Origin of the sequence: Zoogloea oryzae (assembly GCF_030161255.1) — a bacterium.
Classification (GTDB): Bacteria; Pseudomonadota; Gammaproteobacteria; order Burkholderiales; family Rhodocyclaceae; genus Zoogloea; species Zoogloea oryzae.
Genome location: NZ_BSPX01000002.1, coordinates 57,672 through 112,607 on the forward strand (window position 1 = coordinate 57,672; position 54,936 = coordinate 112,607).

The window sequence follows — 54,936 nt, forward strand, 5'->3', positions numbered from 1 at the left end:
CCAACCCCGGCCCCGGCATGCGCCCCCACCCCTGCCGCAGCCTCGCCGACGCGGTCCACGCCCGCACGCCGTCGCGCCCTTGGATCATCCCGCCCGCCGACCTGCCCGACCCGTTCCCGGCGAAGCCCGGAGAAACCGTCTCCGAACGGGCAAAGCGAACCGCCAAAGCCCGCGAGGAGGCCCCGCAATGATCCGCGCCATTACCGACACCCTCGGCCCGCTCGGGACGATCCTCGCCGTGATCGGCGGCCTGACGGTATGGGGCGGCCTCGTGTGGATCGCCTGCCAGACGCTCGCAATGAACGGGATCGAGGAGGACGACGAATGAAACTCGCCGACTACCTCGCCGGCAAGGCGCAAGAAATGATCGACGGAATCCGGGCGAACCTCACCAACGCCGCGAACGTGATCCGCAGCGCCGAGCTGCTCGAGGAGACGCTCCTCGATAACGGCGTCCGGGCGATCTCCGCCGGCTCGATCCGCGACGACGGCAGCGTCGAGGTTTGGGTCGCCGCCTACCCGATCCGCGCCGAACAGGTCGAGGACGCGCTTAAAGCCGCCGGCCTGGTCGAGAAAAGCCGGGCTCTCGGCTGCAAAACGTACTCGCTCCGGATCGACGGCCACCTCGCCCCGATCTGGATCGACCCGAGCGAGATCAACCCCCACGCATGACCACCACGCCCACCGAGGACGAGCTGCGCGCCGCATACGTCGAGACGACGTGGCGCGACATGGGGATCGACGTCGAAACCGCATTGAAGACGCCGCACCTTCGCCGCGCCCTCGAGGGCCTCTTGAAAGCAAAACGCAAATGGACGCAAACGCAACGAATCACGGGCTCGAGGTTTCTCGAGCACCTCACGGACGAGGAATAACGGCCTACATCGTCCCCGACGACGCGACGCTTTTCGAGATCGCGAAGGAAGTCGCCGACAAGGGCCTGCGCCTCGCCTCGAACTTCTCCCGCTTCGTCATCTGCCGGGAAATTCCGCCGAGCTTTCATGAGGTCGTGATCGACCTCGCCGAACTCGAAAAAATGCAAAAGGAAGCAGCATGATCCGCACCGAACTAACCGCCGCCGAGGCTGCACAGCTTATCAACGCGATCGCCGAGGCCCTCAACCTGCCCCCCGACGCCCACCCGCACCAACTCCCGGAATTCGCGCGGGGAATCTCGCTCTCGTTGATCGAACAAAACAGCAAAGTCGCGCAGCTCGAGCCCCTCACGACGGGCCTGCGCGAAACCTGCAAACTCGCCAGCGAGGCAAACCGCGAACTCATCGAAACGAATCGGAGCCTCCTCGCGCAGCTCAACGCGATCCGCTCCGATGTCACCGCCGGCCCCTTCCTGATCGTCACGGACTGGACGACCGTCGCCACCTTCGACGAAGCATGTCGTCGAGCCGGCCAGGTCGTAAGCAACAAGCTCAACCGCGACTCCCTCGCCATCGTCGCCAGGCCCGCCGCCCTCTGCCGCACGACCCACACCACCGACACCGACCCCGCCGCAATAGCGGAATGGTTCGCCGAATAACCGAGGCCCCACCATGAACCGCGAACACATCCCGGACGGCGGCCAACTGATCGAGCCCGACGTCGACGCACTTTGCCCGAGCCCGACCAACCCGCGCACGGTTTTTGATGCCGAGTACATCGCCGGCCTCGCCGAGAGCATCAAAATAGACGGCGTCCTGCAGCCGATCATCGTCCGACTGATGCCGGACCACGTCGCACGCCAGACCAACAGCCTAGCGCCGCTCGAGATCGTTTGCGGCGAATGCCGCTTTCGCGCCGCCCGCCTCGCCGGGCTTGTCAGCATCCCGGCGATTCTCCGCACCCTGACGGACATTCAGGTCGTCCGGATTCAGCTCGTCGAGAACCTGCAGCGAAAGGGCCTCAACCCGATCGAGGAAGCCGAAGGGATCGCCCGCCTCATGGCGTCCGGACTCTGCGCCGACGAGATCGCCGAGCAGGTCGGCAAAGGCAAGAGCAAGAGCCACATTTATGCAAAGCACAAGCTCCTCGCCCTTTGCCCAGCAGTCCGCGAGGCCCTGATCCTCGGCAACATAACCGAATCCGTCGCCCTCCTGATTGCCCGGATTCCCGTCGCCGAGCTGCAGCTCGACGCCCTCGACGTCGTCACGGCGCGCGACGACTACACGGGCGAGCAAATGTCGTTCCGCGCCGCAAAAGCCCACATCACGACCAGTTACACGAAGCCGCTCGCGAAAGCCCCTTTCGACCCCGCCGACGCCGATCTCGCCCCCGAGGCCGGCGACTGCACCAAATGCCCGCAGCGCCTCGGCAACATGGACGGCTGCGAACCGGGGAATGCAAACGTCTGCACAAACCCGAAATGCTACGAAGCCAAGCGCCAGGCGCATAACGTCCGGATGCTCAACCTTCCGGCCGAGACGCCGAGGATCGACGTCCCCCGCGCCAACACCTCTTATCCGACCAATTACACCGATTTCGATAACGCCGGCCTACGCGTGCTCGGCAACACCTACGACCGCGACCCGCAGCACCGCACGTATGCGCAATGGCTCGCCGACAACGGGGAGACGGTGCCGGTCTATATCCACACCTGCCCCCACGTCGGCGACTCCCGCGCGGTCGCCCGGATTGCCGACCTCGCCGCCGCCGCCGACCGGATCGCCCGCAAGGCCGCAGCCACCGAGGAGCAAGCCCGCCTCGACGTCGCCGTCGAACAGCCGGCAGAGGCCGAAGAGGCCGAGCTGCCCGAGGCCACCACCGAGCCGCACCGTCCGGCCCCTGCAGCACCCGCGCCGAAGGCCGCAGCGCCCGCACCGAAGGCCGCAGCACCGACCCCGAAGAAACCCGCCGGCCATCCGCGAGAGCACTCCCCGCTCGCCGTCGCTTATGCGCAATACCGGAGCGAACTCAAGGCCACCATCCGCGCCAACCCGCCGCTAATGTTCGGCGGGCCGCTCCTCGTCATGATCGCGCAAGCCGTCCGAGGCCAGAGCGGCGCATTCTCACCCCCCACCGAGAGCGAGGCCGCCGACATTCTGATCGGGACCGCGATCGAGTATGCCGAGAAATGGGGCCTCAGCGAGAACCTACTCGAGCAGCTCGCCGAAGCCCTCGGCATCGATCACGCCGAGCTTCTCGAGCGCCATGTCCCCGTGCCGGAAGGCTGCGCGCGGCCGAATGAACACGGCGTCTTTCAGAAGCAAAAGACCCTGGGCACCCGCGCAGGCAAAGCCGGGGTCCTGATCCACCGCACAAAGACCGCCGAAGGCTGGCGAGCCGAGCCCGAGTTCTCGAGCCCCACCCGCAGCTGGTCCGGCCCGATCTCGATCAACACGCCGCCCTTCGCGACCGAAGCCGAGGCGATCGCCGACGCCACCAGCCGCGCACGTCCCACCATCGCCGACGACGGCGAACTATCACCCAAGGCCCGCGCCTCGCTCCTCTTTTGGCTCGACCGACTCCACGCCGAATCGACCGGCATCGAGCCCGCCGAAGCGACCGAAATCGCCCACCGCCGCGCCGCCGAGGAGGCCGCAGCATGAAACGCCCCGCGAAGCCGAACGACCGCCGGCAGGCGGCCGGATACACCAAGAGCGCGCAGCACAACACCTGCGCCGAATGCACCCACTGCGCACCGTCCCTGCTCAAGCTGCAGCGCACCCGCGCAGACCGGCACTGCACCGAGATTGACGCACCGATCAAAACGTCCGGCTCGTGCCGGCTCTTTTCCCTCGACGAACTTGGAGGCTGCGCAGCATGACCTACACCGACGCCGACCGCCTCGATTTTGACCCCTTCGAGGGCGACGAGGCCGAGTTAAGCCTCCGGACGGTACGAATCCGAACCGCCCGCAAAGAACACCCCTGTTACGCCCTCCCCGAGCGCCGAGACGGTCACACCATCAAGCCGGGCGACCGCTACCGGCATGAGCGCGCCCGCGTCGACGGCGAGTTTTGGGGCGATTACCGCCTTTGCCTCGCATGCTGCGACCAATGGCTCGACGAGATCAAAGGCCCCGACAACGAGGACGACCAGCAATGAAACCGACAGCCCCCGAACTTCAAAACGCGCAGCTCGCCGGCACGATCCACAGCGGACTAACCGCCACCACCCGCGACGGCAAGCCCGCCCGCCTCGCGATCATCGACGAGGACGGCAACGTCATCGACGCCGGGATCGCCGTCGCCCGCGAGGCGTGGAAAGTCGCCCTCACCGTCCACACGAATTTCCTTCGCGGCTCCGGTCATCTGGTCGTGCACTCGACCCCGCCGGGCCTGCCCACTCACCACCAGGCCGCCGCCTGATCCAACCGAAAGGCCCAACCATGAAACCCGACAATACCCCCCGGAGCGATCTCGAGATCGCCCGCGCCACCATCGCCGCGGCAATCACGCGGAACGCGTCCGGCATCGCCGCCGCAGTCAAGCCGCCCGCGCCGTTCGCGCGAGAGGCCGATTATTACGAGGACTGGCGCACGTATTGGGCTGACATTGTCGCGCCGTTTGGCGAGATCAATCTCGACCAGGTGCAGCGGGAATTATCGGACTACGGCCGCCTGCTCGACGCCGTCCCGCTCGTCTACATGCACGCGACGGGGGGACAGGTCAGCAAACCCCTGACCGACCCGAGCGTCGTCTGCAGCCTGATCGACGAGCACGCCCGGGAGATCGTCGAGGACGCTTTAAACGCGCAGAACGAGCTTGAAAAATTCTTTCTTGAAGGCATCCGGGATCGCCTCAAGGGGCCGCCGCCGGGCCTCATCAAAGGCACAAGCCCGCTGCAAACAGCCGGTATCGACGCCACCCCCGACCGGCTCGCCGTTTAGATCAAGCCGCCCGCCGCTCTTTCCGACCCTCCCCCCAACGCCCGAAAAGCCAGCCCCGGCATTATTTCCGCAGCACTCGAGCATTTCCAAGACGCCCCCCCCTTTCCGCCTCAAGCCACCGGCCGGGCTTTACCCCAACCTTCCGCCCGGCTTGCGGATCGCCCAACACCCCGACGACGACGCCGTCGATCGATTCGCCGAGGCGATGAAAGCCAAGCTCGCCGCCGGCCGCGCGATGGGCCGCCACAGCTGGATCAACCCGGAAGCCGTCACCGACGCGGAACTCACCGCGCTCATGACTCAGCACATGACCACGGACACCTCATCGTGCCCACCAATCCACCGTGACTTCCGATACCCTCCAAAGTAGCCGCCTGAACCCACAGAAAAAAGATCAGCCGCCAGCAATAAAGCCCGCGTTCGCGAGCTTTATTGCTGGCGGCTGATCCACACATAAAAAAGTTACGGCACGGCCCCATTCAGCAACTGCCGAATGACATCCTCACCAAGGACTCTCGCTTTACTGAAAGCCATAGGAACGCCTTCATAGCCCCCGATAGCTGCCGCCGCCTCCTCAGGCCTCATTCGTACAGCAATGCCTACATGAGCAAACTGATCTTGCTCTGGGTAATCGACATACAACTCTGGATGGTTTTCACGATCCTTAGCCAACTCGGAGATTATTTTTAACTGCCAAACAACATCATCTCCACGCACCTCCCAACTCGCAGAATCAACCGCGGTGTAACCAGCAAGATCGAGAATAGAGAGCGCAAAGGTCGCACACGTCAAACCGGCCCCACGCGAGACATCGGAAAACTTTCCGGACTCGTCGAACTGAGACATATCCGACGAATAGGGAAACCCATAGGGAATCTTACGGCCATTCTTCTCATAAACCTTCACAGCCCATGATGATAAATTAATTCTTTCATCTTCATCAAAGGCCCCGCTACAGTCAATCCAACAACCTGCATCACCATTAGCATCGTCGCACCTAAGCCTAAAATGGAAGGCAAGATGCACAAATTTTGGATTAGCACCGGGACTGGCATTACACAAAAGCCCTATGTGCCTCTGCTCATCATTCCCGGATATAGCTACACCGAAGTAAGAGACTTCAGAGAACGGTCGAGTTTGCGGCGAGTACAATCGAATCATTAACACCCAGCAGCCCCCTTAACTGCCGCCTCCAGTCTTTTCCCGAATCGCTCAGATGCTTAATCACACGAGCAAGACACGCATCCCAAGACTTTAACCTCTTGTTAGCCCGAAAAGTAGCACGAAGCAACCCGACAGAAACGATATCAATCGACTGCGAAGGCTCATACGAGTAAAGAATATCATCAACTGTCTTCAGATCTCGCTCGGCAAAAGCTCCTTCCACCCGATCAAAGACAAAAGACATCAACGTATACTTAGTATCTCTTAATAATGACGAACGAGAATACAGCTCTCTCAGAAACTTGGCGTTACTGGACGCATCAACGCTTTCAAGAACCGAAGATGAAGACGAAGCAATACACCTAGCCCATGTACCCAGCGACCCAACGATATCCTTATTGGACACGGACTGGACTTTGACAATTATTGGCCGAGGACTGCAGCGATTACCACCATCCAAACTATCAGTTACAAATACTGCCAAAAGCCCACTCAGATTAACTCTATCACCACCAAAGTCATCACAAGAATAATCTAAAGACGAGATCAAATTGCTTCTGATCGCATCACCGTAAGCAACAGGAGAAAAATCACGCATTACAACCTCCCCTCGCGACTTCAATAAGATTATCCACAACAATCTCAAGGGCCCGAGATGCAGCACCTACTGTTCTCGACAGTTCAACATCTGCTGGCGAGTTCACATCCAACTCGAGCCTAGAGGCAACTGAAACTTTCGTATAAACTGAGCTTCCTTCAAGACTTAATAGCTGAAGCTGGACGGCAGACCAACGTCTAATACTATTAAACTTAAAATCATCAAACCCCTCGACCTCCACTCCAAACGGCCGATTAATCTGATAAAAGAACTCGCGCGACTCAGCATCGAATTTAATATTCGGCAGAAATTTTCCAAGCGTATCGTATGCACTCGCATTATCTGGCTCAGGATGGAGCAAAACCCCCCCCACAGCAATACGATTAACTTTGCTGAAATCAATCTGCGCAAGTAACGACCTAAAGCGCGCCAATGTACTCTCGAACTCACCGATCACAGGAAAACCGGAACTGGAGTTAAGTTCTCGCGCCATCACGTCGATACGCCCTGGAGACGACGCGACGACGAGCGACATGTCCTCCCAAACCCCATCCTCTTCTACGACCTGCTGAGAACGTCTCTCGGTCCTGTTCGCAGGCTGCTCACCAACAAGTGTCGCCCATGACGGCTTTAGCTCATCAGGAGCATCTTCGCAGTAAAAAAAAGTGAACCGAAGGCTCTCAGCAGACCAAAATTCCGTTCCCGACATCACACGTCACCAAATAATGAACGCAGCTCACAATAGCTGCGATGACAAGCGGAACCGCGCGCACTCTAGTGCCACGCAACCACGTTCACCAACTGACACACCTTAGCTATGTCAGTAACGGCCAAAGCCTTCACTTACTTGAGCAAGCGAAGCTCTCGACCTCGAAAAACAGCGCCTGAATGTTTGGTTATGGAATGCTAGCATAAAATTCAATCTAGATAACAACCATACGCTTACTACCACCAGACCTAACCTCTTGACTCCCGAAGCGCATCTAAATCCGCTAAAAAACAAGCAAGTTTCAAGCCGAAGTCGCACAACCCAGCAAAACACGCGAAAAAAACACCATATTTGATAATATCAAAGCTGCTTTAGCAAAATCGCAAGATACCCGACAAACCAGCAAGAGTCGATGTAAATTTCTTCGACACTGAGGTTTGACCAAACCGCCGCCAAAAAGGTCAATCCGACTCGCCAAACGCCCGCACAAGACAAACACCTAGGGTTCGGTACTCAGCACAGCCCAAGCCAACACGTGATCGTGCCAAGCCCCCCGCCGACCGAAGAGAAACGAACGACACCAGCAAAAGTATAGATGGCACCGCTCATGGGCAGCCAAGGGAAACAAAGCCGACTTTCGGGGCGGCGCCCTGCTTGCTGGATTGGGTCATGCGTCAGGAAAAACCGGTGGATAAAACACAAGGGCCGCGACGAGTGCGCGGCCCGGGACATCACTTCTTGGTGGCGTCGCTGGGATCACCGCCGGAACCCGGCGCCTCACCCTTCTCGGGATTGAAACCCGGCGCACCGAAGGTCGGAAACTGGAAGCCGGAGAACAGGTTGCGCGTCTGGCTGTCGAGTTGCTCCTGCATCTGGGCATACATCTTCTTGGATTGCTCCATGTAGGCGCCCATCATGCTTTGCATGGCCGGGCCCTGAAAGTTCAGGAACTGCGCCCACAGATCCTGGCTCACCGTGGCGTTTTCGCCGTACACGGAGCGAACCTGATCCTGCAGCTTGGCCTGCATGTCGGTGAAGGCCTTGATGTTGTTTTCCAGGTACTTGCCCATCATCCCCTGCATGGCGTTGCCATAGAAGCGGATCATCTGGGACAGCAAGTCGCTGGTGAACATCGGCGCCCCGCCGGCTTCCTCTTCGAGGATGATCTGCAGGAGGATGTTGCGGGTGAGGTCTTCGCCGGTCTTGGCGTCAACGACCTGGAAGATGCCATGATCAAGAACGAGTTCCTTCACGTCTGCGAGCGTGATGTAGGAACTGGTTTGCGTGTCGTAAAGGCGGCGGTTTGGGTACTTTTTTATCAGGCGAATCTGATCGGCCATCTGTGTTTTCTCCTCGGCGGCGATAGACTCGCCTCCGGAGATTATACTGCGGTGCGCAAAAAAAAGCCCCGCCATACGGCGGGGCCTTGTGACGCTTGTTGCAGCCGATTACTGGTAGTACAGGCCGCCGTTCACGTTCAGGGTGGCACCGGTGACGTAGCCAGCCAGCTCGGAAGCCAGGTAGACCACGGCAGCGCCGATTTCTTCCGGCTTGCCAAGACGCTTGACCGGCACGGTGTCGATGATGCCCTGACGGATTTCTTCCTTGATCGCCATGACCATGTCGGTGCCGATGTAGCCCGGAGCGATGGCGTTGACGGTCACGCCCTTGGTGGCCAGCTCAGCAGCCAGCGCCTTGGAGAAACCGATCACGCCGGCCTTGGCGGCGGAGTAGTTGGTCTGACCAGCCTGACCCTTGACGCCGTTCACCGAGGAGATGTTGATGATGCGGCCCCAGCCACGTTCCGCCATCTTCGGGGAAATGGTGTGGGTCACATTGAAGAGGCTGGTGAGGTTGGTCGCTATGACCGCATCCCACTGACCCTTTTCCATCTTCGGGAAGAACTTGTCGCGGGTGATACCGGCGTTGTTCACCAGGATGTCGATCGGGCCGACTTCGTTGGTGATCGCCTCAACGGCCGCCTTGCACTGCTCGTAGTCGGAGACGTCGAAACCGTACAGCGGGATATCGAGGCCTTCCGCCTTGCGAGCTTCAACCCAGGCGTCCTTGGCGGGGTCGCCAGGGAAGAAATTCCCGACCACGCGGACGCCCGCAGCGGCAAGGGATTTACAGATAGCGGTGCCAAGGCCACCGACGGCACCAGTTACAAGGGCGATGCGTTGAGACATTTTTACTTTCCTTCTTTTGTTGCGGTGCGAAAAGCTTATTAGAACATATGCTGCCCGCCGTTGATAGAGATGTTGGCACCGGTCACGAATGCCGCTTCATCAGAGGCGAGATAGGCAATCAGCCCCGCGATTTCTTCCGGCTTGCCGAGACGGCTCATCGGGATCTGGGGCAGGATCTTGGTTTCGAGGACTTCCTGCGGGATCGCCAGAACCATCTTGGTACCGATGTAACCCGGGGAGATGGTGTTGACGGTCACGCCGGACTTGGCGGTTTCGAGGGCCAGGGACTTGGTGAAACCATGCATGCCGGCCTTGGCCGCAGCGTAGTTGGTCTGACCGAAAGCGCCCTTGATGCCGTTGAGCGAGGAGACGTTGATGACGCGGCCCCACTTGCGCTCGACCATGCCGTCCATGACCTGCTTGGTCATGTTGAAGACGCTGTCGAGGTTGGTGTGGATGACGGCATCCCAGTCGGCCTTGGTCATGCGCTTGAAGGTCATGTCGCGGGTGATGCCGGCGTTATTGACCAGCACATCCACGGGGCCGATGTCGGCGGTGATCTGCTCGACGCAGGCCTTGCACGAGTCGAAATCAGCGACATCGCAGGGGTAGGCCTTGAAGCCGTAGCCCATGTTGTTCATCGTCTGCAGCCATTCGGCCGCCTTGGCGTTGCCCGGCGAGTGGGTGGTGACGACCTTGTATCCGAGCGCGGCCAGCTTGATGCAGATCGATTCGCCCAGACCGCCCATACCGCCAGTAACCAGTGCTACACGTGCCATGTCTCTCTCCCTCAAAATGTGAGTGCGGGGGTAAGCTGAAATCGGCAACGCCCCCCGTTATTCCTCTCGCTGCCGACCTTTTTTTGATTTTCTCCCCCGGGGATCAAGCCCCGAGGGGGTGCTGCGGTGCGATCAGACGGTTTCCTTGACGTAACGCCCGGGTGCCGCTTCGATCACCTTGTATTTCGCGTTGCCCGGCTTGTTGCGGGCAGCAATCATCTCGCCGCTGCGCTGCTTGAGCCATTCGGCCCAGTGCAGCCACCAGCTGCCCTTTTGTTCGACGGCGGTCTCGAGCCACTCTTCCGGCACCGAGGCGGTGGAATCGCTGGTCCAGTAGCTGCGGCGGTTCTTCGAGGCCGGGTTGATGGCGCCGGCGATGTGGCCGCTGGCGCCCAGCACGAAGGTGGTCTCGCCGCCGAGGATCTGGCGCACCAGGTAGGCGCTGGTCCAGGGCACGATATGGTCTTCGCGGGTGGCCAGCAGGTAGGCCGGGAGATCGACCTTGCCCATGTCCACCTTGACGCCCAGCATCTCGAGCTTGCCCGGCACGCGCAGGTTGTTCTCGAGGTACATGTTGCGCAGGTACCACGCGATGAACGGGCCGGAGAGGTTGGTGCTGTCGGAGTTCCAGTACAGCAGGTCGAAAGCCTCGGGCGTCTTGCCCTTGAGGTAGTTGCCGACCACATACTGCCAGATCAGATCGTTGGCACGCAGGCTGGAGAACACCTGGGCCAGCTCACGGCCGGAGAACACACCACCGCGGCCGATGGACGCTTCGCGGGCGGCCACCGATGCTTCGTCCACCAGGCAGCCGATCTCGCCGGCGTCGGCAAAGTCGAGCAGCGTGGTCATCAGCGTGAGGCTCTCGGCCGGGTCTTCGCCCTTGCCGCGCAGCACTGCCAGCGAGGACGACAGGATGGTGCCGCCGACGCAGAAGCCGAGCACGTTGGGCTTGTCCACCTTGGTGACGTCGCGCACCACCTGCAGGGCGGTGATCGGGCCCTTCTCGAGGTAGTCGTCCCAGCCGAAGTGGGCTTCGGATTCCTTGGTGTTCTTCCAGGACACCAGGAACACCGTGAAGCCCTGCTCCACGATGAAGCGCACCAGCGAGTTCGCCGGCTGCAGATCCATGATGTAGAACTTGTTGATGCACGGCGGCACGATCAGCAGCGGCGTCTTGTAGACCTGTTCGGTCAGCGGCGCGTACTGGATCAGCTGGATCAGCTCGTTCTCGTAGATCACCGAGCCCGGCGTGGTGGCCAGGTTGCGGCCGATCTCGAAGGCCGAGTCGTCGGTCATCGAGATGCGGCCCTTTTCCATGTCGCCGATCAGGTTCTTGATGCCCTGGGTGATGCTCTCGCCCTTGGTCTCGAGCGCCGACTGGATGAACTCGGGGTTGGTGGCCGCGAAGTTGGACGGGGCCATCGCGTCGATGTACTGACGGGTGAGGTACTGCATCCGGGCCTTGGTGCGGCCATCGGCCACCGGCAGCGCGTCGGCCACCTTGGCGACGTAATCGGCGTTGAGCAGATAAGCCTGGCGGATGTAATCGTAGACCGGGCTGGACGACCACTCGGGCGCGTTGAAGCGGCGGTCGCCGGCGGGCGGCTTGACCAGCGGCTCGGCGGGCTCACCCGGCTTGACCTGGGACATGTGGGCCCACAGGCGGGCGTGGGATTCGGCGAGTTCCTTCTGGAGCCGGGCGAGTTCCTCGGCCTCGGGCAGCGGCAGCTGCGGCGCCTGGGCGGGGGCAACCTGCTGGAACGCGGCGCCCTGCTTGGAGAGGAAATCGAAAAAATTCGCAGCCATCGACTGGCCGAACTTGAACATGCCTTGCAACGCTTCGGCAGACTGCTCGGGTGTAACGGACATCCAGCTCTCCTCGTTGTGTCGTCGGACGCGCGCCCGACCAATCGTAGGCCGGCGGAATCACCCCGCTTGCCGGGGTGCATTCGCACCAAGCCGCACTTCACCCCGGCCTCGTCGCGCCGAGTAGAATTCGGGTATGTATATCGTTGCTATCGCCTGGCTTTACGTCGCGCTGCTTGCTACCGCAGCGGAGACCACCATCGTGGGTGGGGTGCTGACTTTTTTCTTTTATGGCCTTGCGCCGCTCTCCCTGTTTCTCTGGCTGTTTGGTACGCCTGCCCGCCGCCGAAGATCAGCCGAGCGCGCTCTCCGCGAGGGGGTGAGCGAGGACGATCGAGGCAATGCCGGCGGCGATCAATAATACCTGCTGTGCGGTGGCGCGCAATTCCGTTCGTTTGTGCAGGCCTGGAATGAGATCGGCTACCGCGACGTAGATCATACTCGCGGCAGCCAGCGCGAGAAACACCGGCACCAGTGATTGCATGTGGGATAGCGCCACATAGGCCAGGATGCCCCCCACCAGTGTGGCCAGGCTCGACAACAGGTTGAACACCAGCGCGCGGGTCTTGCTGTAGCCGGAGTGCAGCAGGATCACGAAATCGCCGACTTCCTGCGGAATCTCGTGAGCAATGATCGCCAGCGCGGTGACGATCCCGAGGGGTGTGCTCTCGACGAATGCGGCGGCGATCAGCACACCGTCGACGAAGTTGTGAAAGGTGTCGCCGATCAGGATGAGCAGGCCGCTGCGGCCGTGGTCGTGTTCATGGCCGCCGTGGCCATGGTGGTCATGGGGCTCGTGCCCCTGGCAGCCTTCGTCATGGCAGTGGCGCCACAACACCAGTTTTTCGAGCACGAAGAACAGCATGATCCCGGCCAGCACGTTCATCGCGGCCTTTTCGGGGCTTTCGGCGGCCTCGATGGCGTGGGGCAGCACCTCAAGGAAGGCCGCACCAAGCAGCGCGCCGATGGCATAGCTGATCAGCACCGGAACCCAGGTAGGTCGGGCCGTGAAGGCGAGAACGGATGCCACCGCCACGCTCAGCAGCCCGCCGGCAAAACTCATTACGACAATCCAGGCGAGGGGCGTCATGGTCATTCGAATCAAAAAGGGCCGGGAAGTATACCGCCAGTCACGGCGGGCGACGGCTCACGCAAGCCAGACGAGCGAGCCCATGCGTCCGGTGACGCCATCCCGACGATAGGAGAAGAAGCGCCGCGACTCGGAAACCGTGCAGCAATCACCACCATAAACCGCGGTGACGCCCAGCGACGCCAGCCGCTGACGAGCCAGCAGATAGATGTCGGCGAGCCACTTTCCAGGCTGGCCGGCCGGCTTGAAGGCCGCGTCGGCGATGGCGTCGGCGGCCACAAAAGCCGCCCGCACCTCGTCGCCCACCTCGAAGGCCGTCGGCCCGATGGCCGGACCAAGCCAGGCGATCACATCCGCCGGCGCCACCTGCATCGCCGCAACGGTAGCCTCGATCACCCCGCCATGGAGCCCGCGCCAGCCGGCATGGGCCGCGCCCACCACGGTGCCGGCACGGTCGCACAGCAGCACCGGCAGGCAGTCGGCGGTCATCACCACACACACCGCGCCGGGCGTGCGGCTCACCGACGCGTCGGCATCCGGCACGCCAGCCACCGAGGCGGCATCCACCACCGCGGTGCCGTGCACCTGATTGAGCCACGCCGGTTCGGACGGCACGATGCGCCGAACCTGCGCCCGGTTGGCGGCCACGCTCGCCGGAGCGTCGCCCACGTGGGTGCCGAGGTTGAGGCTGTCGTAAGGCGCCACGCTCACGCCGCCAGCGCGGGTGGTGGAGAGGGCCCGCACCCGGGCGGGCGCAGGCCAGTCGGGCACGATCCAGGCGTCGCTCACGGCTTGGCGCTCCCGCGCAGGGTTTCAAGCAGCCCGTCAAAATCCGCCGGCAACGGTGTTTGCCAGCGGCAGGCTTCGCCGGTTTTGGGGTGGATCAGGCCGAGCTGCCAGGCGTGCAACGCCTGACGCGGAAAGGCGTCGAGCCGCGGATCGGCGCTCTTGGCCTTGCCGTAGGTGGCGTCGCCCACCAGCGGGTGGCCGATGTGGGCCATGTGTACGCGGATCTGATGGGTGCGACCGGTGGCGAGCTCGCATTCGACCAGGGTGGCGCGGGCGAAGCGTTCGATCACGCGGTAACGGGTGAGCGCCTCACGGCCACCGGGCACGACGGCCATCTTGGTGCGCTGCACCGGATGGCGGCCGATGGGTGCATTGACCTCGCCGGAAGGCTGCGGCTCGCCGTGCACCAGCGCCAGATAGTGGCGCTTGACGGTGCGAGCCTGGAGCTGGCGCACCAGATCGGTCTGAGCTTCGAGGGTCTTGGCCACCACCAGCAGGCCGCTGGTGTCCTTGTCGAGGCGATGGACGATGCCCGCCCGGGGCAAATCACGAAAACCCGCGCCGTGATGCAGCAGCGCGTTGAGCAACGTGCCGGACCAGTTGCCGCTGCCGGGATGGACGACCAGCCCCACCGGCTTGTCGATGACGATCACGGTGTCGTCCTCGAAGATCACCTGCAGCGGGATGTCCTCGGCCTGCTCGGCGAGCATCGCCTCGGAGGGCTCGGGGCTTACCGCTACGGTTTCTCCGCCCCAGACCTTGGTCTTGGAATCGGGCGAGGCGCCGTTGATGGTGATCCGGCCGGATTTGAGCCAGGACTGCAGGCGGCTGCGGGAATGCTCGGGAAAAAGCCGGGCGAGGGCCTGGTCGACGCGCATTCCGGCGCAATCGTCGGGGATCGATTCGCGCAGAGGAACAGGGCTCGCGGACGAGGGGGAATGGGAAGGATCGACTGGGCTATAATCGAGCCAGTCTTCTTCCAATGAGTTTTCGATGGCGCATTTCACCCTGCGTAGTTTAACGCTTGTCGGCGTGCTGCTGCTCGCCGGCTGCGGCCTCCCCGATCAGGTCGACGAAACCGTCGGCTGGAACGCCCAAAAGCTCTACTCTGAAGCCAAGGATTCCATGAACGATGGCGCCTGGGAGCGCGCCATCAAGATGTTCGAGAAGCTCGAGGCACGCTACCCCTACGGTCGCTACGCCCAGCAGTCCCAGCTTGAGGTGGCTTACGCGTACTACAAGTCGGGCGAGCAGGTGTCCGCCGTCGCCGCCTGCGACCGCTTCATCAAGCTGCACCCCAATCACGCCAACGTTGATTACGCCTACTACCTGAAGGGTCTCGCCTACTTCAACGAAGACCTGGGCATGCTGGGCACCCTCGCCAACCAGGATCTGTCCGAGCGCGACCCGAAGGCGACCCGCGAAGCATTCGCCACCTTCAAGGAACTCAGCCAGCGCTTCCCGGACAGCAAATACACGCCGGACGCCCAGCTGCGCATGCGCTATCTGGTCAATGCGCTGGCCAACCATGAAGTGCACGTGGCGCGCTATTACTACAAGCGCGGCGCCTACGTGGCGGCGGCCAACCGGGCCCAGGCGACGATCAAGGATTTCCCCCAGTCGCCGGCCGTTGAAGAGGCGCTGTTCCTGCTGGTGCAGAGCTACGACGCCCTCAACATGCCCGAGCTGCGCAAGGACGCCGAGCGCGTGATGCGCCAGAACTTCCCGAACAGCCGCTACTTCGCCGGCAAGGGCACGGAAGCCGAGCCCCAGGCCTGGTGGAAGCTCTGGTAAGCGTGGCGGAGCGGCGCCATGGATGAAGCCGTCCGGCTGGCCCTCGCCAAGTGGCCCGACGTGCCGTCGTGCACCGGCTGGCTGCGGCTGTCACGCCGTGGCGAGTGGTGCGTGCCCGAAGGCCCGATCCGCCATCCGGGCCTGCGCGGCTTCATCAATCGTAACTTCGAAGCCACGGCCGACGGCCGCTGGTTCTTCCAGAACGGGCCGCAACAGGTTTTCGTGGATCTGGATTACACCCCGACGATCCTGCACCTCGCGGCGCCAGACAGTCTCGAAACCCACACTGGCCAGCCGGTGACCGCGGTTTCAGGGGCATGGTTCGACGAGGAAGGCAGCCTGCTGCTCGCCTCCGAGCACGGCATCGGCCTGCTGGACGACCGGGATCTGGCCGCCTTCTGCGCCCATCTGGATGGCGATCTCGAATCCGCCGACGCGCCAATCAGCCTTGCCTGGGCCGGCCAGACGCTGCCCGTCGGGCGCATCCGGCAGGCCGAAGTGGCAAGCCGCTTCGGCTTCGTGGCCGAGCCGACCTGACCGGCCAGCCCCGCCCTTTCTGCCTCAACCCCGCCCGTAGGTATCCTCAAACCGGACGATGTCGTCCTCACCCAGGTAGCTGCCCGACTGCACCTCGATGATCTCGAGGGGCAGCTTGCCCGGGTTGGCCAGCCGGTGCACGTGGCCCAGCGGGATGTAGGTCGATTCGTTCTCGCCCAGCAGGAAGGTCTTCTCGCCGTTGGTGACTTCGGCGGTGCCCTTCACCACAATCCAGTGCTCGGCCCGGTGGTGGTGCATCTGCAGCGAGAGGCGCGCGCCGGGATTGACGACGATGCGCTTGACCTGGAAACGCCCGCCGGCGTCGATGGAGTCGTACCAGCCCCACGGACGGTGGATCTTGCGGTGGGCCGAGGCCTGGCTGCGCTTTTCGAGCTTGAGTGCGGCGACGATCTGCTTGACGTTCTGGGTCTTGTCCTTGCGGGCGACGAGCACCGCATCGGGCGTCTCGACGACCACCGTGTCGTCCAGGCCCACGCAGGCGACCATGCGGTCCTGGGCATAGACGAGGGTGTTGCGGCTGTCTTCAAACAACACGTCGCCACGGGCGACGTTGCCGCTGCCGTCCTTATCGGCGATGTCCCACAGCGCATCCCACGCCCCCACGTCGGACCAGCCGGCGCTCATCGGCACGACGCAGCCGGGAATCCCCAGCTCGACGGCACCGGCAAGCTTTTCCATCACCGCATAGTCAATCGAATCCGACGGGCAGGCCACGAAGGCCTCCTTATCCACCCGCACGAAATCCGCGTCCCGCGCTCCGCCCTGCCAGGCGGCGTCGCAGGCCTTGGCCATGGCGGGCTGCAGCGCCGCGAGGGCCTTGAGCCAGGTGCTGGCGCGCACCATGAAGAGGCCGCTGTTCCAGAGGTATTCGCCGCTATCGAGATAGCGCTGGGCGGTGGCGGCGTCGGGCTTTTCGACGAAGGCGGCGATGGCCTTGCTGCCGTCCGGGCGCTCGGCGCCGAAGCGGATGTAGCCGTAGCCGGTCTCGGCGCGATCCGGGACGATGCCGAAGGTTACGATGGCGCCCTCCAGCGCGGCCGGGATGCCGGCGTCGATGGCGGCCTGGAAGCCTGCGAGGTCACGGATCACGTGGTCGGCCGGCATCACCAGCAGCACCGGGTCGGATTCCTGCACCGCGAGCGCGGCCAGGGCCAGGGCCGGCGCGGTATTGCGGCCGACAGGTTCGAGCACGATGTTGCGGCTGCTGCGGCCCACCGAGCGCAGCTGCTCGGCGGTGACGAAGCGGTACTCCTCGTTGCACACGACGATCGGCGCCTGGGCGACCGGCAGACGCCCCGTGAAGCCGGCGAGCCGCCCGGCCGTGGCCTGCAGCATCGTCTCGTCGCCCACCAGGGCCAGGAGCTGCTTCGGGTACTGTTCGCGGGACAGCGGCCACAGGCGGGTGCCGGAGCCACCGGAGAGAATGACGGGTTGGAGTTCCATGGCAGATCGGAAAGTGGAAACGGAAAATTCCTCACCGGCATGCGCCGCCGACTGGAGCAGCGGAGGCAGCGCGCGGGGGATTGCGATTGATAGCACAGAATCCCTTCCGGAATCCGGTGTCATTTCACGCACCGCCGCGCTTCGGCGGCCAGAAATGTCAAAGCGTGTCAGGATCAGGCGCCAGCCACGCGCCGACGACTCGCTCGACCTCCTCCATGCCGGTCTTCTTGAGGCTGGAGAAGAGCTGCACCGTCACCTGCTCGCCGTAGGCGGCAAGCTCCTTGCGCACCGCCGCCAGGGTGGCCGCCCCCTCGCTGCGGGTGAGCTTGTCGCTCTTGGTGAGCAGGCAGTGGATCGGCCGCCCGCTGGGGGCAAACCAGCCGATCATCACGCGGTCGCGGTCTTTGAGCGGATGGCGCGAATCCATGATCAGCACCAGCCCCACGAGGTTGGGACGCTTGGTGAGGTAGTCCTCGAGCAGGTGCTGCCACTGGCGACGCACGGCCTCGGGCACCTCGGCATAGCCATAGCCCGGCAGATCCACCAGCACCGCGCCGTTCTGCAGGCGGAAGAAGTTGATCAGCTGGGTGCGGCCCGGCGTCTTGGAGACGAAGGCGAGCCGGGTGTGGTTGGCCAGAGTGTTGATCGCGCTGGATTTACCGGCGTTGGAGCGGCCGGCAAAGGCGACTTCCGGCCCGTTCGGCGGCGGCAGGCCGCTCGGCTTGGCGATGGAGATTTCGAACTGGGCGTTTCTGAAGAGGGACATGGGGCGGAACTGACGGGCACGACGCAGTGTCGTTGCATCGCGCAAATGGCTGGAATTGCTATAGAATAGCAGGTTTGAGACATCCACATTCTTGGCTTCCGAGGACATCATGATCAAGCGTTCCCTGCTGCTTTCGCTGCTTCTGGCCACCGGCGCGGTTCAGGCCCAAGACAAGGCTGCTACCCAGCCTGACCTGGCCAAGGCCAAACAGACTGCAGAACAGGTTTGCGGTGCCTGCCACGGCACCGACGGCAACAGCCAGATCCCCGCAAACCCGAAACTCGCAGGCCAGCATGCGGAATACCTCTACAAGCAGCTGACCAACTTCAAGAGCGAAGGCGGCAAGCCGGCCGAACGTGCCAACGCCGTGATGGGTGGCATGGTTGCAGCCCTCTCCGCCGACGACATGAAGGGCCTCGCCGCCTACTTCGCCGGCCAGAAGCTCAATCCCGAAGCCGCCAAAAACAAGGCCTCCATCGAACTCGGCCAGCGCCTGTGGCGCGCCGGCGACCTGAAGCGCGGCATCCCGGCCTGTGCGGCCTGTCACGGCCCGGCCGGTGCCGGCCTGCCCGCCCAGTACCCGCGTCTGGCTGGCCAGTTCGCCGACTACACCGAAGCCCAGCTGAAGGCCTTCCGCGCTGGCGAACGTGCCAACGATCCGGCCAAGATGATGCGCACCATCGCCCTCAAGATGACCGATCCGGAAATCAAGGCCGTCGCCGACTACGCCGCCGGCTTGCGCTGAGTCAAGGCGCTTTCCGGCGCCTGGCAGCTATAAAAAAGGGGTGGTCTAGGCCACCCCTTTTTCCGTTCCAATCCGCGGCCGGCAACGCAGGTCCCGACCGTTATTCCCTCGCACTTCTGCCCGACACCACCCATGCGACACCGCAGCAATTCCCGCGCACTCTACGAACTGCTCAGTTCGATGCGCTTCGCGATCAGCCTGCTGACGATCCTCGGGATCGCCTCCATCATCGGGACGGTGCTCAAGCAGAACGAGCCCTACAACAACTACCTCAACCAGTTCGGCCCGTTCTGGTTCCCGATCTTCGAGAAGCTCGGCCTCTACGCGGTCTATAACTCGGTCTGGTTCCTCACCATCCTGGCTTTCCTGGTGATCTCCACCAGCGTCTGCATCGTCCGCCAGACCCGGCCGATGCTGCTCGACATGCGCAGCTTCCGCGAGCACGCCAAGGAAAACTCCCTCGCCCAGTTCCAGCACCACGACCGGGTGCCCTGCGCGCTGCCCGCCGCCGAGGCCCAGGCCGCCGCCAGCGCCTACCTCACCCGCGCCGGCTTCACCGCCCGCAGCAACACCCGTGGCGACGGCGTGCTCCTTGCCGCCAAGCAGGGTAGCTGGTCACGCATCGGCTACTTCCTGGCCCACTCCGCCATCGTGCTGATCTGCCTTGGCGGCCTGCTCGACGGCAACCTGCCCCTCAAGGCGCAGATGGCGATGGGCGGCAAGGTGGTCACCAGCGGCAACCAGCTGATCTCCGACATCGGCCCCGAGAGCCGGCTCGGGCTCGACAACTGGAGCTTCCGCGGCAACGTGTTCATCCCCGAGGGCAAGAGCGCCAACGTGGCGGTCCTCAACGTGCAGGACGGCATCCTGCTGCAGGACCTGCCCTTCAGCGTGTCCCTCAAGAAGTTCCACCTGGACCACTACGAGAGCGGGATGCCCAAGCGCTTCGCCAGCGACATCATCATCACCGACAACGCCAGCGGCAAATCCGTCGAGAAGACCATCGAGGTGAACAAGCCCTTCGAGTTCGATGGCGTGATGATGTACCAGGCGAGCTTCGAGGACGGTGGAACAAAGCTCAAGCTCGTCGCCCACGACCTGCGCCCCGGTGCGCGTAACGACTTCCCGCTGGAAGGCGCCATCGGCGACTCCGTGAAGGTGACCACTGCCGGCCTCGACCACACCCTCGAGCTCGGCAGCTTCCGCGCCTTCAACATCGAGAACATGGCCAGCGACCAGCCCGCCGAGGCCGGCACCATGGCCAACCTCGAGAAGCACCTGGGCAGCGGCGCCAAGTCGCCCACCAAGAAGGACATGCAGAACGTCGGCCCGAGCTTCCAGTACAAGCTGCGGGATTCCGCCGGCCAGGCCCGCGAATACCAGACCTACATGCAGCCCATCCAGCAGGACGGCGCCTGGTACATGCTCTCGGGCATGCGCGATTCGCCCTCCGCCCAGTTCCGCTTCATGCGCATCCCGATGGACGCCGACGGCAAGCCCGACAGCTGGTTCATGATCCGCCGCCAGCTGATCGACAAATCCCGTCACGCCGAACTCGCCCGGCGCTTTGCCGCCACCGCCGTGGGCCAGATGGACGCCTCGGTGCGAAGCCGGATGGAAGAAACCACCCGCAAGACGCTGGAGCTCTTCGCCATCGGCGGTTTCGAGAGCCTCGGCAAGTTCATCGAGAGCACCATCCCCGAAGCCGAGCGCGACAAGGCCGCCGACGTCTTCATCAAGATCCTCGAAGGCGCCACCTGGGAAGCCTGGAAGCTCGCCCGCGCCGACGCCGGCCTGCCCGCCATCACGCTGGATGGCGCCGCTGGCCGGCTGGTGCGCGACACCCTCAACGCCACCAGCGACAGCCTGCACTACGGCGCGCCGGTGTTCTTCCAGCTGGCGGGTTTCGACGAGGTGCGCGCCACCGTGCTGCAGGTCACCCGCTCGCCGGGCAAGCCCATCGTCTATTTCGGCTCGCTGCTGCTGGTGCTGGGCGTGTTCGCAATGCTCTACATCCGCGAACGTCGGCTCTTCGTGCTGATCAAAGACTCGGGTGAGGCGCTCATCGCCCTCAGCTCCAACCGCAAGTCGATGGACGTGGAAGAATCCTTCCGGCGCCATCGGGACGGCCTTGCCGCCGCCCTCAAACCTGCAACACCGGCCTGACCGGCCCCCAATCGTTCCCAAGAGGCCAATTCATGGACATTGCCCACACCGACAACAGCGCCCTGCTCCGCCGCGTGAGCCCCGGCGACTGGCTGTTCGCCCTCGCCCTGGCGGGCGGCGCGGCCTTTGCGCTGCGCCAGTACGGCGGCTTCATGGACATCTACGAGAAGCTCATCCTGGTGCTCACCGTGCCGGCGATCGCCGCCATCGGCTGGGCCTGGAAGCCTTTCCGGCTCTTCCTGGCGGTATCGACGGCGCTGGCGCTCGCCAGCATCAGCCTGTATCAGGGCGATCTCGCCCGGGCCGAGAAGGTGTTCTTCCTCAAGTACCTCATCTCCAGCCAGACGGCGATCATGTGGATGAGCGCGCTGGTCTTCATCGCCACCGGCGCGTACTGGCTGGGCCTCCTGACCCGCTCCGACTTCGCCGAGAAGACAGGCTCCGCCCTCACCTGGAGCGCCGCCACGATGGGCACCACCGGCCTCTTCGTGCGCTGGTACGAGAGCTACCTCATCGGCACCGATGTCGGCCACATCCCCATCAGCAACCTCTACGAAGTCTTCGTGCTGTTCTCGCTGATCACCGCCCTGCTCTATCTGTACTACGAAGGCCGCTACGCCACCCGCCGGATGGGCGCCTTCGTGCTGCTGGTGATCTCGGCGGCAGTGGCCTTCCTGCTGTGGTACACCTTCTCCCGCGAGGCTCAGGAGATCCAGCCGCTGATCCCCGCACTGCAGAGCTACTGGATGAAGGTGCACGTGCCCGCCAACTTCATCGGCTACGGCGCCTTCGCGCTGGCGGCGATGATCGGCGTGGCCGACCTGCTGGTGCGCAAGGGAATCCTCGCCAGCCGCCTGCCCGCCCCCGAAGTGCTCGACGACGTGATGTACAAGGCCATCGCCATCGGCTTCGCCTTCTTCACCATCGCCACCATCCTCGGCGCCCTGTGGGCCGCCGAAGCCTGGGGCACCTACTGGCAGTGGGACCCGAAGGAGACCTGGGCCTTCATCGTGTGGCTCAACTACGCCGCTTGGCTCCACGTGCGCCTGACCAAAGGCCTGCGCGGTGCGATGCTGGCCTGGTGGGCGGTGATCGGCCTCGTCGTCACCGCCTTTGCCTTCGTCGGCGTCAATATGTTCCTGTCAGGCCTGCATTCCTACGGCTCGCTCTGATCTGCGCGGCGCGGCCTGCCGCCTTCCAGCCGGATGATCTCGGCCTCACTGAAGCCCGCCTTCCGGCGGGCTTCGGCGTTTAAAGGCTTGGGCGGCCAGGGCGCGTCGAAGTCAGTCATCAACGCCAGGTAGGTCGGTTCGGGGTCGAGCCCGCGCTCGGCGCAGAAGTGGCGGAACCACCGGTCACCCAGCGCCACGTGTACGATCTCGTCCCGCAGGATGATGTCGAGCACGCCGATGGTCGCCTCGTCGCCGATGCGCCTGAGCCCGGCCACGATCGGCGGCGTGGCGTCCAGCCCGCGCGCTTCCAGCACCCGCGGGACCAGCGCCATCCGGGCGAGCGGGTCGTCGGCGGTCTTCACGGCCATGTCCCACAGCCCGCGATGGGCCGGAAAATCCCCGTAGGCGTGGCCCAGGGCGGCCAACCGCTCGCACACCAGCCCGAAGTGGTAGGCCTCCTCGGCCGCCACCTGCAGCCAGCCGCCGTAAAAATCCGCCGGCAGATCGCGGAAGCGATAGACGCAATCCAGCGCCAGGTTGATGGCGTTGAACTCGATGTGAGCGATGGCGTGCAGCAGCGCCGCGTGGCCTTCCGGCGTATTCGGCTTGCGGCGGGGCACCGAGGTGTGGGCAATGAGTTCAGGCCGCTTGGGGCGGCCGGGGTCGTCTACCGGCTGCACGGGTTCGGGGCTGGCCGGCGGCACACCGATCCGGCCGGCGCGCCAGTCATCGTGAAGGCGGTGGGTGAGCGCCGATTTTTCATCCGGCGCGGAATTCATCAGGGCCTGCCAGGCCCGGGCGTGAAGGTCGTCTTGCGTCATGGGGCGCGATGGTAGCGCGAAGCGCTCAGACAAAAAAATGGCCGCATCCCGGAGGATGCGGCCAAATACCCTTGAACCCTGTGTTTGCGAGCGGCCGGTCAGGCAGCGGTCTTGCGCTTTGCCGCGCTGCGCGCCTTGGGCGCCGGCACGGCCACATCCTTGATGGCCAGCAGATTGGCTTCGGCGATGCCGCCGAGCTGGTCTGCCACCTTGGTGAACGATTCAAACGCCGCGTTCTGAGTGTCGAGGCCCTTGCGGATGGCCTGGAACAGCGGCGCAAAACCTTCGGGCGCGCCCTCGGCCAGGCGGTCCAGGTTTCCCTGGATCTGGCGGGTCGCGTCGGCGGTGGATTGCTTGACTGCGTCGGCGAGAATCTCGCGGGTCTCCATCAGCACCGCGTACTGCTGGCGGGCAGTGTCGGCGGCGCGGTCGAAATTCGGCTGGAGGTAGGTGGCCTGCCAGCTGGCGAGCCCTTCCGGATCCTTCACGGCGAGCAGGGCCTGCGTGGCGGCCATGGCCTCGCGGGATGACTCGAGGCCGGTCTCGACCTGCAGACGGGTCATCTTCTCGACCTGCGTTGCCAGGGTCTGGCCCAGCTCGATCAGGTTTTCCAGCGTAGCGTCCTGAAACGGACCGAATTGCATCGACATAGATTCTCCTTAATTGATCGGGGCACCGGTCTGCATCAGGACGGAAGTCTCCTCCACCCGTCATTTTTTGTGCAATGCAGCGTCAGCCATTGGGACGGATTCTGCCAAATAAGGTGTTTCCACCAAATCCGGCGTTTCCCCTTCGCGCATCCGGGAAAACCCTGAGGCGCCCCGCTCGGAGGTTCAGCTGTCGTCCCGCTCCGTGCGCACCACCACGCGCACCAGCGCGGCCAGGGAGTCGGCCTCCAGCTTCTCCATCACCCGGGCCCGGTGCTGTTCGACGGTCTTCATGCTGATGCCGAGGTCTTCGGCGATCTGCTTGTTGAGCCGGCCGGCGACCATCCCCTCCATCACGTCGCGCTCGCGCAGGGTGAGGGTATCGAGGCGCCGCTGGATGTCGGCTCGCCTGGCCTCCATGCGTCGTCGGTGGGCCGCCACCTGCACCGCCTCCTGGACGCGATCGAGGAGCACCTGCTCGTTGAAGGGCTTCTGGAGGAAGTCGAAGGCACCGTCGCGCATCGCCCGCGCCACCATCGGCACGTCGCCATGCCCGGACACGAAGATGATCGGCGCCGTATGGGCCAGGCGGATCAGGCGTTCCTGCAGGCCAACGCCCGAGAGCCCGGGCATGCGCACGTCCAGGACGAGGCAGTGGGCTCTTGCCAGCACTTCGGAGTCTTCGAGTACATCCAGTGCGCTGGCGAAACTGCGCACCGGCAAGCCAAGGGTTTCGATCAAAAGGCCGATGGAGAGTCTGACGGCATCATCGTCATCCACCACGCACACGAGCGGCGCGTCCATGATTTGTCTCCTGCCAGGTGTCTCATTATTCTTGTTTGGTGACGCTTCTTTTTTTGTGCCCGCTCAGGCGGCAGGCATCGATGGCAAGGCAAAGCAGAAGGTCGTACCCTGCGCATCACTGGATTCGACCCACATTCGTCCGCCATGGTTCTCGATGATCGTGCGACAGATCGCCAGACCCAGCCCGACCCCATCCTGCTTGGTCGTGGCGAAGGGGGCGAAAGGGTCCTGCCGAACGGATTCGGCGAGCCCCTCGCCGCAATCGATCACCGCCACCCCGACCATTCCATCGTGGTCGACCTGCGTGCGAATCACAAGGTCGCGTGACCAGGGTACCGCGCTCATGGCGTCGATGGCGTTCTTGACGAGGTTGCTCAGCACCTGTTCGAGCTGCACCTGATCGCCATTGACCAGCGGCAGCGGCTCGGCCAGCTGGAGGAGCAGCTGCACCGCGTGGGCCCGGGCCTCGAACTCGGCAAAGCGGACGACGCTCTGCACCACCTTGTTCATCGCCACCGGCGCGGATTTGAGCCCGCCCCGGCGCACGAAGCCGCGCACCCGATGCACGATGTCGCCCGCCCGCATGGCCTGCTCGGAGATCATCTTGAGGGGTTCGGCGATGCGGTTGCCGGCCGGGCCCAGCTCCTCGAGACGGCGCAGGGCCACACCAGAGAAATTGCGCAGGGCGGTGAGCGGCTGATTGAGTTCGTGGGACAACACCGAGGCCATCTCGCCCAGGTGGATCAGGTGCGCCGCGCGGGCCAGCTCGCGCTCCTGGCGCTTTTCGCGGGCGATGCTGAGGTAGTGATCGTGCACGTCGCGCACGGTGCCGATCATCCGCGACGGCCGGCCGAGGGCGTCGCGCTCCATGACCTTGCCGCGCAGCGCCACCCAGCGGTAGGTGCCGTCACTCACCAGCAGGCGGAACTCCACCTCGGTCATCGGCCGTCCGCCCGACAGGTGGGCATTGAAGGCGGCCATCGCCTTGCGCAGATCTTCCGGATGGATGCGTTCGGGCCAGATGTCGTTGCCCCGTAGCGCGGCGCCGTCCGGCCATCCGGTGATGGCGCGGAAGGACGGGCTGATGTTGATCATCCCGGTGTCGAGGGTCCAGTCCCACAGGGCGTCGCCATGACCTTCGAGGGCAAACTGCCACAGGCGCTCGGACGCCTGCAGGGTTTCGCGCTGTTCGCAGGCAACCGTGACATCGCGCAGCACGCACACGAAGCGCTCCGCCGCCCCCGCCGCATCCCGCGCCACCACCCCGCCGCGGGCGGAGAACCAGCGGTGCCGGCCTTTCCGACAGCGCAGCCGGAACTCCGCGTCGAACCCCTTACCCGCCGCGCCAAGGCATTCGTCGAGGCTGGCGAGCACGCTGTCGCGGTCGTCCGGATGGAGATGGCTGCGCCAGTCGATGGCGCTCGCGGGCGCGGGCAGGCCGAGGAGTTCGCCAAGCCTGGCCGACGAGAAGATGCAGCCGTCAGCAGGACACCAGTCCCACAGGGCGTCGCCCGAAGCCTCGACGGCGAGCCGCCAGCGATCGTCGTCGGACTTCATCGGCTTCACCTCCCACGGCCACGTGTCAGCGGCAAACAGGATTTGCCGGCTCCGGGCGGAGCCGGCCGGCAATCAGCGCAGGCCGCCGCCGGGCATCAGGCCCTTCATGGCCCGCATCATCTTCTGCATGCCGCCCTTGGAGAACTGCTTCATCATCTTCTGGGTCTGCTCGAACTGGCTGAGGAGGCGATTGACCTCCTGCACGGTCACGCCCGCGCCGGCCGCGATGCGGCGCTTGCGGGAGGCCTTGAGGAGCTCCGGCTTGGCGCGCTCAAGCGGCGTCATCGAGTTGATGATGCCCTCGATGCGGCGCACCGCCTTGTCCTCGACACCGCCCTGGAGCTGGCCCGCGGCCTGGGCAAACTGGGCCGGCAGCTTGTCGAGCAGACTGGAAAGGCCGCCCATCTTCTTCATCTGGCCGAGCTGGTCCTTGAAGTCGTTGAGGTCGAAGCCCTTGCCGCTCTTGAGCTTCTGGGCAAACTCCTTGGCCTTCTCCTCATCCACGCCGCGGCGGGCGTCCTCGACCAGCGACAGGATGTCGCCCATGCCGAGGATCCGGCTGGCCATCCGCTCGGGGTGGAACTCCTCGAGTCCGGCCAGCTTCTCGCCGACGCCGGCAAACTTGAGCGGCTTGCCGGTCACGTGGCGCACCGACAGCGCCGCACCGCCGCGGGCATCGCCGTCGAGCTTGGTGAGCACCACGCCGGTGAGCGGCAGCGCGTCGTTGAAGGCGCGAGCGGTGTTCACCGCATCCTGGCCGAGCATCGCATCGACGACGAACAGGGTTTCGATCGGCTTGACCGTGGCGTGGAGAGCCTGGATCTCCTCCATCATCACCTGGTCGATGGCGAGCCGGCCGGCGGTATCGACGAGCAGCACGTCAAAGTAGTGACGGCGGGCGTAATCGACGGCGGCCAGGGCGATGTCCACCGGCTTCTGGTCGGGCGTGGAGGGGAAGAACTCGATGCCCGCCTGCTGGGCCACCGTCTGCAGCTGGGCGATAGCCGCCGGGCGGTAGATGTCGGTGGAGACCGTGAGCACCTTCTTCTTCATCCGCTCGGTGAGCATCTTGCCGAGCTTGCCGGTGGTGGTCGTCTTGCCCGCGCCCTGCAGGCCGGCCATCAGGATGATCGCCGGCGGCTGGGTGGCCAGGTTGAGCCCCGTGTGGGCGCCGCCCATCAGGTCGGTGAGTTCGCGGTGCACCACGCCCACCAGCGCCTGGCCGGGGGTGAGGGAGCTGATCACCTCGGTGCCGACGGCCTTTTCCTTCACCCGGGCGATGAAATCCTTCACCACCGGCAAGGCCACGTCGGCCTCCAGCAGCGCCATGCGCACTTCGCGCAGGGCGTCCTGGATGTTGTCTTCGGTCAGGCGAGCCTGGCCGCGAAGGGTTTTTACGACTTTGGCAAGTCGCGTCGTGAGGTTATCCAGCATGATGGTTTGTAGCCGAGGGCTTGGGGTAAACTTCGAAGATGCCCGCGATTCTACTTCATCTCCTCCCCGCCTCCCTGTACGCGCTGCTTGGCGTGCATTTCTGGCACACCCGCTGGATCGCGCCGACCTCCGCCCCGCGCCAGGGCCTGCAGCCCAAGGAGCGCGTGCTGATGCTCGCGGCCCTCGTCGCCCACGGGTTCGCGCTCAACAGCACCTTCTTCTCGGCCGAGGGCATCCACTTCGGTTTCAGCCTCGCCCTGTCGCTCATGCTGTGGCTAGCGATCCTGTTCTACTGGATCGAGAGCCTCTATGCCCGGCTCGAGGGCCTGCAGACCCTCGGCATGCCCGTCGCCGCCGTCTGTTCGCTGCTGCCGGCCTTCTTCCCCGGCGCCCACGTGCTCGAGAACGCCAGCGCCCCGCTGTTCCGCGCCCACTTCGTGGTGGCGATGCTGGCCTACAGCCTGTTCACCCTGGCGGCCCTCCACGCCATGCTGATGTCCGTCGCCGAGCGCCGGCTGCACGGCGCCCACCTCACCCGCGCCTTCGCCGCGCTGCCGCCGCTGCTCACGATGGAAACCCTGCTGTTCCGCCTGATCGGCATCGCCTTCGTCCTGCTCACCCTCACCGTGGGCTCCGGCGTGCTGTTCTCCGAGGCGCTGTTCGGCAAGGCCTTCCGGCTCGATCACAAGACGGTCTTCGCGATCATCTCGTGGCTGATCTTCGGCAGCCTGCTGGTGGGCCGGCATTTCCAGGGCTGGCGCGGCAAGAAGGCGCAATACTGGACGCTCGCCGGCTTCATCGCGCTGATGCTCGCCTACGTGGGCAGCCGCTTCGTGGCCGAGGTGCTCCTGGGCCGCGCGGCTTGACAAGGCCCGACCCGGCCTGAATACTCGGCCCGGTTCCCCAACCGATCCCGCTCCGCTTGGACGCCATTCCCCTTTCGGCCCAGTCGGCGATCCTCGTCGCGCTGCTGGCGCTTTCCGGTTTCTTCTCGATGGCCGAAACGGCCATGATGGCGGCCAACCGCTATCGGCTGCGCTCCGCCGCCAACCAGGGCTCCCGCGGCGCCCGCCTGGCCCTCGACCTCCTCGATCAGACCGACAAGCTGCTGGGCATCATCCTGCTCTTCAACAACCTCGTGAATGCCGCCTCGGCCACCCTGGTCAGCGTCATCACGATCCAGCTCTTCGGCAGCGAGGAATGGGTGCTCGGCGTGAGTACCCTGGCGGTCACCTTCCTGATCCTGGTCTTCGCCGAGATCACCCCCAAGGTGATCGGCGCCAACCACGCCAACCGGCTCGCCTGCTTCGTCAGCTACCCGCTCTCGGGGCTGCTCAAGAGCCTTTATTTCGTGGTGTGGTTCGTCAATCTGTTCGTCGCCGGGCTGCTGCGCCTGCTGCGTCTCTCACCGAACGCGAGCCAGGACGCCCACAGCCTGTCCACCGAAGAGCTGCGCATGATGGTGCTCGAATCCGGCGCCTTCATCCCGCCCAAGCACCGCAGCATCCTGGTCAATCTCTTCGAGCTCGAGGACATCACCGTCGAGGACGTGATGATGCCGCGCAGCCAGATCGAGGCGGTCAACATCGCCGAGCCCATCGACGTCATCCAGGGCCACCTCGCCACCTGCTACCACACCCGCCTGCCGGTGTTCGACGGCGAGATGAACGCGGTGATCGGCATCCTCCACGTCCGCCGCATCCTCGGCCAGACCCTCGACCACAGCCTGTCCGCCGCCGACATCCGCGGCATGCTGTCGAAGCCGTATTTCATTCCGGCCAGCACGCCGGTGTATTCCCAGCTGCAGTTCTTCCAGGAGAACCGCGAGCGCCTCGGGCTGGTGGTGGATGAATACGGCGAGCTCCTCGGCCTCGTCACCCTTGAAGACATCATCGAGGAGCTCATCGGCAAGTTCACCACAAGCGCGCCGGACGCCGCCGACAAGCTCACCTGGCGCGAGGACGGCAGCGTGATCGTCGATGGCAGCCAGCACCTGCGCAACCTCAACCGCCGGCTGGGCCTCAATCTGCCGGTCGATGGGCCCAAGACGCTGAACGGCCTGCTGCTCGAACACCTGCAGGACATTCCCGAGGCGGGCGTGTCGGTCAAGATCGCCGGCATTCCGATCGAGGTGGTCCAGGCCGAGGACCGTCGCATCAAGAACGTGCGAATATTCCGCTCTGCTGCGAAAAAGTCGCCATAAAACGTGTCGCGGCTTTACAAGCCATCGCCCTGACGGCATGATCCGGGCACGTTCAAGGCCGATCACCCTCACAGACGCTCCGGCATGTCAGCCACTCCCCAAGCCGCTCTGAGCGGCCTCGCCCGTGCCCTCGTACAACACGGCCGGCTTCTCGAAGCCGAGGCCCTGCAGTGCACGTCCGGATCGGGGAACCCCAATGATTTCGTCCTCGAAGTCATCAACCGGGGGCTGATGAGCGCCAACGACGTGGCGCGTTTCGCGGCCGACACCTTCGGCACCCCGGCGCTCGATCTCGCCGCCTTCGAACAGTCCCACCTGGCAATCGACGCCATCGACCGCAAGTTGATGCTCAAGCATCAGGTCGTCGCCCTCGGCCGCCGCGGCAACCGCCTGGCCCTGGCCCTGGCCGATCCGTCGAACCTGCGCATCCTCGACGAAATCCGCTTCCAGACCGGCCTGGCCGTCGACCCGGTGGTGGTCGAGGCGCCCAAGCTCATCGCCCTCGTCGAGCGCCTGTCCGAAAGCGCCTCGACCGCGCTGAAGGATCTCACCGGCGAAGAGTTCGACATGGATCTGCTGGGCCAGGACGGCCTGGCGGATGCGCCGGTGATCGAGGAAAGCGCCTCCGAGGTGGACGACGCGCCGGTGGTGCGCTTCATCCAGAAGCTGCTGATCGACGCCATCAACGAAGGCGCGTCGGACATCCACTTCGAGCCCTACGAAAAGTATTACCGCATCCGATTCCGTACCGACGGCATCCTGCGCGAGATCGCCCAGCCGCCGCTGGTACTCAAGGAAAAGATCGCCGCCCGGATCAAGGTCATCTCCCGGCTCGACATCTCCGAAAAGCGCGTCCCTCAGGACGGCCGGATGAAGCTGGTGCTGTCCAAGAACAAGTCCATCGATTTCCGGGTCTCGACCCTACCCACCCTGCACGGCGAGAAGATCGTGATGCGGATCCTCGATCCGACCTCCGCCATGCTGGGCGTCGACGCCCTCGGCTACGAGCCCGATCAAAAGGCCGCCCTCCTCGACGCGGTGTCCCGCCCCTACGGCATGGTGCTCGTCACCGGCCCGACCGGTAGCGGCAAGACGGTGTCGCTCTACACCTGCCTCAACATCCTCAACAAGCCCGGCGTCAACATCAGCACCGCCGAAGATCCTGCCGAAATCAACCTGCCGGGCGTAAACCAGGTTAACGTCAACGAGAAAGCCGGCCTCACCTTCGCGTCGGCCCTGCGCGCCTTCCTGCGCCAGGATCCGGACGTGATCATGGTCGGCGAAATCCGCGACCTAGAAACCGCCGAAATCTCGGTCAAGGCGGCCCAGACAGGCCACCTCGTGCTGTCCACCCTCCACACCAACGACGCCCCGTCGACCCTCGAACGCCTAAAGAATATGGGCGTCGCGCCGTTCAATATCGCATCGTCGGTGATCATGATCACGGCGCAGCGACTCGCCCGCCGGCTATGCACCTGCAAGCAGCCGGTCGACATCCCGATCGAAGCCCTGATTTCCGCCGGTTTTGCGGAAGAAGACATCGACGGCACATGGCAGCCCTACGGCCCCAAGGGCTGCGAACGCTGCAAGGGCTCAGGCTACAAGGGGCGGCTGGGCATTTACCAGGTGATGCCGATCTCGGAAGAGATCGCACGTATAATCATGACGAACGGCAACTCGATGGACATCGCTGCCCAGGCCCAGATCGAGGGCGTCCGGGATCTGCGCCAGTCCGGACTGCTGAAAGTGAAGCAAGGGGTCACCTCTCTGACCGAAGTCCTCGCTTGCACGAACGAGTGATCGCTTCACGCGGAAATATTTGATGGCCACTGCACCCAAGAAGACCCCTGCCCGCACCACGAACGTCGCCCGCGAACACCTGTTCGTCTGGGAAGGCAAGGACAAGACCGGCAAGATCATCCGTGGCGAAATGCGCGCCACGACGGAAACCGTCGTCCAGACCGTTCTGCGCCGCCAGGGCATCCTCACCCAGAAGATCCGCAAGCAGGCCTTCTCCCGCGGCCGCTCCATCACCGACAAGGACATCGCGCTGTTCACCCGCCAGCTCGCCACGATGATGCGTTCCGGCGTGCCCCTGCTGCAATCCTTCGACATCGCCATCAAGGGCTGTGGCAATCCGTCCCTGGCCCGCCTGCTCAACGACGTCCGCGCCAACGTGGAGACCGGCAGCAGCCTGTCCCAGGCCTTCCGCCGCCACCCGGCCCACTTCGACGCGCTGTTCTGCAACCTGGTCGCCGCCGGCGAACAGGCCGGCATCCTCGATTCCCTGCTCGACCGCCTCGCCACCTACAAGGAAAAGATTCTTGCCATCAAGAGCAAGATCAAATCCGCGATGTTCTACCCGGTGGCCGTGGTCGTGGTCGCCGCGCTGGTCGTGTCGGTGATGATGCTGTTCGTGGTCCCCGAATTCAAGAAGGTGTTCTCCAGCTTCGGCGCCGACCTGCCCGCCCCGACGATGATGGTCATCGCCATATCCGACTTCTTCGTGTCCTACTGGTATATCGTTTTCGGCATCATCCTGGGCACAGTCATCGGAATATCGTATGCCTACAAGCACTCGGTACCCATGCAGATCGCCGTCGACCGGATCGTCCTGCAGATCCCGGTCATCGGTGAAGTCGTCCGCAAGGCCACCATCGCGCGCTGGACGCGCACCCTGGCAACGATGTTCGCCGCTGGCGTCCCGCTCGTCGAAGCCCTCGACTCGGTCGGTGGCGCTGCGGGCAACGTCGTCTACCGGCAGGCCACCAAGCAGATCCAGTCCGACGTGAGCACCGGCACCAGCCTCACCGTCGCCATGCAGAACGTGCTGGTCTTCCCGACCATGGTCGTCCAGATGGTCTCCATCGGCGAGGAATCCGGTCAGCTCGACTCCATGCTGAGCAAGGTCGCCGACTTCTTCGAACGCGAGGTGGACGACGCCGTTGCCGGTCTCAGCCAGCTGCTCGAGCCGATCATCATGGTGTTCCTCGGTGTCGTGATCGGCGGCCTGGTCGTCGCCATGTACCTCCCGATCTTCAAGATCGGCGCCGTGGTCTCCTGACGCCAGCTGGCGCCCATCATGGAAGTCTTTGCGGACCCGCTGGTCTTCACGGCCACCTGCACGCTGCTCGGCCTGTTTGTCGGCAGCTTCCTGAACGTCGTCATCCACCGCCTGCCGGTGATGATGGAGCGCGAGTGGCTCGCCGAGGCGGCCAGCCTGCGGGGCGAATCCCCCGACGAGCAGCCGCGTTTCAACCTCGCCACGCCGCGCTCCCGCTGTCCCCACTGCGGCCACGGGATCAGCGCCGTCGAGAACATCCCGGTGGTCAGCTACGTCCTGCTGCGCGGCCGATGCCGTCACTGCAGCGGGCCGATCAGCCCGCGTTATCCGCTCATCGAACTGTTCTGCGCCGTGGCGTCGGGTTTTGCGGCCTTCCACTTCGGTTTCGGGCTGCAGGCCGCCGGCGCACTGGTCTTCGTGTGGGCGATGATCGCCCTCAGCTTCATCGATCTCGACACCCAGCTCCTGCCCGACAGCATCACCCTGCCGCTGCTTTGGCTGGGCCTTCTCCTCAACATCGGCGGCACCTTCACCGATCTGCAGAGCGCGGTGGTCGGCGCTGCGGCCGGCTATCTGTCGCTGTGGACGGTCTTCTGGCTGTTCAAGCTCGTCACCGGCAAGGAAGGCATGGGCTACGGGGATTTCAAGCTCCTCGCCGCCATCGGTGCCTGGCTGGGCTGGCAGATCCTGCCGCTCACCATCCTGCTGTCGTCGGTGGTCGGCGCGGTCGTCGGCATCGGCCTGATCGTCCTGCGCCAGCACGGCCGCGAGATTCCCATCCCCTTCGGCCCCTACCTCGCGGCGGCGGGTCTGCTGGCCCTTTTCTGGGGCGCTTCGCTCACCACCGCCTACCTCGGAATGCTCTGAGCCCCGCGCCAGCGCTTGAAACACGCTGATTCGCCCCCATTTGCGCCGTAGCGGGCTTGTTTCGCCCGATGTTGCGATGCGCTAAACTTCGTCCCAATCGACTTTCCGGAGCTCGTCATGCCCATCTACGAGTATCGCTGCAGCGCCTGCGGCCATCAAAAAGATCACCTTCAGAAAATGAGCGATGCCCCGCTCACCGTCTGCCCCGCCTGTGGCGCAGAAGCCTACGCCAAGCAGATCTCTGCTGCCGGCTTCCAGCTCAAGGGCAACGGCTGGTACGCCACCGACTTCAAGGGCGGCTCCGGTGCCAGCCCCAAGACGGAAGCGGCCAAGTCCGAATCTCCCGCCCCCACTCCCTGCGGCGGCAGTTGCGCGTGCCACTGATCCACACGCGCCCGACCACCGCTGAATGAAAAAATACTTCGTAACCGGCCTGCTGATCTGGATTCCGCTCGTCATCACCTTCGTGGTGCTGGCGTGGATCATCACGACCCTCGACCAGATCCTGCTGCTGGTTCCGCCCACCTTCCGGCCGGACGCCCTCCTGGGCTTCCATGTGCCGGGGATCGGGGTGGTCGTCTCGCTCGTGGTCATCGTCGCCACCGGCCTGGCCGCGGCCAACTTCGTCGGCCAGCGCATGGTGCGCTTCTGGGAAAGCCTGCTGTCGCGCATCCCGGTGGTCAAGTCGATCTACTACAGCGTCAAGCAGGTGTCCGACACCCTGCTGTCGAGCAATGGCCAGGCCTTCCGCAAGGCGCTGCTCATCCAGTATCCCCGCGAAGGCATGTGGACCATCGGCTTCCAGACCGGCTCGCCCGGCGGCGATGCGGCGCACCATCTGGGCAACGACTTCGTCAGCGTGTATGTGCCCACCACGCCCAACCCGACATCGGGCTTCTTCCTGATGCTGCCCCGCAAGGATGCCATCGAGCTCGACATGAGCGTCGATGAGGCCCTCAAGTACATCATCTCGATGGGCGTGGTTTCGCCGCCACCGTCCAACCGGCCACCTGCGCTCAAGCCGGCCGCCGCCCTTCTGAATCAATAACGCGTCTGCCCGGCAGGCGCGTTCCGTTTTCCCAGGAAATAAAGACCCCATCATGCGAACTCAATACTGCGGCCTCGTATCGACCGCCTACCTCGACCAGATCGTCACCCTCTGCGGCTGGGTTCACCGCCGGCGCGACCACGGTGGCGTGATCTTCATCGACCTGCGCGACCGTGAAGGTCTTGTCCAGGTGGTGTGCGACCCGGACCGTGCCGACATGTTCCAGGTGGCTGAATCGGTCCGTAACGAGTTCGTCCTGAAGATCACCGGCAAGGTGCGTCGCCGCCCCGGTGGCACCGAGAACACCAACCTCGTCTCCGGCGAGATCGAGGTGCTGTGCCACGAGATCGAGGTGCTCAACACCTCCTCCACGCCCCCGTTCCAGCTCGACGAGGAAAACCTCTCCGAGACCACCCGCCTGACCCACCGCGTCATCGACCTGCGCCGTCCGCAGATGCAGAAGAACATGATCCTGCGCTACCGCACGGCCATGGCCTTCCGCCGCTTCCTCGACGCCCAGGGCTTCATCGACATCGAAACCCCGATGCTCACCAAGAGCACCCCGGAAGGCGCCCGAGACTACCTCGTGCCCTCCCGCGTGCATGATGGCCAGTTCTTCGCGCTGCCCCAGTCGCCGCAGCTCTTCAAGCAGATGCTGATGGTGGCCGGCTACGACCGCTACTACCAGATCGTCAAGTGCTTCCGTGACGAAGACCTGCGCGCCGACCGCCAGCCGGAATTCACCCAGGTCGATATCGAGACCTCCTTCCTCACCGAAGCCGAGATCACGGCGATGATGGAAGAGATGATCCGCACCGTCTTCAAGGAAGTGCTGGCCGTCGAGCTGCCCAACCCCTTCCCGCGCATGACCTACGCGGAAGCCATGGCCCGCTTCGGCTCCGACAAGCCCGACATGCGCGTCACCCTCGAACTCACCGACGTCACCGACGCGGTGGCCGACGTGGCCTTCAAGGTCTTCAGTGGCCCCGCCACCTCGGGCGGCCGTGTTGCCGCCATGCGCGTGCCGGGCGGCGCCAGCCTCACCCGTGGCGAGATCGACGAGTACACCAAGTTCGTCAGCATCTACGGCGCCCGTGGCCTCGCCTACATCAAGGTGAATGACGTCACCCAGGTGAATGAAACCGGCCTCCAGTCGCCGATCGTCAAGAACCTCCACGAAACCGCCCTGCGCACCATCCTCGAGCGCACCGGCGCCCAGTCCGGCGACCTGATCTTCTTCGGCGCCGACAAGACCAAGGTGGTGAATGACGCCCTCGGCGCCCTGCGCATCAAGCTCGGCCACGAGAAGGGTTTCGTCAACGGCAAGGCCTGGGAACCCCTGTGGGTCGTCGATTTCCCGATGTTCGAATACGACGACGAGGACAAGCGCTGGACCGCCTGCCACCACCCCTTCACCAGCCCGAAGGACGAGCACCTTGAGCTGCTCACCACCGATCCGGGCAAGTGCCTCGCCAAGGCCTACGACCTCGCCCTCAACGGCTGGGAAATCGGCGGCGGCTCGGTGCGTATCCACCGCGCCGAAGTGCAGGAGAAGGTCTTCACCGCCCTCAACATCGGACCGGAAGAACAGCAGGCCAAGTTTGGCTTCCTGCTCGACGCCCTCAAGTACGGCGCGCCCCCGCACGGCGGCCTCGCCTTCGGCCTTGATCGCATCGTCACGATGATGACCGGCGCCGAATCCATCCGCGACGTGATCGCCTTCCCCAAGACCCAGCGCGCCCAGTGCCTGCTCACCGACGCCCCGTCGCCGGTGGACGAGAAGCAGCTGCGCGAACTGCACATCCGCCTGCGCGCCAAGACACCGGAAGCGCCGGCCGCCTGATCGACGCGCCGTCAGGCTGCACCAAAGCGGGGCAAACGGTTCGTCGTTTGCCCCTTTTTATTGGGTCTGCCTATCAAGAATCACCCTCTCCAGCCGTTTGCATGGATGACCGCGCCCATCCAATGCATAACGAGCCTCCGTGATCGATCTCGACACCATTTCCGCCCTCATCGTCGAAGCCAATCCGAACATGCGGACGCAGCTCCGCAACATGCTCAACATGAGCGGCATCGCCAAGGTCCAGTTTGCCGTCTCGGCCGGGGTCGCCGTGCGCAAGCTGCGGGACGCTCGCTTCGACCTGATCCTCTGCGAATACCACATCGGTGACGGCCAGGATGGTCAGCACCTGCTCGAAGACCTGCGTCACAACGGCATCATTCCCCTGGCGACGCTGTTCATCATGGTCACCGGAGAACGCCAGTACGAACGCGTGGTGAGCGCCGCCGAGCTCGCGCCAAACGATTACATCCTCAAGCCCTTCGCCGCCGACACGCTCCACGACCGCATCCTGCGCGCCCTCGAGAAACGCGACGCCTTCATGCCGGCCTACAAGCTCATCGAATTGGGCAACGTGCCCGACGCCATCGCCTACTGCGCCGAGGCCGAAGGCAAGTTTCCCCAGTGGGCGCTGGATTTCCTGCGCCTGCGGGCCGAGCTCCATGTGGCCAGCGGCCAGGCCGACACGGCCCAGCAGCTCTACGAACGCATCCTCGAGAACCGCAGCGTCCCGTGGGCCCGCCTTGGCCTCGCGAAGACGCTGTACATGCAGAAACGCTTCACCGAAGCCACCGACATGCTGCAGGCGCTGGTGAGCGAGAACGACCTCTTCGTGGATGCCTACGACTGGCTCGCCCGCACCCGCGAAGCCGCCGGAAATCTCGAATCCGCCCGCAGCATCCTGGCCAGCGCCACCGCCCTGTCGCCCCACCGGATCGGCCGCCTGCGCCGCCTGGGCGAACTGTCCATCGAGACGGGCGATCACGAAGGCGCCGAGAAAGTCCTCAGCGAGGTCGTGCGCAAGGGCAAGTATTCCGATTTCCGCGATCCCGAAGACCACGTCCGCCTGCTCCAGGCCCAGCTCGGCAAGGGCGACACCGTGCAAGCGGAAGCCACGATCCGCGACCTCGAGCGCTCCATGGCCGGGATGGAGAAGACGCGCCACTGTTCCACCCTCTCCAGCGCCCTCGTCCATGTAAAGAAGGGCGACACCCAGCGGGCCGGCGACGCGCTCAAATCGCTCCTCGCAGAGCGGGGTGCCGCCCAGTCCCTGTCACCCAAGCTCAAGGGCGAGCTGGCCCGTGCCTGCTTCGCCAGCCAGCTCGACGACCACGGCACCGAAGTCGTCCTCGACATCATGCGCAACGCCCCGGACGAACGCGCCGTCGCGCAGGCCAAGGCGATGCTGAAGGATGTCGGCAAGGAAGCACTCGGCGAGCAGCTCGCCGGCCAGATCGACGGCGAGGTCAAGGATCTCGTCTCCGAGGGCGCCCGCAAGGCCCAGGGCGGCGATTACGACGGCGCCGTACAACTGATGCTGAGCGCCGTCCGGCGCATGCCCGGCAACACCCACGTGCTGTTCAACGCCACCCTGGCGCTGCTCAAGCACATCGAGAACTGCGGCTGGAACGAGCGTTTTGCCGAGCAGGCCCGCGGCATGATGGAACGGGCCCGCGCGCAGGATCCGGGCAACAGCCGCCTGCCGGCCCTCACCGCCTACTATTACTCCCTGCTCAAGCGGTACGGCATCCATGCCTGAGGCGCCGGCTGCTAAACTTGCGGCATAGCCGTTTCACGCCGAGCCCATTGCCATGCTTGCCCGCCTGTTCCGCCTTGCCTTCATTCTCGTGCTGCTGGTTGCCGGCGGCGCGCACGCCCGCGACTTCCTCGACTGGCGCGGCAACGGGATCGACAACATCCCGGTGGCCGAACTCCCCCGGGAAGCCCGTGAAACCCTGGCCCTGATCCACCAGGGTGGCCCCTACCCCTACCGCCGCGACGGCATCACCTTCCAGAACCGCGAAGGCCGCCTGCCCGACGCAGCCCGTGGCTACTACCGGGAGTTCACCGTAACCACCCCCGGCTCCCGCGATCGCGGTGCCCGGCGCATCGTCAGCGGCGGCAACCCGCCCACGGTGTTCTACTACTCCGACGACCACTACCGCAGCTTCCGCCGGATCCGGGAGTGAGGCCATGAGCGCACCGCATTTCCATTCACTGCTCTCCCGGGCCGAAAGGGCCGGGATCTTCCGCATGCCCTACGCCGCCGACCTGGCCATCGAGGAAGCCGCCGAAAGCCTCGAATATCCGATCCACCGCGTCGATCTCTCGCGGGTCACCACCAAGGAAGCCTTCCTCGCCGCAGTGGGCGAGGCGCTGGCGTTTCCCGACTGGTACGGCCACAACTGGGACGCCTTGGCCGACTGCCTGACCGACCTGTCGTGGATGGCCGCCGATGGCTACGTGATCGTCCTCGACCACGCCGACACCTTTGCAGCCGCCTGCCCCACCGATTTCGCCACCGCCCTGTCGATCTTCCAGGACGCCGCCGACACCTGGCGCGAGGACAGCATTCCCTTCTGGACTCTCGTCGGCACCGCCACCGGCAACATGGACTGGCTGCAGGATCTGGAGTGAGCCAGCCCTACAAGCAGCCCGTCTCGGTGCTGGTGGTGATCCACACCCCGCAGCTCGACGTGCTGCTGCTCGAACGCGCCGGCAACCCCGGCCTGTGGCAGTCGGTCACCGGCAGCCGGGAGGGCGACGAAGCCCTGGCCACCACCGCGCTGCGCGAAGTGGCCGAGGAAACCGGCATCCACGCGGCCCCTGAAGCCCTCATCGACTGGCGGCTCGCCAACCGTTTCCCTATCCTCCAGCGCTGGCGTGCGCGCTACGCCCCCGGCGTCACCCACAACACCGAACACCTCTTCAGCCTGTGCGTGCCGGCCATCGTGCCCGCCCGCATTGCGCCGGACGAGCACACCGCGGCCGGCTGGCTGCCTTGGGCCGAGGCCGCCGGCAAGGTCTTCTCGTGGACCAACCGCGACGCCATCCGCCTCGTCGCCCGCAGCCTCAGCACGCCGGGCTAGCCTTGGCGGCTTCGATGCGCTTCTTCAGGCAATCCGGGCAGTAGCAGCTGCCGGTCTGTTCGTCCTGCGGCACCGCCAGGATCGGCGGAAAGGCCGCACACCAGCAGCTTGTCTCGCCGGCATTCATCCCGCAGGTAAAGGCCGCGCCACAGGCGGGGCAGATGTTGGTCGGGGCGGGGTTCTGGCACGATTCCATGGCGATTCCTTCTCCTTTTTCTGGCCCCGGAGTTTATCCCCGGACAGGGCTTGAAGTGCCTCCGAGGCGACCTTATATACGCATCAGAGAGGGCAGGCGCCCTCAGGACCGCAACCGGAAAAAGGAGACTGACGAATGAGCAACGTTTCTCGCCGCGACCCTCTGGACGATTTCTTCCGTGGTTTCTTCGTGCGCCCCGTCGAATATGGCAGCGCCACCGAAGCACCCCAGATGCGGGTCGATGTAAAGGAAGTGGACGACGCCTTCCAGGTGCACGCCGAACTGCCCGGCATCAAGAAGGAAGACATCCACGTGCATATCGACGGCCCGGTGGTGTCCATCAGCGCCGAGCGCAAGCAGGAAAAGGAAGCCAAGGAAGGCGAACGGGTGCTGCGCACCGAGCGTTACTTCGGCCAGGTTTCCCGCAGCTTCCAGCTCGGGCAGGACGTGGATGAAAGCAAGGCCTCTGCAAAATTCACCGACGGCGTGCTTGAACTGTCGCTTCCGAAGAAGACCGCGCCGCAAGCCAAGCGCCTCGTCATCGACTGACCACGCAATACGCCGTTTCACTCTCGAAAGCGGGAAGAGCGATCTTCCCGCTTTTTGTTTGCGGGCCCCCTCATTACAATCGCGGCTACCCGCAACCAACCTGCGCGCAGATAACCATGAGCCAGCATCTCGACACTTCCGACCTGTCCCCCGCCCAGAAAGCCGCCATCATCGCCGAAGCCCTGCCGTACATCCGGCGCTTCCAGGACAAGACCCTCGTCATCAAGTACGGCGGCAACGCAATGACCGATCCGCACCTGAAGGAGTGCTTCGCCCGCGACGTGGTGCTGCTCAAGCTGGTCGGCTTCAACCCGGTGGTCGTCCACGGCGGCGGCCCGCAGATCGAGACGATGCTGTCCCGCGTCGGCAAGAAGGGCGAATTCGTCCAGGGCATGCGCGTCACCGACGCCGAGACCATGGAAGTCGTCGAGATGGTGCTGGGCGGCCACGTGAACAAGGAAATCGTCAGCCTCATCAACCAGGCCGGCGGCAAGGCCGTGGGCCTCACCGGCAAGGATTCCAACTTCATCCGCGCCAAGAAGCTGATGATGGAAAACAAGGACGCCCCGGGCGAGTTCATCGATATCGGCCAGGTGGGTGACATCACCCAGGTGGACCCGAGCCTGATCTCCTTCCTCGACCAGGGCGACTTCATTCCGGTGATCGCCCCGATCGGCGTCGGCGAAGACGGCGAGAGCTACAACATCAACGCCGACGTGGTGGCCGGCAAGCTGGCCGAGATCCTCAAGGCCGAAAAGCTGGTGCTCCTCACCAACACCCCGGGCGTGCTCGACAAGGAAGGCAAGCTCCTCACCGGCCTCACTCCGCGCGACATCGACAACCTGGTCGCAGACGGCACCCTCTCCGGCGGCATGCTGCCGAAGATCGCCTCGGCGCTGGACGCCGCGCGCAATGGCGTGCGCAGCGTGCACATCATCGACGGCCGCGTCGAACACTGCCTGCTCCTCGAGATCCTCACCGACCACGGCGTCGGCACGATGATCAAGAGCAAGTAAGGGCGGCCCTCCGGGGCCCGCACGGCAGGAATCAAAAGGGGCTTCGCGCCCCTTTTGCCGTTTTCAGTCCCAAGAATCTGGCTGCGTCGTGTCAAACAATGACAAATCCCCCTCCGACGCCCAATCGCTCACGGCACATGCGCTCAGGGCGAGGCATTTTGTAGGAAGACACAAAATCCCAAAACGGGCACCCATCGTCGGATGCCCACCAGACTGGAAGTGCCGTGATGAAGTTTTCGAAAATACTGACCGCAACCCTCAGCCTCGCCCTTGCCGCCTGCGGCGGTGGCGGTGGTGGCGGCGGATCAACCAGCACCTCCACCAGCACCACGGAACCCCCTCTGACGCCGACCCCGATCGTCACCCAGAACGTCGGCCTGTGGCGCGGCACGACCAGCACCGGTCGCAGCCAGAGCCTCATCCTGTTCGAGGACGGTCGCGCATACCAGCTTTACAGCGCAGTCTCCGACCCCGCCACGACCGGCGGCGTGATCATCGGCAGCGCCAGCGGCACGGCCTCCAGCCTGAGCCTGCGCGCCGTGGATTTCAGCTGGGAAGGCCACGCCAGCGCCATGACCACCATCGCCGGCACGCTCGATGGCGCCGGCAACTACAACGGCAGCGCCACCTACGATGCGGACGCCAGCCGCAACTTCAGCTTCACCTCAGCCTACCGGCCGCCGACGGCCCAGGTTATCGGCATGGCCGACGTGATCGGCGCCTACGCCGGCACCGATCGCACCACCGTGCTCACCATCCGCGCCGACGGCCTGATGCGCGGCGTGGCGTTCTCGCCCGACTGCGCCTTCATCGGCAGCATCGCCCCCACCAGGAACTACACCACCCTGATGCAGATGTCCCTCACCTTCCAGGGCGGCGCCTGCACCTTCGGCACCCAGACCCTCGAAGGCATCGCCATCTACGATCCGACCCTGCGCACCCTGCAGGGCGTCGCGCTGGTGGACACGGGCACCCGGGTCGCCCTGTTCCTCGCCCGCAAGAGCTGATCCCGCAGCCCGGGGAGCGCACCACGCCCCTGGTGGGCTCGGGCCGGCTACAATGGCGGCCGGTCCGTTCCCCCTGACACGCTGATGCCTTCCCGCACGCCGTTCCGTCTCCTCGCCCTGTCACTCTTTGCCGTGTGTGCCGGCCTGCTCGCCGCCGGCCTTTACCTTCAGCACGTTCAGGGCATCGAGCCCTGCCCGATGTGCATCATGCAGCGCTATGCCCTGGCCGTGTGCGGCGTGATCGGCCTGGTCGCCGGGCTGCACAACCCGCGTCATGGCGGGCAGAACGGCTACGCCGCGCTGCTGGCCGTGGCGGCCCTCGCCGGTGGCGGCGTCGCGGCCCGGCAGTCGTGGATCCAGTGGTTCCCGCCGGCGGTGTCCGAATGCGGGCCCGGGCTCGAATACATGCTCGAGAGCTTTCCCCTCGCCTCGTCGCTGCCGATGATCTTCCGCGGCGCCGGCGACTGCTCGGTGGTGGACTGGACCTTCCTCCACCTCACCATCGCCAACTGGTCCTTCCTGGTCTTCGCCGCCATCCTCGGCAGCCTGGCCGCCTATCTGCTGCGGCGCAAGAAATCCGCCTTCTGAACCACGCCCCACCACGGGGCCAGGCGCACCAGCGCGGTGCAGTTTCGGCCGCCCGCCGCCCCTGCCGGACCACCCAAAACCCCGCCCAGCGGGGTTTTTTGTTGATGGCACGATAGCTGCTTTGCGTAACCCATCGAATGTGGGCCCGCGGCAATAGAGCTTTTGCTGCACCGCCCGCAACCTGACACTAGGTGCCAGTGTGCCCGTCCCCCACGACGCGGCGCCGCGCACGGGCCAACGGCGGCCCCACCGCGCGATCAACGACGATCTCTCCTGCCCAAGGCTTACGCCCGCTCCGGCGCGCCCCATGCGCCCGGCCCGGGGAGAATCAATCGTCGGAGGAATCATGCGCAAACTCAAACTGGTGATGGTCGGCAACGGGATGGCGGGCGTCCGCACCCTCGAAGAGCTGCGGAAGCTGGCCCCGGAGATGTACGACATCACCGTGTTTGGCGCAGAACCCCATCCGAACTACAACCGCATCCTGCTCTCCCCGGTGCTCGCCGGCGAGATGACCATTCAGGACATCATCCTCAACGACCTGCAGTGGTACGCCGACAACGGCATCACCCTGCACCTGGGCGCCAGGGTCACCGAGATCGACCGCCGCAATCGCTCCGTCACCGCCACCGGCAAGGACGGCATGCCGATCACCGTGGATTACGACCGGCTGCTCCTCGCCACCGGCTCCACCCCCTTCATGCCGCCGATCCCGGGCAACGACCTGCCCGGCGTGATCTCCTACCGGGACATCAAGGACACCGACGAGATGATCGACGCCGCCGCACGCTACCGCCACGCGGTGGTGATCGGCGCCGGCCTGCTGGGCCTGGAAGCAGCCAATGGCCTGGCCCTGCGCGGCATGGACGTGACGGTGCTGCACAACGCCGCGTGGATCATGGACCGCCAGCTCGATCGCACCGCCGGCAAGATGCTGCAGAGCGCGCTCGAAGCCAAGGGAATGAAGTTCCGGATGCAGGCCCAGACCGCCGAACTGGTGAAGGGCGAATCCGGCCGCGTCTGCGCGGTGCGTTTCAAGGACGGCGACACCATCCCCGCCGATCTCGTGTGCTTCGCCGCCGGCATCCGCCCCAACGTGGAGCTCGCCGAGAAGGCCGGCATCCACTGCAATCGGGGCATCGTCGTCACCGACACGCTGCAGACCTACGACCCGGCCGTCTATGCGGTGGGCGAATGCGCCGCCCACCGGGGCACCGCCTACGGGCTGGTGGCGCCACTCTTCGAGCAGGCCAAGGTGTGCGCCAACCACCTGGCGATGCACGGCATCGGCCGCTACGAAGGCTCGGTGACCAGCACCAAGCTCAAGGTCACCGGCATCGACGTGTTCTCCGCCGGCGATTTCTCGGGCGCCGAGGGCACCGAGGACATCGTCTTCCACGACCCGGGCGTGGGCATCTACAAGCGCCTCGTGCTGAAGAACGACAAGCTGGTGGGCGCGGTGCTCTACGGCGACACCAAGGACGGCGCGTGGTATTTCCAGCTCCTGAAGGACGGCCAGGACGTGGGCGAGCTGCGCGACCATCTGGTGTTCGGCAACGCCCACCTGGGCGACGTGGGCCACAAGGGCAACAGCCTCGCCGCCACCCTGCCCGACAGCGCCGAGGTGTGCGGCTGCAACGGCGTGTGCAAGGGCGCCATCGTCAAGGCGATCCAGGAAAAAGGGCTGTTCACCCTCGAAGACGTGCGCACCCACACCAAGGCGTCGAGCTCCTGCGGATCCTGCACCGGCCTCGTCGAGCAGATCCTCGCCTCGACCGTCGGCGGCGCCTGGCAGCCGGCGGATTCCAACCACAAGGCCGTGTGCGGGTGCACCGACCACGCCCACGGCGACGTGCGCAAGGCGATCCGCGAGCACAAGCTGCTGTCGGTGGCCGACGCCCAGCGCTTCCTCGACTGGAAGACGCCCAACGGCTGCGCCACCTGCCGCCCGGCCCTCAACTACTACTGCCTCTCCACCTGGCCCCACGAAGCCATCGACGACCCCCAGAGCCGCTTCATCAACGAGCGCGCCCACGCCAACATCCAGAAGGATGGCACCTACTCGGTGGTGCCGCGGATGTGGGGCGGTCTCACCAACCCGGCCGAGCTGCGCGCCATCGCCGACGCGGCCGAGAAGTACAAGGTGCCCACCGTCAAGCTCACCGGCGGCCAGCGCATCGACCTGCTGGGCGTGAAGAAGGAAGACCTGCCCGGCATCTGGGCAGATCTTGCCAAAGCTGGCATGGTCTCCGGCCAGGCCTACGGCAAGAGCCTGCGCACCGTGAAGACCTGCGTCGGCTTTGATCACTGCCGCTTCGGCACCCAGCGCTCGATGGCGCTCGGCGTAAAGCTCGAGAAGATGCTCGACGGCATGTGGAGCCCCCACAAGGTCAAGCTGGCGGTTTCCGGCTGCCCGCGCAACTGCGCCGAATCCGGCATCAAGGACGTGGGCGTGATCGGTGTGGAGTCGGGCTACGAGATCTACATCGGCGGCAACGGCGGCATCAAGACCGAGGTCGCCCAGTTCTTCTGCAAGGTGAAGGACGACGACGAGGTGCTCGAATACGCCGGCGCCTTCATCCAGCTCTACCGGGAAGAAGGCTTCTACCTGGAGCGCACCTGCCACTACCTCGAACGGGTGGGCATGGATCACATCCGCCAGCACGTGCTGGACGACGCCGACCGGCGCAGGGCGCTCTACGACACGCTGCTCTTCGCCCTCCAGAACTACAAGGACCCGTGGTCGACGATCGCCCAAGCCCAATCCGGCAGCGCGCTCAAGCGGGACTTCGAAACCATCAAGGTTTAGGAGCCCGCCATGAGCAACTGGAAAAGGATCTGCGCCACCCGTGACGTGCCCATGCTGGGCGCACGCATGGTAGCAAGCGAAGACCACGGCCGCATCGCGCTGTTTCGCAACGGCGCCGACGCCTTCTTCGCCCTGCGCGACAAGTGCCCCCACAAGGGCGGCCCGCTGTCCCAGGGCATCGTTCATGGCGCCACCGTCACCTGCCCGCTGCACAGCTGGAAGATCCAGCTGGAGGACGGCCAGGTGGTGCCGCCGGATGTGGGCTGCGTGAAACGCTATCCCGTCAAGGTCGAGCACGGCGACGTGTTCATCGACCTGTAACCCACACGTCCCGGGGGCGGTGACCGCTTCCAGGTGGTCTCCCCCGCCGCCCCCGACGACGTGCCCCCTTCTCGCCCGATCAAGTCATGGCAGCGCCAATGCAGCGCCGCCGAGCCGAACTCGTAACCAGGAGCCTCAAATGGACCGCAAATCATTCCTCAAAGCCGGCCACACGCCCACCTTGCTGGCCGCCTTCCTCTACTTCGACCTCGCCTTCATGGTGTGGGTGCTGCTCGGCCCGCTGGGCGTGCAGATCGCCAAGGATCTGGCCCTCGACCACACCCAGAAGGGCCTGATGGTCGCCACGCCGGTGCTCGCCGGTGCCCTCCTGCGCATCGTGATGGGCGTGCTGGTGGATCACCTCAAGCCCAAGAAGGCCGGCGCCATCGGCCAGGTCATCGTGATCGCCGCCCTGGCCGTGGCCTGGAAGTTCGGCATCCACAGCTACACCGAAGTGCTGGTGCTGGGCCTCTTCCTGGGCGTGGCCGGCGCGGCCTTCGCGGTGGCTCTGCCGCTGGCTTCCCGCTGGTATCCGCCGGAGCACCAGGGCACCGCGCTGGGCATCGCCGGCGCCGGCAACTCCGGCACCGCGCTGGCCGCGCTGTTCGGCCCGGGCCTCGCCGCCGCATTCGGCTGGGTGAATGTCTTCGGCCTCGCGTTGATCCCGCTGTCCATCGTCTTCGTGATCTACCTGGTGATGGCCAAGGACGCCCCCGAGTGCCCGCCGGCCAAGTCCCTCACCGAATACCTCGCGGTGTTGCGGGACAAGGATTCCTGGTGGTTCATGTTCTTCTACTCGGTCACCTTCGGCGGCTTCGTCGGCCTGGCCTCGTCCCTCACCATCTACTTCAACACCCAGTACGGGCTTGATCCGAAGATGGCCGGCTTCTTCACCGCCGCCTGCGTGTTTGCCGGCAGTCTGGTGCGCCCCATTGGCGGCAACGTGGCCGACCGCATCGGCGGCATCAAGAGCCTCACCGCGATGTACGTCCTCGCCGCGATCTTCCTCACCATCGTCAGCTTCGGCCTGCCCGAAGCCTGGCAGGCGCTGGCGATCTTCGTCTGCGCGATGCTGTCCCTGGGCATGGGCAATGGCGCCGTGTTCCAGCTGGTGCCCCAGCGCTTCCGCAAGGAAATCGGCGTGATGACCGGCCTCGTCGGCATGGCCGGCGGCGTGGGCGGCTTCTACCTCGCCTCCAGCCTCGGCTACAGCAAGCAGGCCACCGGCAGCTACCAGTCCGGCTTCCTGATCTTCGCCGCGCTGGCCATCGCCGCCCTGATCGGCCTCACCGCGGTCAAGCGCCGCTGGCGTACCACCTGGGGTGCCCCGCACCTCACCGGCGCGCGGATCTGATGCGCCGCCGCGGATGACGCGGAAACCCTGAAAGACGCCGGGCCGATTGCGGTACGCTCACCACCGCCGGCCCGGCTGCCGCATCTAGCGTATCCAGCCCACCCTCAATCCTGACCGGACGCCCCCCATGAGCGCCGCCTCGCCCCTTCGCGTATCCCTCGGCTACTCCTCCCTCACCGGCCCCCGACCGCGCAACGAGGACTTCTGTGGCGCCGTCACGCCCGAAGGCCCGGAACTGGAGGCCAAGGGCATCCTGGCCGTGGTGGCCGACGGGGTCGGCGGTCACGCCAACGGGCGCGAGGCCTCCGAATACACCGTCCGCGGGCTGCTCTCCGACTACTACGCAACGCCCGAAACCTGGGCGGTCAACAAGTCCCTCGACACGGTGCTGGGCGCCCTCAACCGCTGGCTGGTCGCCCACGCCGCGCGCACCCGCGAAACCGCCGGGATGGCCACCACCCTGTCGGCCATCGTGCTGCGTGGCCGGCGCTTCTACCTCGCCCACGTGGGCGACACCCGGATTTACCGCCTGCGTGGCGAACGCCTCGAACAGCTCACCACCGACCACGTGTGGGAGCACCCGGAGCTCAAGAACGTGCTGTCCCGCGCGGTGGGCCTTGATGCCCACGTGCAGGTGGATTACGCCGACGGCGACCTGGAAACCGGTGACGTGTTCGCGCTGACGAGCGACGGCGTGTGGGGCCAACTGGGCGACCGCAAGATCCGCGACATCCTGAAGGCCGCAGCCGATCCCCAGGACGCCGCCGCCCGCCTGGCGATGAGCGCCGAGGACGGCGGCAGCCAGGACAACTGCACCGCCGTGGTGGTGCGCATCGACGCCCTGCCGCCCGACCGCCTGCGCGACAACATTGCCCGCCTGCACCGCCTGCCGCTGCCGCCGCGCCTCAAGCCCGGCCAGACCATCGACGGGCTCACCGTCGACGCCCTGCTCCACGAATCCGTCGCCACCCTGCTCTACCGTGTGCGTGACGCCCGCGGCCAGCTCCGCGTGCTCAAAACCCTGCGCCCTGAGCACAGCGACGCGGAAGCCGCCGCCGCCCTCGCCCACGAGGAATGGCTCGCCCGAAGGGTGAACGACGCCTGGTTTCCCCAGGTCATCCCCCACCCGGAGCGCAGCCACCTGTACTACCTGATGAGCTGGCACGAGGGCGCCACCCTCAAGGCCCGCCTCGAAGGCGGCCACCGCTTCGGCGCCGGCGAAGTGGCCGAGCTGGGCACCCGCATCCTCAAGGGCCTCGCCAGCCTGCACCGCCTGTCCATCGTCCACCGGGACATCAAGCCCGACAACCTGCACCTGGATGCCGAAGGCCGCCTGCGCGTGCTGGACCTGGGCGTGGCTGCCTCGGACGGCTCGGCCGACGGCCAGAAGTTCCAGGAGATCAACAACCCCGGCACCCCCAGCTACATGGCGCCCGAGCTCTACGGCCCCAAGACCGTGGCCGCCAACGTGCAGACCGACCTCTACGCCGTCGGCGTCACCCTCTACGAGCTCCTCACCCGCAAGTACCCCTACGGCGAGATCGAGCCTTTCCAGCACCCCAAGTTCGGCGATCCCGTGCCGCCCACCCGCTACCGGCCGGACATCCCCGCCTGGCTCGAAGCCGTGCTCCTCAAGGCCGTCGCCCGCGAACCGAAGGCCCGCTTCGAGACCGCCGAGGAATTCCTGCTCGCCCTAGAGCGGGGCGCCAACCGGCCTCTGGCCGTCCCGCGCAAGTCGCCGCTCCTCGAACGCGATCCGCAACTGGGACTCAAGCTGCTCGCAGCGGGCTCTCTCGTGCTGAACGTCTTGCTGCTCTATCTGATGCTGGTCCGCTGAACACGGGAACACCGTAGGTTCTGCACGTTCGGCGCAAGGCAAATCGCCAGCCCCCTTTGGATGAACGGAAAGCCGCTTTACAATAGCGGGTTTTCCGGCACGCTTGCCGGAAGCCTCTGAACATCAAAGGAATTCCATGGCTCTCCAATGCGGCATCGTCGGCCTGCCCAACGTCGGCAAATCGACCCTCTTCAATGCCCTCACCAAGGCCGGCATCGCCGCCGAGAACTACCCGTTCTGCACCATCGAGCCCAACGTCGGCATCGTTGAAGTGCCCGACCCCCGCCTCGCCGCCCTGTCCGAAATCGTCAAGCCCCAAAAGATCCAGCCGGCCATCGTCGAATTCGTCGACATCGCCGGCCTCGTCGCTGGCGCCTCCAAGGGCGAAGGCCTCGGCAACCAGTTCCTGGCCAACATCCGCGAGACCGACGCCATCGTCAATGTGGTGCGCTGCTTCGAAGACGAAAACGTGATCCACGTGAATGGCAAGGTCGACCCGCTGGCCGACATCGAGACCATCGTCACCGAACTCGCCCTGGCCGACATGGCCGCCGTCGAAAAGGCCATCCACCGCGAAAACAAGAAGGCCCGCGCCGGCGACAAGGACGCCCAGAAGCTCGTCGCCCTGCTCGAGAAGCTGCTGCCCCACCTCAACGAAGGCCTGCCGGCGCGCACCCTCAAGCTCACCGACGACGAGAAGCTGATCCTCAAGCCCCTGTGCCTGATGACCCTCAAGCCCGCCATGTACGTGGGCAACGTCACCGAAGACGGCTTCGAGAACAACCCCTACCTCGACCGCCTGCGCGAACACGCCGCCAAGGAAGGCGCCCCGGTCGTCGCCCTGTGCGCCAAGATCGAAGCCGAACTGGCCGACCTGGACGACGAAGACAAGATGGCCTTCCTGGCCGACCTGGGCCTCGAAGAGCCCGGCCTCAACCGCCTGATCCGCGCCGGCTACCAGCTGCTGGGCCTGCAGACCTACTTCACCGCCGGGGTGAAGGAAGTCCGCGCCTGGACCATCCACGTGGGCGACACCGCCCCCCAGGCCGCCGGCGTGATCCACACCGACTTCGAGCGCGGCTTCATCCGCGCCCAGACCATCTCCTTCGATGACTTCATCGCCTACAAGGGCGAAGCCGGCGCCAAGGAAGCCGGCAAGATGCGCTCCGAAGGCAAGGAATACGTGGTGAAGGATGGCGACGTGCTGAACTTTCTGTTCAACGTCTAAGCAGAAAGGGCGCCCCTCGGGACGCCCTTTCTGTCATGCAAACGGGGCGCTACGGCGCCCTTTGCTGTTGTTGTCTGGCCTACTCGGCCACCGCCTCTGGCTGGCGTTTGGTGACGAAGCGCGCCAGGAAGATGCCCAGCTCGTAGAGCAGGCACATGGGGATCGCCAGCATCAGCTGGGAGACCACATCCGGCGGCGTCACCACTGCGGCGATCACGAAGGCGCCGACGATCACGTAAGGCCGCGCTTCCTTCAGCTTGGCCACATCGACGATGCCCATCTTGGTCAGCACGATCACGAACACCGGCACTTCGAAGGTGATGCCGAAGGCCAGGAACATGGACATCACGAAGGCCAGGTACTGCTCGATGTCCGGCGCCGGAGTGATGCTCTTGGGCGCAAACTGGGCGATGAACTTGAACACCGTCCCGAACACGAAGAAATAGCAGAAGGCCATCCCCGCCAGGAACAGGATGGTGCTCCCCACCACCAGCGGCAGGCCCAGGCGCTTTTCGTGGGCGTAGAGGCCGGGCGCGATGAAGCACCAGGCCTGGTAAAGCACGAAAGGCAGCGCGATCACGAAGGCCACCAGCAGGGTGACCTTCATCGGCACGAAGAAGGGTGTGACGACGCCTGTGGCGATCATCCGCGTGCCTTCGGGCAAGGCCTGCATCATCGGTTGGGCCAGGATGTCGTAGATGTCGCCGGCCCAGGGCATCAGGCAGACGAACACCACCACCACCGCCACCACCGCCCGCAGCAGGCGGTCGCGCAGTTCGACGAGGTGGGAAATGAAGGTATCTTCCTGGGCGCTCATGACTTGGGATTCTTGGAGTCAGCAGGCGGGACGAAATCGAACCCCAGCTGGGGCTCCGGGGCAGCGGGCCCGGGAGGCGCGGCGGCAGGCTCGCCCGGTGGCGTCGTTGCGAACGATGGCATCGGCCCGGCATGGGCGTCCGCCTCGGCAAGCTGACGGTCCAGTTGCGCAGCAGCGGTGTCGTGCGCCTCGACGGGCGCTGCGTCGGCCGACGACGTCAGGCTCTTCTCGAGATCGGCCACCGCCGACGAAGCCGACGCCACGGAGGCATTGACGCTGCTCTCCACGCCCGCGATCTCGCTGCGCACCGACGACTCGAAGGCCATCGCCGAGGTACGGGCCTCTTCCTGCAGACGCTTGAGCTCGTCGAGCTGCATCTCGCGGTTGATGTCCGACTTCACGTCGGAGACATACCGCTGCAGGCGCCCCAGAAGGTGACCCGTGGTACGCGCCACCTTGGGCAGGCGCTCGGGGCCGAGCACCAGAAGGGCCACGATCCCGATGACCACGAGTTCGGAAAAACCGATATCGAACATCCGCTTCGCCTAACTTATCAAAACAACCCGGAGAGCCGGCACCAGAAACGAAAAAGGGGCGGCTGGATAGCGCCCCTTCCGCGCCGGCTGCGGGCCAGGAATCAGGACTTGCTCTTGTCCCGGGCTTCCGCGTCGATGGTCTGCTTGCCACCATCGGCGATCTTCTGGCTCGCGTCGCCCTCGGCTTCGCGCATGCCGTCCTTGAAGCCCTTGACCGCACCGCCCAGATCCTGGCCGATGTTGCGCAGCTTCTTCGTGCCAAACACGAGCATGACGATGACCAGAACAATCAGCCAATGCCAAATGCTGAAGGAACCCATTTGAATCTCCTGGAAAACTACCGTTTAAGCATCGGCCCGACCGGCTCCTGCCCGCCTACGATGTGCATGTGCACATGCATGACTTCCTGCCCGCCGACGCGGCCTGTGTTAATGATGGACCGAAAGCCGTCGGTACTTCCTTGATCGACGGCAATCTGGTTGGCCACTGCGAGCATCCGCCCCAGCACGGGGATATCAGCCTCGGTAGCGTGCGCCAGCGAGGTGATGTGCCGTTTCGGGATCACCAGCACGTGGACAGGCCGCTGCGGCTGAATATCCCGGAAAGCCAGGACTTCTTCGTCTTCATAGACTTTCGCGGCGGGAATCTCGCCGCGAACGATACGGCAGAACAGGCAATCCTGCATGGGAATCCTTACCGGTTTTCGTCAGTTTGCAGTCCGGGCCTTCTTCTCGTCGATGCCCGACACGCCTTCGCGACGGCGGAACTCGGCGAGCACGTCGTCTACCGACAAGCCAAAGTGATGCAGCAGGATCATGGTGTGGAACCACACGTCGGTGACCTCCCAGACCACATGCAGCAGATCCTTGTCCTTGGCGGCCATGATGGTTTCGGCGGCCTCTTCGGCGACCTTCTTGCAGATGGCGTCGGTGCCCTTGTGGAACAGGCCGGAAACGTAGGACGACTCGGGACTCGCGTCCTTGCGGGAAGCCAGGGTCTCGGACACCCGGTGCAGCACTTCGATATCGATCATTTGTAAATCTCCTTCGGGTCTTTCAGAACCGGATCAACGGCCTCCCAGCGGCCGTCGGCGAGGTACCTCTGGAAGAAGCAGCTGCGCCGCCCGGTGTGACAGGCAATGCCGCCCACCTGCTCGATCTTCAGAAGCACCACGTCGTTGTCGCAATCGATGCGGATCTCGCGGATCTTCTGGGTGTGGCCGGACTCCTCGCCCTTGTGCCACAGCTTGCCGCGGGATCTTGAAAAATAGACAGCCTCGCCGGTCTCGACCGTGCGCGCCAGGGCGTCGCGGTTCATCCAGGCGAACATCAGCACGTCGCCGGTTTCGGCATCCTGGGCGATGGCGGGGATCAGGCCGTCCTTGTCCCAGGTGAGTTCATCCAGCCAGGCGTTGGAACCAGGCGCGGCGCTCACAGACGCACCTCGATGCCGCGGGCGCGCATCAGCTCCTTGGCTTCGCGCACCGTGTGGTCGCCGAAGTGGAAGATGCTGGCGGCCAGTACGGCATCCGCACGGCCCAGGGTGACGCCGTCGGCGAGGTGATCGAGACTGCCCACGCCGCCGCTGGCGATGACCGGGATCGAGATCGCGTCGGACACGGCGCGGGTGAGGCCCAGGTCGAAACCGTTCTTGGTGCCGTCGCGGTCCATGCTGGTGAGGAGGATCTCGCCAGCACCGAGCTCGGCCACCTTCTGCGCCCACTCGACGGCATCCAGGCCGGTGCGGTTGCGCCCGCCATGGGTGAAGACTTCCCATTTGCCCGGTGCAACCTGCTTGGCGTCGATGGCGACGACGATGCACTGGCTGCCCACCTTGTGGGCGGCGTCGGCCACTACCTGCGGGTTATTGACCGCGGCGGTGTTGATGCTGACCTTGTCGGCGCCGGCATTAAGGAGGCGCCGCACGTCATCGACGGTGCGCACGCCACCACCGACGGTGAGGGGGATGAAGACCTGCTCGGCCACCTGCTCGACCACGTGCAGGATGATGTTGCGGTCGTCGGAGCTGGCGGTGATGTCGAGGAAGGTGATCTCGTCGGCGCCCTGCTCGTCGTAGCGACGGGCGACCTCGACCGGATCGCCGGCATCCCGCAGCTCAAGGAAATTGACGCCCTTGACCACACGGCCGGCGTTCACATCGAGGCAGGGGATGATGCGTTTGGCGAGCATGGATCAGGCGGCCCCGTTGAGGGCGTCGGCGCGGGCCTGGGCTGCGCCGAAATCGAGGGTGCCTTCGTAGATCGCACGGCCGGTGATGGCCCCGGCCACGCCTTCGGATTCGACGGCACACAGGGCTTCCACGTCGGTCAGGGTGGCGATGCCGCCGCTGGCGATGACGGGGATGCGCAGGGCCTGGGCCAGCTTGACGGTGGCTTCGATGTTCACGCCAGAGAGCATGCCGTCGCGGCCGATGTCGGTGTAGATCACGCCTTCGACGCCGTAGTCCTCGAACTTCTTGGCGAGGTCGACGACATCGTGGCCGGTGAGCTTGGACCAGCCATCCACCGCCACCTTGCCGTCCTTCGCGTCGAGGCCGACGATGATGTGGCCGGCGAAGGCGCTGCAGGCGTCGTGCAGGAAACCCGGGTTCTTGACCGCGGCGGTGCCGATGATCACGTAGGTGAGGCCCGCG

At 64.9% G+C, this 54,936-nt stretch carries 64 protein-coding genes (2 of these 64 running past the window's edge); 38 read left to right on the forward strand and 26 right to left on the reverse strand.

From position 1 onward, the window contains the following. From QQK25_RS01340 to QQK25_RS01395, 12 genes are all read left to right on the forward strand, one after another. Positions 1-191 carry the 3' portion of a hypothetical protein gene (locus QQK25_RS01340; protein ID WP_284186398.1) on the forward strand. The gene continues 214 nt to the left of window position 1, outside the view, so 191 of the gene's 405 nt are visible here — the last part of the coding sequence; its start codon lies off the left edge, out of view; the stop codon is at positions 189-191. Continuing rightward, positions 188-328: a hypothetical protein gene (locus tag QQK25_RS01345; RefSeq protein WP_284186399.1), complete on the forward strand. Its 141-nt coding sequence runs from the start codon at positions 188-190 to the stop codon at positions 326-328. The genes QQK25_RS01340 and QQK25_RS01345 overlap by 4 nt, the downstream gene beginning before the upstream one ends. Next, positions 325-672, forward strand: coding sequence for a hypothetical protein (locus QQK25_RS01350; RefSeq protein ID WP_284186400.1), 348 nt, complete (start codon positions 325-327; stop codon positions 670-672). Before QQK25_RS01345 ends, QQK25_RS01350 begins: the two co-directional genes overlap by 4 nt. Then, positions 669-875 carry a hypothetical protein gene (locus tag QQK25_RS01355; RefSeq protein ID WP_284186401.1) on the forward strand — a complete coding sequence of 69 codons (207 nt, stop codon included), beginning with the start codon at positions 669-671 and terminating at the stop codon, positions 873-875. Before QQK25_RS01350 ends, QQK25_RS01355 begins: the two co-directional genes overlap by 4 nt. Then, on the forward strand, positions 812-1,057 hold the full coding sequence (locus QQK25_RS01360) for a hypothetical protein (protein WP_284186402.1): 246 nt from the start codon (positions 812-814) through the stop codon (positions 1,055-1,057). The genes QQK25_RS01355 and QQK25_RS01360 overlap by 64 nt, the downstream gene beginning before the upstream one ends. Beyond that, entirely contained in the window at positions 1,054-1,533 is a 480-nt protein-coding gene (locus tag QQK25_RS01365; RefSeq protein WP_284186403.1) for a hypothetical protein, read from the forward strand. Before QQK25_RS01360 ends, QQK25_RS01365 begins: the two co-directional genes overlap by 4 nt. A 13-nt stretch (positions 1,534-1,546) precedes the next feature. Further along, positions 1,547-3,538, forward strand: a complete 1,992-nt coding sequence (locus tag QQK25_RS01370; protein WP_284186404.1) for a ParB/RepB/Spo0J family partition protein — start codon at positions 1,547-1,549, stop codon at positions 3,536-3,538. After that, positions 3,535-3,756 (forward strand): hypothetical protein, encoded by a 222-nt coding sequence (locus QQK25_RS01375; RefSeq protein WP_284186405.1) that lies wholly within the window; start codon positions 3,535-3,537, stop codon positions 3,754-3,756. Before QQK25_RS01370 ends, QQK25_RS01375 begins: the two co-directional genes overlap by 4 nt. Beyond that, positions 3,753-4,037 (forward strand): hypothetical protein, encoded by a 285-nt coding sequence (locus QQK25_RS01380; RefSeq protein WP_284186406.1) that lies wholly within the window; start codon positions 3,753-3,755, stop codon positions 4,035-4,037. Before QQK25_RS01375 ends, QQK25_RS01380 begins: the two co-directional genes overlap by 4 nt. Continuing rightward, positions 4,034-4,300 (forward strand): hypothetical protein, encoded by a 267-nt coding sequence (locus tag QQK25_RS01385; protein ID WP_284186407.1) that lies wholly within the window; start codon positions 4,034-4,036, stop codon positions 4,298-4,300. The genes QQK25_RS01380 and QQK25_RS01385 overlap by 4 nt, the downstream gene beginning before the upstream one ends. A 20-nt stretch (positions 4,301-4,320) precedes the next feature. Continuing rightward, positions 4,321-4,821 (forward strand): hypothetical protein, encoded by a 501-nt coding sequence (locus tag QQK25_RS01390; RefSeq protein ID WP_284186408.1) that lies wholly within the window; start codon positions 4,321-4,323, stop codon positions 4,819-4,821. Positions 4,822-4,972: 151 nt separating this feature from the next. Beyond that, positions 4,973-5,191, forward strand: a complete 219-nt coding sequence (locus QQK25_RS01395) for a hypothetical protein (protein WP_284186409.1) — start codon at positions 4,973-4,975, stop codon at positions 5,189-5,191. A gap of 92 nt (positions 5,192-5,283) precedes the next feature. Here the strand turns inward: QQK25_RS01395 and QQK25_RS01400 are convergent, their stop codons facing one another. The 10 genes from QQK25_RS01400 to rluD form a co-directional block, all read right to left on the reverse strand. Continuing rightward, complete coding sequence (locus tag QQK25_RS01400) at positions 5,284-5,847, reverse strand: hypothetical protein (RefSeq protein ID WP_284186410.1); 564 nt, start codon at positions 5,845-5,847, stop codon at positions 5,284-5,286. A 94-nt stretch (positions 5,848-5,941) separates the two neighbouring features. Continuing rightward, complete coding sequence (locus QQK25_RS01405; RefSeq protein ID WP_284186411.1) at positions 5,942-6,583, reverse strand: hypothetical protein; 642 nt, start codon at positions 6,581-6,583, stop codon at positions 5,942-5,944. Beyond that, on the reverse strand, positions 6,576-7,118 hold the full coding sequence (locus tag QQK25_RS01410) for a hypothetical protein (protein WP_284186412.1): 543 nt from the start codon (positions 7,116-7,118) through the stop codon (positions 6,576-6,578). Before QQK25_RS01410 ends, QQK25_RS01405 begins: the two co-directional genes overlap by 8 nt. 905 nt (positions 7,119-8,023) lie before the next feature. Next, positions 8,024-8,632 (reverse strand): polyhydroxyalkanoate synthesis repressor PhaR, encoded by a 609-nt coding sequence (gene phaR, locus QQK25_RS01415; RefSeq protein ID WP_153161441.1) that lies wholly within the window; start codon positions 8,630-8,632, stop codon positions 8,024-8,026. Between the two features lie 108 nt (positions 8,633-8,740). Next, a complete protein-coding gene (gene phbB, locus QQK25_RS01420; protein WP_284186413.1) occupies positions 8,741-9,481 on the reverse strand; it encodes an acetoacetyl-CoA reductase in 741 nt (246 codons plus the stop codon). Positions 9,482-9,519: 38 nt separating this feature from the next. Continuing rightward, positions 9,520-10,260 carry an acetoacetyl-CoA reductase gene (phbB, locus tag QQK25_RS01425; protein ID WP_153161439.1) on the reverse strand — a complete coding sequence of 247 codons (741 nt, stop codon included), beginning with the start codon at positions 10,258-10,260 and terminating at the stop codon, positions 9,520-9,522. Positions 10,261-10,392: 132 nt separating this feature from the next. Next, positions 10,393-12,132, reverse strand: coding sequence for a PHA/PHB synthase family protein (locus QQK25_RS01430; RefSeq protein ID WP_284186414.1), 1,740 nt, complete (start codon positions 12,130-12,132; stop codon positions 10,393-10,395). A 289-nt stretch (positions 12,133-12,421) separates the two neighbouring features. Beyond that, positions 12,422-13,219: a ZIP family metal transporter gene (locus tag QQK25_RS01440; RefSeq protein ID WP_153161437.1), complete on the reverse strand. Its 798-nt coding sequence runs from the start codon at positions 13,217-13,219 to the stop codon at positions 12,422-12,424. A 57-nt stretch (positions 13,220-13,276) separates the two neighbouring features. Further along, positions 13,277-14,008 (reverse strand): peptidoglycan editing factor PgeF, encoded by a 732-nt coding sequence (pgeF, locus tag QQK25_RS01445; RefSeq protein ID WP_284186415.1) that lies wholly within the window; start codon positions 14,006-14,008, stop codon positions 13,277-13,279. After that, on the reverse strand, positions 14,005-15,015 hold the full coding sequence (gene rluD / locus QQK25_RS01450) for a 23S rRNA pseudouridine(1911/1915/1917) synthase RluD (RefSeq protein WP_438696418.1): 1,011 nt from the start codon (positions 15,013-15,015) through the stop codon (positions 14,005-14,007). The genes pgeF and rluD overlap by 4 nt, the downstream gene beginning before the upstream one ends. Between rluD and QQK25_RS01455 the strand changes: the two genes are divergently transcribed. After that, positions 15,002-15,802, forward strand: a complete 801-nt coding sequence (locus QQK25_RS01455; protein ID WP_284186416.1) for an outer membrane protein assembly factor BamD — start codon at positions 15,002-15,004, stop codon at positions 15,800-15,802. The two genes, rluD and QQK25_RS01455, sit on opposite strands and share 14 nt — an antisense overlap. A gap of 18 nt (positions 15,803-15,820) precedes the next feature. Then, positions 15,821-16,339 carry a DUF2946 family protein gene (locus tag QQK25_RS01460; RefSeq protein ID WP_284186417.1) on the forward strand — a complete coding sequence of 173 codons (519 nt, stop codon included), beginning with the start codon at positions 15,821-15,823 and terminating at the stop codon, positions 16,337-16,339. Between the two features lie 24 nt (positions 16,340-16,363). Here QQK25_RS01460 and QQK25_RS01465 read toward each other — a convergent pair whose 3' ends face one another. Further along, positions 16,364-17,803 carry a mannose-1-phosphate guanylyltransferase/mannose-6-phosphate isomerase gene (locus tag QQK25_RS01465; RefSeq protein WP_284186418.1) on the reverse strand — a complete coding sequence of 480 codons (1,440 nt, stop codon included), beginning with the start codon at positions 17,801-17,803 and terminating at the stop codon, positions 16,364-16,366. Positions 17,804-17,960: 157 nt separating this feature from the next. Further along, positions 17,961-18,569 carry a ribosome biogenesis GTP-binding protein YihA/YsxC gene (gene yihA, locus QQK25_RS01470; RefSeq protein ID WP_284186419.1) on the reverse strand — a complete coding sequence of 203 codons (609 nt, stop codon included), beginning with the start codon at positions 18,567-18,569 and terminating at the stop codon, positions 17,961-17,963. 109 nt (positions 18,570-18,678) lie between these two features. Here yihA and QQK25_RS01475 point away from each other — a divergent pair, with 109 nt between their 5' ends. The 3 genes from QQK25_RS01475 to ccsB all read left to right on the forward strand — a co-directional run bounded on the left by QQK25_RS01475 (position 18,679) and on the right by ccsB (position 22,652). Next, positions 18,679-19,314, forward strand: a complete 636-nt coding sequence (locus tag QQK25_RS01475) for a c-type cytochrome (protein ID WP_153161430.1) — start codon at positions 18,679-18,681, stop codon at positions 19,312-19,314. 132 nt (positions 19,315-19,446) lie between these two features. After that, positions 19,447-21,480 (forward strand): cytochrome c biogenesis protein ResB, encoded by a 2,034-nt coding sequence (locus QQK25_RS01480; protein WP_284186420.1) that lies wholly within the window; start codon positions 19,447-19,449, stop codon positions 21,478-21,480. Between the two features lie 32 nt (positions 21,481-21,512). Continuing rightward, entirely contained in the window at positions 21,513-22,652 is a 1,140-nt protein-coding gene (gene ccsB, locus QQK25_RS01485) for a c-type cytochrome biogenesis protein CcsB (protein WP_284186421.1), read from the forward strand. On the opposite strand, the gene QQK25_RS01490 is transcribed toward ccsB, so the two are convergent. The 5 genes from QQK25_RS01490 to ffh all read right to left on the reverse strand — a co-directional run bounded on the left by QQK25_RS01490 (position 22,637) and on the right by ffh (position 27,915). Then, positions 22,637-23,473 (reverse strand): ferritin-like domain-containing protein, encoded by an 837-nt coding sequence (locus tag QQK25_RS01490; protein WP_284186422.1) that lies wholly within the window; start codon positions 23,471-23,473, stop codon positions 22,637-22,639. The two genes, ccsB and QQK25_RS01490, sit on opposite strands and share 16 nt — an antisense overlap. A gap of 98 nt (positions 23,474-23,571) precedes the next feature. Then, positions 23,572-24,117, reverse strand: coding sequence for a phasin family protein (locus QQK25_RS01495; RefSeq protein WP_284186423.1), 546 nt, complete (start codon positions 24,115-24,117; stop codon positions 23,572-23,574). Positions 24,118-24,306: 189 nt separating this feature from the next. Then, positions 24,307-24,924 carry a response regulator transcription factor gene (locus QQK25_RS01500; RefSeq protein ID WP_284186424.1) on the reverse strand — a complete coding sequence of 206 codons (618 nt, stop codon included), beginning with the start codon at positions 24,922-24,924 and terminating at the stop codon, positions 24,307-24,309. Positions 24,925-24,987: 63 nt separating this feature from the next. Then, positions 24,988-26,481, reverse strand: a complete 1,494-nt coding sequence (locus tag QQK25_RS01505; RefSeq protein ID WP_284186425.1) for a PAS domain-containing sensor histidine kinase — start codon at positions 26,479-26,481, stop codon at positions 24,988-24,990. A gap of 72 nt (positions 26,482-26,553) precedes the next feature. Next, on the reverse strand, positions 26,554-27,915 hold the full coding sequence (gene ffh / locus QQK25_RS01510) for a signal recognition particle protein (protein ID WP_153161424.1): 1,362 nt from the start codon (positions 27,913-27,915) through the stop codon (positions 26,554-26,556). A gap of 38 nt (positions 27,916-27,953) precedes the next feature. On the opposite strand from ffh, the gene QQK25_RS01515 reads away from it, so the two are divergent. From QQK25_RS01515 to nudB, 12 genes are all read left to right on the forward strand, one after another. After that, complete coding sequence (locus QQK25_RS01515; RefSeq protein WP_284186426.1) at positions 27,954-28,781, forward strand: cytochrome C assembly family protein; 828 nt, start codon at positions 27,954-27,956, stop codon at positions 28,779-28,781. Positions 28,782-28,837: 56 nt separating this feature from the next. Then, positions 28,838-30,118, forward strand: coding sequence for an HlyC/CorC family transporter (locus tag QQK25_RS01520; RefSeq protein ID WP_284186427.1), 1,281 nt, complete (start codon positions 28,838-28,840; stop codon positions 30,116-30,118). Between the two features lie 84 nt (positions 30,119-30,202). Further along, a complete protein-coding gene (gene pilB / locus QQK25_RS01525) occupies positions 30,203-31,918 on the forward strand; it encodes a type IV-A pilus assembly ATPase PilB (RefSeq protein ID WP_153161421.1) in 1,716 nt (571 codons plus the stop codon). Between the two features lie 22 nt (positions 31,919-31,940). Next, entirely contained in the window at positions 31,941-33,182 is a 1,242-nt protein-coding gene (locus QQK25_RS01530; protein ID WP_153161420.1) for a type II secretion system F family protein, read from the forward strand. Positions 33,183-33,200: 18 nt separating this feature from the next. Continuing rightward, positions 33,201-34,049: a prepilin peptidase gene (locus QQK25_RS01535; RefSeq protein ID WP_284186428.1), complete on the forward strand. Its 849-nt coding sequence runs from the start codon at positions 33,201-33,203 to the stop codon at positions 34,047-34,049. 117 nt (positions 34,050-34,166) lie between these two features. Next, positions 34,167-34,433 carry an FmdB family zinc ribbon protein gene (locus QQK25_RS01540; RefSeq protein WP_153161418.1) on the forward strand — a complete coding sequence of 89 codons (267 nt, stop codon included), beginning with the start codon at positions 34,167-34,169 and terminating at the stop codon, positions 34,431-34,433. 25 nt (positions 34,434-34,458) lie between these two features. After that, the gene (locus QQK25_RS01545; RefSeq protein WP_153161417.1) at positions 34,459-35,097 is read left to right on the forward strand and encodes a DUF502 domain-containing protein; all 639 of its coding nucleotides are present in this window, start codon (positions 34,459-34,461) and stop codon (positions 35,095-35,097) included. Between the two features lie 52 nt (positions 35,098-35,149). Continuing rightward, positions 35,150-36,940, forward strand: a complete 1,791-nt coding sequence (gene aspS / locus QQK25_RS01550; protein WP_284186429.1) for an aspartate--tRNA ligase — start codon at positions 35,150-35,152, stop codon at positions 36,938-36,940. 139 nt (positions 36,941-37,079) lie between these two features. Continuing rightward, positions 37,080-38,696 (forward strand): tetratricopeptide repeat-containing response regulator, encoded by a 1,617-nt coding sequence (locus QQK25_RS01555; protein ID WP_284186430.1) that lies wholly within the window; start codon positions 37,080-37,082, stop codon positions 38,694-38,696. Between the two features lie 52 nt (positions 38,697-38,748). Then, the gene (locus QQK25_RS01560) at positions 38,749-39,126 is read left to right on the forward strand and encodes a guanyl-specific ribonuclease (RefSeq protein ID WP_284186431.1); all 378 of its coding nucleotides are present in this window, start codon (positions 38,749-38,751) and stop codon (positions 39,124-39,126) included. 4 nt (positions 39,127-39,130) lie between these two features. After that, positions 39,131-39,574 (forward strand): barstar family protein, encoded by a 444-nt coding sequence (locus QQK25_RS01565; RefSeq protein ID WP_284186432.1) that lies wholly within the window; start codon positions 39,131-39,133, stop codon positions 39,572-39,574. Next, positions 39,571-40,026, forward strand: a complete 456-nt coding sequence (gene nudB, locus QQK25_RS01570; RefSeq protein ID WP_284186433.1) for a dihydroneopterin triphosphate diphosphatase — start codon at positions 39,571-39,573, stop codon at positions 40,024-40,026. The genes QQK25_RS01565 and nudB overlap by 4 nt, the downstream gene beginning before the upstream one ends. Here the strand turns inward: nudB and QQK25_RS01575 are convergent. Then, positions 40,010-40,222, reverse strand: a complete 213-nt coding sequence (locus QQK25_RS01575; RefSeq protein WP_284186434.1) for a cysteine-rich CWC family protein — start codon at positions 40,220-40,222, stop codon at positions 40,010-40,012. The genes nudB and QQK25_RS01575 overlap by 17 nt on opposite strands. Positions 40,223-40,357: 135 nt before the next feature. On the opposite strand from QQK25_RS01575, the gene QQK25_RS01580 reads away from it, so the two are divergent. From QQK25_RS01580 to ychF, 9 genes are all read left to right on the forward strand, one after another. Beyond that, positions 40,358-40,771: an Hsp20/alpha crystallin family protein gene (locus tag QQK25_RS01580; RefSeq protein ID WP_284186435.1), complete on the forward strand. Its 414-nt coding sequence runs from the start codon at positions 40,358-40,360 to the stop codon at positions 40,769-40,771. 116 nt (positions 40,772-40,887) lie between these two features. Continuing rightward, the gene (gene argB / locus QQK25_RS01585; RefSeq protein WP_153161410.1) at positions 40,888-41,787 is read left to right on the forward strand and encodes an acetylglutamate kinase; all 900 of its coding nucleotides are present in this window, start codon (positions 40,888-40,890) and stop codon (positions 41,785-41,787) included. A 227-nt stretch (positions 41,788-42,014) separates the two neighbouring features. After that, entirely contained in the window at positions 42,015-42,794 is a 780-nt protein-coding gene (locus QQK25_RS01590) for a hypothetical protein (RefSeq protein ID WP_284186436.1), read from the forward strand. An 84-nt stretch (positions 42,795-42,878) separates the two neighbouring features. Further along, on the forward strand, positions 42,879-43,382 hold the full coding sequence (locus tag QQK25_RS01595) for a disulfide bond formation protein B (RefSeq protein ID WP_284186437.1): 504 nt from the start codon (positions 42,879-42,881) through the stop codon (positions 43,380-43,382). Positions 43,383-43,728: 346 nt separating this feature from the next. Beyond that, entirely contained in the window at positions 43,729-46,191 is a 2,463-nt protein-coding gene (gene nirB / locus QQK25_RS01600; RefSeq protein ID WP_284186438.1) for a nitrite reductase large subunit NirB, read from the forward strand. Positions 46,192-46,200: 9 nt separating this feature from the next. Continuing rightward, on the forward strand, positions 46,201-46,512 hold the full coding sequence (gene nirD / locus QQK25_RS01605; protein WP_284186439.1) for a nitrite reductase small subunit NirD: 312 nt from the start codon (positions 46,201-46,203) through the stop codon (positions 46,510-46,512). A gap of 139 nt (positions 46,513-46,651) precedes the next feature. Next, complete coding sequence (locus tag QQK25_RS01610) at positions 46,652-47,866, forward strand: nitrate/nitrite transporter (protein ID WP_284186440.1); 1,215 nt, start codon at positions 46,652-46,654, stop codon at positions 47,864-47,866. A 127-nt stretch (positions 47,867-47,993) separates the two neighbouring features. Next, entirely contained in the window at positions 47,994-49,703 is a 1,710-nt protein-coding gene (locus QQK25_RS01615) for a bifunctional protein-serine/threonine kinase/phosphatase (protein WP_284186441.1), read from the forward strand. Between the two features lie 136 nt (positions 49,704-49,839). Continuing rightward, entirely contained in the window at positions 49,840-50,931 is a 1,092-nt protein-coding gene (gene ychF, locus QQK25_RS01620) for a redox-regulated ATPase YchF (RefSeq protein ID WP_284186442.1), read from the forward strand. Between the two features lie 79 nt (positions 50,932-51,010). Here ychF and tatC read toward each other — a convergent pair whose 3' ends face one another. From tatC to hisA, 8 genes are all read right to left on the reverse strand, one after another. Continuing rightward, positions 51,011-51,748: a twin-arginine translocase subunit TatC gene (gene tatC / locus QQK25_RS01625; RefSeq protein ID WP_284186443.1), complete on the reverse strand. Its 738-nt coding sequence runs from the start codon at positions 51,746-51,748 to the stop codon at positions 51,011-51,013. Continuing rightward, a complete protein-coding gene (gene tatB, locus QQK25_RS01630) occupies positions 51,745-52,284 on the reverse strand; it encodes a Sec-independent protein translocase protein TatB (RefSeq protein WP_284186444.1) in 540 nt (179 codons plus the stop codon). The genes tatC and tatB overlap by 4 nt, the downstream gene beginning before the upstream one ends. 101 nt (positions 52,285-52,385) lie before the next feature. Beyond that, entirely contained in the window at positions 52,386-52,604 is a 219-nt protein-coding gene (gene tatA / locus QQK25_RS01635; protein ID WP_153162365.1) for a Sec-independent protein translocase subunit TatA, read from the reverse strand. Between the two features lie 17 nt (positions 52,605-52,621). Next, complete coding sequence (locus QQK25_RS01640) at positions 52,622-52,969, reverse strand: histidine triad nucleotide-binding protein (RefSeq protein WP_153162366.1); 348 nt, start codon at positions 52,967-52,969, stop codon at positions 52,622-52,624. A gap of 21 nt (positions 52,970-52,990) precedes the next feature. After that, positions 52,991-53,317 carry a phosphoribosyl-ATP diphosphatase gene (locus QQK25_RS01645; protein ID WP_153162367.1) on the reverse strand — a complete coding sequence of 109 codons (327 nt, stop codon included), beginning with the start codon at positions 53,315-53,317 and terminating at the stop codon, positions 52,991-52,993. After that, the gene (hisI, locus tag QQK25_RS01650) at positions 53,314-53,718 is read right to left on the reverse strand and encodes a phosphoribosyl-AMP cyclohydrolase (RefSeq protein WP_153162368.1); all 405 of its coding nucleotides are present in this window, start codon (positions 53,716-53,718) and stop codon (positions 53,314-53,316) included. Before hisI ends, QQK25_RS01645 begins: the two co-directional genes overlap by 4 nt. Then, on the reverse strand, positions 53,715-54,473 hold the full coding sequence (gene hisF, locus QQK25_RS01655; protein ID WP_153162369.1) for an imidazole glycerol phosphate synthase subunit HisF: 759 nt from the start codon (positions 54,471-54,473) through the stop codon (positions 53,715-53,717). The genes hisI and hisF overlap by 4 nt, the downstream gene beginning before the upstream one ends. A 3-nt stretch (positions 54,474-54,476) precedes the next feature. Next, positions 54,477-54,936, reverse strand: the 3' portion of a protein-coding gene (hisA, locus tag QQK25_RS01660) for a 1-(5-phosphoribosyl)-5-[(5-phosphoribosylamino)methylideneamino]imidazole-4-carboxamide isomerase (RefSeq protein WP_284186445.1). The gene runs 287 nt beyond the window's last position; 460 of the gene's 747 nt are visible here — the last part of the coding sequence; its start codon lies beyond the right edge, outside the window; it ends in the stop codon at positions 54,477-54,479.

Bases quoted from the DNA above. Each gene is read 5' to 3' on its own strand.
- QQK25_RS01345 (WP_284186399.1), top strand. From the start codon at position 188: ATGATCCGCGCCATTACCGACACCCTCGGCCCGCTCGGGACGATCCTC.
- QQK25_RS01350 (WP_284186400.1), top strand. From the start codon at position 325: ATGAAACTCGCCGACTACCTCGCCGGCAAGGCGCAAGAAATGATCGAC.
- QQK25_RS01355 (WP_284186401.1), top strand. From the start codon at position 669: ATGACCACCACGCCCACCGAGGACGAGCTGCGCGCCGCATACGTCGAG.
- QQK25_RS01360 (WP_284186402.1), top strand. From the start codon at position 812: ATGGACGCAAACGCAACGAATCACGGGCTCGAGGTTTCTCGAGCACCT.
- QQK25_RS01365 (WP_284186403.1), top strand. From the start codon at position 1,054: ATGATCCGCACCGAACTAACCGCCGCCGAGGCTGCACAGCTTATCAAC.
- QQK25_RS01370 (WP_284186404.1), top strand. From the start codon at position 1,547: ATGAACCGCGAACACATCCCGGACGGCGGCCAACTGATCGAGCCCGAC.
- QQK25_RS01375 (WP_284186405.1), top strand. From the start codon at position 3,535: ATGAAACGCCCCGCGAAGCCGAACGACCGCCGGCAGGCGGCCGGATAC.
- QQK25_RS01380 (WP_284186406.1), top strand. From the start codon at position 3,753: ATGACCTACACCGACGCCGACCGCCTCGATTTTGACCCCTTCGAGGGC.
- QQK25_RS01385 (WP_284186407.1), top strand. From the start codon at position 4,034: ATGAAACCGACAGCCCCCGAACTTCAAAACGCGCAGCTCGCCGGCACG.
- QQK25_RS01390 (WP_284186408.1), top strand. From the start codon at position 4,321: ATGAAACCCGACAATACCCCCCGGAGCGATCTCGAGATCGCCCGCGCC.
- QQK25_RS01405 (WP_284186411.1), bottom strand. From the start codon at position 6,583: ATGCGTGATTTTTCTCCTGTTGCTTACGGTGATGCGATCAGAAGCAAT.
- QQK25_RS01410 (WP_284186412.1), bottom strand. From the start codon at position 7,118: ATGTCGCTCGTCGTCGCGTCGTCTCCAGGGCGTATCGACGTGATGGCG.
- phaR (WP_153161441.1), bottom strand. From the start codon at position 8,632: ATGGCCGATCAGATTCGCCTGATAAAAAAGTACCCAAACCGCCGCCTT.
- phbB (WP_284186413.1), bottom strand. From the start codon at position 9,481: ATGTCTCAACGCATCGCCCTTGTAACTGGTGCCGTCGGTGGCCTTGGC.
- phbB (WP_153161439.1), bottom strand. From the start codon at position 10,260: ATGGCACGTGTAGCACTGGTTACTGGCGGTATGGGCGGTCTGGGCGAA.
- QQK25_RS01430 (WP_284186414.1), bottom strand. From the start codon at position 12,132: ATGTCCGTTACACCCGAGCAGTCTGCCGAAGCGTTGCAAGGCATGTTC.
- QQK25_RS01440 (WP_153161437.1), bottom strand. From the start codon at position 13,219: ATGACGCCCCTCGCCTGGATTGTCGTAATGAGTTTTGCCGGCGGGCTG.
- QQK25_RS01455 (WP_284186416.1), top strand. From the start codon at position 15,002: ATGGCGCATTTCACCCTGCGTAGTTTAACGCTTGTCGGCGTGCTGCTG.
- QQK25_RS01460 (WP_284186417.1), top strand. From the start codon at position 15,821: ATGGATGAAGCCGTCCGGCTGGCCCTCGCCAAGTGGCCCGACGTGCCG.
- QQK25_RS01465 (WP_284186418.1), bottom strand. From the start codon at position 17,803: ATGGAACTCCAACCCGTCATTCTCTCCGGTGGCTCCGGCACCCGCCTG.
- yihA (WP_284186419.1), bottom strand. From the start codon at position 18,569: ATGTCCCTCTTCAGAAACGCCCAGTTCGAAATCTCCATCGCCAAGCCG.
- QQK25_RS01475 (WP_153161430.1), top strand. From the start codon at position 18,679: ATGATCAAGCGTTCCCTGCTGCTTTCGCTGCTTCTGGCCACCGGCGCG.
- QQK25_RS01480 (WP_284186420.1), top strand. From the start codon at position 19,447: ATGCGACACCGCAGCAATTCCCGCGCACTCTACGAACTGCTCAGTTCG.
- ccsB (WP_284186421.1), top strand. From the start codon at position 21,513: ATGGACATTGCCCACACCGACAACAGCGCCCTGCTCCGCCGCGTGAGC.
- QQK25_RS01490 (WP_284186422.1), bottom strand. From the start codon at position 23,473: ATGACGCAAGACGACCTTCACGCCCGGGCCTGGCAGGCCCTGATGAAT.
- QQK25_RS01495 (WP_284186423.1), bottom strand. From the start codon at position 24,117: ATGCAATTCGGTCCGTTTCAGGACGCTACGCTGGAAAACCTGATCGAG.
- QQK25_RS01500 (WP_284186424.1), bottom strand. From the start codon at position 24,924: ATGGACGCGCCGCTCGTGTGCGTGGTGGATGACGATGATGCCGTCAGA.
- QQK25_RS01505 (WP_284186425.1), bottom strand. From the start codon at position 26,481: ATGAAGTCCGACGACGATCGCTGGCGGCTCGCCGTCGAGGCTTCGGGC.
- ffh (WP_153161424.1), bottom strand. From the start codon at position 27,915: ATGCTGGATAACCTCACGACGCGACTTGCCAAAGTCGTAAAAACCCTT.
- QQK25_RS01515 (WP_284186426.1), top strand. From the start codon at position 27,954: ATGCCCGCGATTCTACTTCATCTCCTCCCCGCCTCCCTGTACGCGCTG.
- pilB (WP_153161421.1), top strand. From the start codon at position 30,203: ATGTCAGCCACTCCCCAAGCCGCTCTGAGCGGCCTCGCCCGTGCCCTC.
- QQK25_RS01530 (WP_153161420.1), top strand. From the start codon at position 31,941: ATGGCCACTGCACCCAAGAAGACCCCTGCCCGCACCACGAACGTCGCC.
- QQK25_RS01535 (WP_284186428.1), top strand. From the start codon at position 33,201: ATGGAAGTCTTTGCGGACCCGCTGGTCTTCACGGCCACCTGCACGCTG.
- QQK25_RS01540 (WP_153161418.1), top strand. From the start codon at position 34,167: ATGCCCATCTACGAGTATCGCTGCAGCGCCTGCGGCCATCAAAAAGAT.
- QQK25_RS01545 (WP_153161417.1), top strand. From the start codon at position 34,459: ATGAAAAAATACTTCGTAACCGGCCTGCTGATCTGGATTCCGCTCGTC.
- aspS (WP_284186429.1), top strand. From the start codon at position 35,150: ATGCGAACTCAATACTGCGGCCTCGTATCGACCGCCTACCTCGACCAG.
- QQK25_RS01560 (WP_284186431.1), top strand. From the start codon at position 38,749: ATGCTTGCCCGCCTGTTCCGCCTTGCCTTCATTCTCGTGCTGCTGGTT.
- QQK25_RS01565 (WP_284186432.1), top strand. From the start codon at position 39,131: ATGAGCGCACCGCATTTCCATTCACTGCTCTCCCGGGCCGAAAGGGCC.
- QQK25_RS01575 (WP_284186434.1), bottom strand. From the start codon at position 40,222: ATGGAATCGTGCCAGAACCCCGCCCCGACCAACATCTGCCCCGCCTGT.
- QQK25_RS01580 (WP_284186435.1), top strand. From the start codon at position 40,358: ATGAGCAACGTTTCTCGCCGCGACCCTCTGGACGATTTCTTCCGTGGT.
- argB (WP_153161410.1), top strand. From the start codon at position 40,888: ATGAGCCAGCATCTCGACACTTCCGACCTGTCCCCCGCCCAGAAAGCC.
- QQK25_RS01590 (WP_284186436.1), top strand. From the start codon at position 42,015: ATGAAGTTTTCGAAAATACTGACCGCAACCCTCAGCCTCGCCCTTGCC.
- QQK25_RS01595 (WP_284186437.1), top strand. From the start codon at position 42,879: ATGCCTTCCCGCACGCCGTTCCGTCTCCTCGCCCTGTCACTCTTTGCC.
- nirB (WP_284186438.1), top strand. From the start codon at position 43,729: ATGCGCAAACTCAAACTGGTGATGGTCGGCAACGGGATGGCGGGCGTC.
- nirD (WP_284186439.1), top strand. From the start codon at position 46,201: ATGAGCAACTGGAAAAGGATCTGCGCCACCCGTGACGTGCCCATGCTG.
- QQK25_RS01610 (WP_284186440.1), top strand. From the start codon at position 46,652: ATGGACCGCAAATCATTCCTCAAAGCCGGCCACACGCCCACCTTGCTG.
- QQK25_RS01615 (WP_284186441.1), top strand. From the start codon at position 47,994: ATGAGCGCCGCCTCGCCCCTTCGCGTATCCCTCGGCTACTCCTCCCTC.
- ychF (WP_284186442.1), top strand. From the start codon at position 49,840: ATGGCTCTCCAATGCGGCATCGTCGGCCTGCCCAACGTCGGCAAATCG.
- tatC (WP_284186443.1), bottom strand. From the start codon at position 51,748: ATGAGCGCCCAGGAAGATACCTTCATTTCCCACCTCGTCGAACTGCGC.
- tatB (WP_284186444.1), bottom strand. From the start codon at position 52,284: ATGTTCGATATCGGTTTTTCCGAACTCGTGGTCATCGGGATCGTGGCC.
- tatA (WP_153162365.1), bottom strand. From the start codon at position 52,604: ATGGGTTCCTTCAGCATTTGGCATTGGCTGATTGTTCTGGTCATCGTC.
- QQK25_RS01640 (WP_153162366.1), bottom strand. From the start codon at position 52,969: ATGCAGGATTGCCTGTTCTGCCGTATCGTTCGCGGCGAGATTCCCGCC.
- QQK25_RS01645 (WP_153162367.1), bottom strand. From the start codon at position 53,317: ATGATCGATATCGAAGTGCTGCACCGGGTGTCCGAGACCCTGGCTTCC.
- hisF (WP_153162369.1), bottom strand. From the start codon at position 54,473: ATGCTCGCCAAACGCATCATCCCCTGCCTCGATGTGAACGCCGGCCGT.